General features: G+C 72.1%; 32 protein-coding genes and 2 pseudogenes. 19 read left to right on the plus strand and 15 right to left on the minus strand.

Going from position 1 to position 45,549, the window contains the following annotated elements; all coding sequences use genetic code 11:
• Positions 1–137: 137 nt before the first annotated feature.
• The 4 genes from AB0F71_RS35060 to AB0F71_RS35075 all read left to right on the plus strand — a co-directional run bounded on the left by AB0F71_RS35060 (position 138) and on the right by AB0F71_RS35075 (position 2,060).
• Positions 138–1,019, plus strand: coding sequence for a helix-turn-helix transcriptional regulator (locus AB0F71_RS35060; RefSeq protein ID WP_360243596.1), 882 nt, complete (start codon positions 138–140; stop codon positions 1,017–1,019).
• Complete coding sequence (locus AB0F71_RS35065) at positions 1,016–1,204, plus strand: DUF397 domain-containing protein (protein WP_360243599.1); 189 nt, start codon at positions 1,016–1,018, stop codon at positions 1,202–1,204. The genes AB0F71_RS35060 and AB0F71_RS35065 overlap by 4 nt, the downstream gene beginning before the upstream one ends.
• A 63-nt stretch (positions 1,205–1,267) precedes the next feature.
• Positions 1,268–1,468 (plus strand): DUF397 domain-containing protein, encoded by a 201-nt coding sequence (locus AB0F71_RS35070; protein WP_360243602.1) that lies wholly within the window; start codon positions 1,268–1,270, stop codon positions 1,466–1,468.
• A gap of 112 nt (positions 1,469–1,580) precedes the next feature.
• On the plus strand, positions 1,581–2,060 hold the full coding sequence (locus AB0F71_RS35075; RefSeq protein WP_360243605.1) for an RICIN domain-containing protein: 480 nt from the start codon (positions 1,581–1,583) through the stop codon (positions 2,058–2,060).
• A gap of 85 nt (positions 2,061–2,145) precedes the next feature.
• Here the strand turns inward: AB0F71_RS35075 and AB0F71_RS35080 are convergent, their stop codons facing one another.
• Entirely contained in the window at positions 2,146–3,138 is a 993-nt protein-coding gene (locus AB0F71_RS35080) for an AsnC family transcriptional regulator (protein ID WP_360243608.1), read from the minus strand.
• Between the two features lie 325 nt (positions 3,139–3,463).
• Between AB0F71_RS35080 and AB0F71_RS35085 the strand changes: the two genes are divergently transcribed.
• From AB0F71_RS35085 to AB0F71_RS35095, 3 genes are all read left to right on the plus strand, one after another.
• The gene (locus AB0F71_RS35085; protein WP_360243677.1) at positions 3,464–4,993 is read left to right on the plus strand and encodes an MFS transporter; all 1,530 of its coding nucleotides are present in this window, start codon (positions 3,464–3,466) and stop codon (positions 4,991–4,993) included.
• A gap of 150 nt (positions 4,994–5,143) precedes the next feature.
• A complete protein-coding gene (locus AB0F71_RS35090) occupies positions 5,144–6,163 on the plus strand; it encodes a hypothetical protein (RefSeq protein ID WP_360243611.1) in 1,020 nt (339 codons plus the stop codon).
• Between the two features lie 39 nt (positions 6,164–6,202).
• Positions 6,203–6,409 carry a hypothetical protein gene (locus tag AB0F71_RS35095; RefSeq protein ID WP_360243614.1) on the plus strand — a complete coding sequence of 69 codons (207 nt, stop codon included), beginning with the start codon at positions 6,203–6,205 and terminating at the stop codon, positions 6,407–6,409.
• Between the two features lie 45 nt (positions 6,410–6,454).
• Here the strand turns inward: AB0F71_RS35095 and AB0F71_RS35100 are convergent, their stop codons facing one another.
• From AB0F71_RS35100 to AB0F71_RS35125, 6 genes and pseudogenes are all read right to left on the minus strand, one after another.
• Complete coding sequence (locus AB0F71_RS35100) at positions 6,455–6,751, minus strand: DUF1330 domain-containing protein (protein ID WP_360243617.1); 297 nt, start codon at positions 6,749–6,751, stop codon at positions 6,455–6,457.
• Positions 6,752–6,980: 229 nt separating this feature from the next.
• A complete protein-coding gene (locus AB0F71_RS35105) occupies positions 6,981–7,439 on the minus strand; it encodes a hypothetical protein (RefSeq protein ID WP_360243619.1) in 459 nt (152 codons plus the stop codon).
• 183 nt (positions 7,440–7,622) lie between these two features.
• A pseudogene (locus tag AB0F71_RS35110) lies at positions 7,623–8,015 on the minus strand (peptidoglycan-binding protein); the annotation flags it as partial.
• A 108-nt stretch (positions 8,016–8,123) separates the two neighbouring features.
• Positions 8,124–8,540 (minus strand): annotated as a pseudogene (locus AB0F71_RS35115) (peptidoglycan-binding protein); the annotation flags it as partial.
• 56 nt (positions 8,541–8,596) lie between these two features.
• Positions 8,597–8,977, minus strand: a complete 381-nt coding sequence (locus AB0F71_RS35120) for a peptidoglycan-binding domain-containing protein (RefSeq protein ID WP_360243622.1) — start codon at positions 8,975–8,977, stop codon at positions 8,597–8,599.
• A gap of 250 nt (positions 8,978–9,227) precedes the next feature.
• Positions 9,228–11,003 carry a 2-isopropylmalate synthase gene (locus AB0F71_RS35125; RefSeq protein ID WP_360243625.1) on the minus strand — a complete coding sequence of 592 codons (1,776 nt, stop codon included), beginning with the start codon at positions 11,001–11,003 and terminating at the stop codon, positions 9,228–9,230.
• Positions 11,004–11,198: 195 nt separating this feature from the next.
• Here AB0F71_RS35125 and AB0F71_RS35130 point away from each other — a divergent pair, with 195 nt between their 5' ends.
• The 6 genes from AB0F71_RS35130 (at position 11,199) to AB0F71_RS35155 (ending at position 17,935) form a co-directional block, all read left to right on the plus strand.
• Positions 11,199–11,888 (plus strand): FCD domain-containing protein, encoded by a 690-nt coding sequence (locus AB0F71_RS35130; protein ID WP_360243679.1) that lies wholly within the window; start codon positions 11,199–11,201, stop codon positions 11,886–11,888.
• A gap of 504 nt (positions 11,889–12,392) precedes the next feature.
• Entirely contained in the window at positions 12,393–15,224 is a 2,832-nt protein-coding gene (locus AB0F71_RS35135; RefSeq protein ID WP_360243628.1) for an ATP-binding protein, read from the plus strand.
• Positions 15,221–15,667, plus strand: a complete 447-nt coding sequence (locus AB0F71_RS35140; protein WP_360243631.1) for a roadblock/LC7 domain-containing protein — start codon at positions 15,221–15,223, stop codon at positions 15,665–15,667. The genes AB0F71_RS35135 and AB0F71_RS35140 overlap by 4 nt, the downstream gene beginning before the upstream one ends.
• Before the next feature lie 104 nt (positions 15,668–15,771).
• On the plus strand, positions 15,772–16,137 hold the full coding sequence (locus AB0F71_RS35145; protein ID WP_360243681.1) for a DUF742 domain-containing protein: 366 nt from the start codon (positions 15,772–15,774) through the stop codon (positions 16,135–16,137).
• Between the two features lie 3 nt (positions 16,138–16,140).
• The gene (locus AB0F71_RS35150) at positions 16,141–16,764 is read left to right on the plus strand and encodes an ATP/GTP-binding protein (RefSeq protein WP_360243634.1); all 624 of its coding nucleotides are present in this window, start codon (positions 16,141–16,143) and stop codon (positions 16,762–16,764) included.
• A gap of 37 nt (positions 16,765–16,801) precedes the next feature.
• Positions 16,802–17,935, plus strand: a complete 1,134-nt coding sequence (locus tag AB0F71_RS35155) for an FAD-dependent monooxygenase (protein ID WP_360243636.1) — start codon at positions 16,802–16,804, stop codon at positions 17,933–17,935.
• 113 nt (positions 17,936–18,048) lie between these two features.
• Here AB0F71_RS35155 and AB0F71_RS35160 read toward each other — a convergent pair whose 3' ends face one another.
• Positions 18,049–18,813 carry a serine hydrolase gene (locus AB0F71_RS35160; protein WP_360243639.1) on the minus strand — a complete coding sequence of 255 codons (765 nt, stop codon included), beginning with the start codon at positions 18,811–18,813 and terminating at the stop codon, positions 18,049–18,051.
• Positions 18,814–18,899: 86 nt separating this feature from the next.
• Positions 18,900–19,607: a MarR family transcriptional regulator gene (locus AB0F71_RS35165; protein ID WP_360243642.1), complete on the minus strand. Its 708-nt coding sequence runs from the start codon at positions 19,605–19,607 to the stop codon at positions 18,900–18,902.
• 253 nt (positions 19,608–19,860) lie between these two features.
• On the opposite strand from AB0F71_RS35165, the gene AB0F71_RS35170 reads away from it, so the two are divergent.
• On the plus strand, positions 19,861–21,090 hold the full coding sequence (locus AB0F71_RS35170; RefSeq protein WP_360243645.1) for a serine hydrolase domain-containing protein: 1,230 nt from the start codon (positions 19,861–19,863) through the stop codon (positions 21,088–21,090).
• Between the two features lie 102 nt (positions 21,091–21,192).
• On the opposite strand, the gene AB0F71_RS35175 is transcribed toward AB0F71_RS35170, so the two are convergent.
• The 3 genes from AB0F71_RS35175 to AB0F71_RS35185 form a co-directional block, all read right to left on the minus strand.
• Positions 21,193–22,845, minus strand: coding sequence for a hypothetical protein (locus tag AB0F71_RS35175; protein WP_360243648.1), 1,653 nt, complete (start codon positions 22,843–22,845; stop codon positions 21,193–21,195).
• Between the two features lie 78 nt (positions 22,846–22,923).
• On the minus strand, positions 22,924–23,754 hold the full coding sequence (locus AB0F71_RS35180) for a leucyl/phenylalanyl-tRNA--protein transferase (RefSeq protein WP_360243651.1): 831 nt from the start codon (positions 23,752–23,754) through the stop codon (positions 22,924–22,926).
• Positions 23,751–27,191, minus strand: a complete 3,441-nt coding sequence (locus AB0F71_RS35185) for an amino acid adenylation domain-containing protein (protein WP_360243654.1) — start codon at positions 27,189–27,191, stop codon at positions 23,751–23,753. Before AB0F71_RS35185 ends, AB0F71_RS35180 begins: the two co-directional genes overlap by 4 nt.
• Positions 27,192–27,341: 150 nt before the next feature.
• Here AB0F71_RS35185 and AB0F71_RS35190 point away from each other — a divergent pair, with 150 nt between their 5' ends.
• The 5 genes from AB0F71_RS35190 (at position 27,342) to AB0F71_RS35210 (ending at position 41,969) form a co-directional block, all read left to right on the plus strand.
• The gene (locus AB0F71_RS35190) at positions 27,342–30,569 is read left to right on the plus strand and encodes an EAL domain-containing protein (RefSeq protein WP_360243657.1); all 3,228 of its coding nucleotides are present in this window, start codon (positions 27,342–27,344) and stop codon (positions 30,567–30,569) included.
• A gap of 259 nt (positions 30,570–30,828) precedes the next feature.
• Complete coding sequence (locus AB0F71_RS35195; protein ID WP_360243660.1) at positions 30,829–39,375, plus strand: ricin-type beta-trefoil lectin domain protein; 8,547 nt, start codon at positions 30,829–30,831, stop codon at positions 39,373–39,375.
• Between the two features lie 86 nt (positions 39,376–39,461).
• Entirely contained in the window at positions 39,462–39,929 is a 468-nt protein-coding gene (locus tag AB0F71_RS35200) for a hypothetical protein (protein ID WP_360243663.1), read from the plus strand.
• 224 nt (positions 39,930–40,153) lie between these two features.
• Positions 40,154–40,516, plus strand: a complete 363-nt coding sequence (locus AB0F71_RS35205) for a hypothetical protein (protein ID WP_360243666.1) — start codon at positions 40,154–40,156, stop codon at positions 40,514–40,516.
• A gap of 193 nt (positions 40,517–40,709) precedes the next feature.
• The gene (locus AB0F71_RS35210; RefSeq protein ID WP_360243669.1) at positions 40,710–41,969 is read left to right on the plus strand and encodes an acetylhydrolase; all 1,260 of its coding nucleotides are present in this window, start codon (positions 40,710–40,712) and stop codon (positions 41,967–41,969) included.
• A 115-nt stretch (positions 41,970–42,084) separates the two neighbouring features.
• Here AB0F71_RS35210 and AB0F71_RS35215 read toward each other — a convergent pair whose 3' ends face one another.
• The 3 genes from AB0F71_RS35215 to AB0F71_RS35225 form a co-directional block, all read right to left on the minus strand.
• Positions 42,085–42,375, minus strand: a complete 291-nt coding sequence (locus AB0F71_RS35215; protein WP_360243671.1) for a hypothetical protein — start codon at positions 42,373–42,375, stop codon at positions 42,085–42,087.
• Between the two features lie 431 nt (positions 42,376–42,806).
• Complete coding sequence (locus AB0F71_RS35220; protein ID WP_360243673.1) at positions 42,807–43,439, minus strand: hypothetical protein; 633 nt, start codon at positions 43,437–43,439, stop codon at positions 42,807–42,809.
• 463 nt (positions 43,440–43,902) lie between these two features.
• Positions 43,903–45,549 (minus strand): polymorphic toxin-type HINT domain-containing protein (locus AB0F71_RS35225; RefSeq protein ID WP_360243675.1); only part of this gene is annotated, 1,647 nt, incomplete at its 5' end.

Genomic DNA, 45,549 nt, shown 5'->3' on the forward strand with positions numbered 1-45,549 from the left:
GCGGCGGGGTCTGTCGAGGGGGATTTGGGTCGTCATGGGAGAAAGCGTGGCGGGGCGGACGTACGCTGACCATGGATCCGGCGAGCACAGAGAGTGCTTGTACAGGTGCGGACAGCTTTTGTTTGGGGGTGGTCGCGGTGAGTGCGGCGCGCAACGATGGCGTGGGCGACGAGATTCGGCCGGAGCTTCCGGAGGATCTCGCCGAAGCCTCGGACTTCTTCCGAGCGATCGGCAAGCAGATCAAGCTCCTGCGGGAACGAGCCGGGATGACTCAGAAGGAGCTGGCTCACAGCGTGGGCTACGGAGAGCAGTTGATCCGATCGGTCGAACGGGGGGTGCGCACGCCACAGCCCGAGTTGCTGATCGCCGTTGACAGGGTCCTCAATGCTGGCGGCTTGCTGGCCGTTGCCGGGGACGACGTGGTGAAGGCCCGAGCCAAGGCGCGAGTGAAGCACCCCGCCTGGTTCCGAGGCTACGCAGTCTTGGAGGTCGACTCGATCGAGATGCACGACCTCGCCACCCTGGACATCCCCGGCTTGCTCCAGACCGAGGACCACGCACGAGCCGTGTACGCCATGAGGCAGCCGCCGTTGTCCGAAGAAGTGATCGAGATGCGGGTCGCAGCTCGAATGGCACGCCAGGAGGTACTGACCCGCTGGCCTCGGGGGATGTTCAGCTGGGTCATCGACGAGAGCGTGCTACGACGGCCCCTTGGCGGATGGGACGTGCACGCGGCTCAACTCCGTCGCCTCCTGGAGGTCGGACGGACGAGAGGGATGGTTATTCAGGTTCTCCCGCTGAACAGAACTGAACACGCCGGCATGGGCGGACCCTTCATTTTGATCACGCCGAAGGGACGGCCTCAGCACGCGTACATCGAGGTACAGACGAGCAGTAGGCTGATCAGCGATCCGGACGAGGTCCGAATCATGAACGCCCGCTACAACATCCTCAGGGCGCAGGCTCTTGACCCCGAGGAGACCCTGGCCTTGATCGAGAAGATCCTGGGAGAACGATGAGCACCGAGCTGGAATGGTTCAAGAGCAGCTACAGCGGCAATGAGGGTGGCGCCTGCATCGAGGTCGCCGAAACCCCTGACACCGTCCATGTCCGGGACTCCAAGGACAAGAGCGGCCCCCAGCTGGCCTTCGAGCCGGCCGCCTGGCAGGCCTTCGTGACGTTCGCCGCCACCACCGAGGTCTGACCGATCCCCCTCAACGGCCCACCACCTTCCCGGCGGCGGGCCGTTGGCGTACCGTCAGATGCCATGGAACTGGTCTGGTTCAAGAGCAGCTACAGCGGCAACGAGGGTGGCGAGTGCATCGAGGTCGCCGAAACCCCCGCCGCCGTCCACGTCCGGGACTCCAAGGACAGGAGCGGCCCCCGCCTCAGCTTCACCCCCGCCGCCTGGCAGGCTTTCCTCACCCTCGCGACCACCGCTGCTGCGCCGTCCCAGCGAATCACCTGAACCACTTGGCCTACCCCCATCGAGTCGTCCACAAACGACCACCCTCTCACCCCTAGCTTCTCGGCCGGGCGGGCCCAGCCGGGCCCGCCGACCCCTTGAGCTAGGAGAAGCAGTGCGCATCACCCAGAAGGCCGTCGCCACCCTCGCGGCGGCCGCCTCCCTCGCCGGTGTCGCCGTCCTGAACTGCGACACGGCCACCGCTGCCGTCCCGGTCACCGCTTCCCTCCAGGTCCAGAGCGACTACAACAACCTGGACGAGTACCTCGGAAGCGACGTCTGGACCCGCGACCCCGGCCTCACCTACCAGGCCTGGGTCCTCACCCCGCTCGGCAACGGCACCTTCACCATCAAGGGCACCCACTACGGCAAGTGCCTCGCGGCCGTCGGGCCCGGCAAGGCCGTCACCCAGCAGGCCTGCGATGCGAGCGACCTCGCCCAGCGGTGGATGGTCGAGCCGAGCGTGGACGCCACCGCCATCGCCAGCGTGAAGTACCTGGACTACGTCCTCCAGGCCAACGGGCAGGACCAGCGCGTCACCACCGAGCTGTCGATCGGCTCCCCGAACCAGCAGTGGACCGCCTACGTGAAGTAGTGGCACCCGGCCCCGGCCCGCCGCGCCCACCGGCAGGCCGGCGCCGCAGCACCGGTCACCCCAGCGCCGGCCACCCGAGCACCGGTCACCCCAGCGCCGGATGGATCAGCCGGCCGTGGTGGATCAGCGAGGCGGCCTGCTTGAGGCGGCGCACGCGGACGCTGATCTCGTAGCCGCGGATGCCGTCGATCCGGGCGAGGCGGTTGCTCAGGTAGCGGTAGAAGTCCGGGGTGTCCTTGCAGAACACGACGGCCATGATGTTGTGCCGGCCGCTGACGGCCGCGGCGAAGGCGACCTCGTCGTGTCGGCTGATCTCCTCGCCGATCCGGTGCAGCCCGGACAGGTCGACCTGGAGCCAGAGGGTGGCATTGAGTTCGTAGCCGAGCCGCTCCGGCAGGGTGTCGATGTCGAACACCAGGGAGCCGGAGGACTCCAGGGCCTCCAGGCGGCGGGCGACCCGCGCCTTGGACCAGCCGGTGACCTCGGCGAGGCGGGTGTGGGAGGCCCGGCCGTCCTCGGCCAGGGCGGCCAGCAGGGGGAGGTCCTCGTCGGTCGGGGTGAGCGGGGGGCCGACGGGCTCGGGACGCTCCCCGGCGAGCCGACGGACCTGATCCTCGGTGAGGGAGCCCTCGCCACCGGTCCAGCCGGCCGCGCGCTCGGGGCCGAAGGGGTGGATGAGCAGGTCGACGCTCATGTCGAGGACGGAGGCCGCCTTGGGGAGCTGCCGCAGCAGGACGTCGTCGCGGCCGGTACCGGCCGGTGAGCGGATGATGCAGTTGATCTCCGACCCGCCGGAGGCGATGCCCACGTAGGCGACGTCGGGCCTGCGGGCGAGGGACTCGGCGAGCGGCCCCACGGCGTCGGGGCGGCAGCGCAGGCGCGCGATCCACTCGGCCCGACCGTGGGCGGCCGGGCTGCTCAGGCCGACGACGCGCAGGACCCCGCTGCGGCGCAGCGCGGCGTACCGGCGCGCCACGGTCTGCTCGGACACCCCGATGACCTCGGCGAGGCGGCGGAAGGGGACCCGCGGACCGTAGTGGAGTCCGTGGATGATCTTGCGGTCCAGGGCGTCGGGCATGGCGGAATCATCACATGGGCAACACCCGAATGGATGTTTCGCAACGTCTTCCGAGATCGTTCGGAGATCCTCGGCCCGCCGGGGTGAAGCTGGTCGGCGGCTCCGCGGTCGAGCGGCGGCCGGTGGGGCCGCGCGGCCCGGCCGGTGCGCCCGGCCGTGAGCGGGCGCGCGCCGGACACGGCGGCGCTCTCACCGCCGCAGGCGCCCCGTACGGGCACCTCCGCACCCGGTGCCCGTACGGCACCCTCCGCAGCCGAAGGAAGACTCCGTGAACTCCGCAACGATCCCAGGCGGCCCCAGGACCGGACGGGGCGTCACCCTCGTCATGGCCTGCCTGGGCGTCTTCGTCGCCTACCTGCCCGTGACCACCGTGTCGGTCAGCCTGCCCGCGATCCAGCGGGCGCTCGGCGCCACCACCGCCCAACTGTCCTGGGTGTCGGACGCGTTCGTGCTGCCGATGGCCGCGCTGATCCTGACCACCGGCGTGGTCGGCGACGTCCACGGCCGCAAGCGGGTGTTCCAGGCGGGCATGGCGCTGTGCGCGGTGGGCGCGGCGGTCTCGCTGGGCTCCGACTCCGTCCAGGTCCTCTGGGCCGGGCAGGCCGCCTCCGGCCTCGGCGCGGCCGCGCTGCTGCCCACCACGCTGGCGCTGATCAGCCACGCCGTGCCCGACCACCGGGAGCGCGGGAAGTTCATCGGGCTGTGGGCGATGTCCCTGCTGGCCTCGCTGGCCGTGGGCCCGCTGATCGCGGGCGTACTGCTGGAGCACGTCGCCTGGCGCTGGATCTTCCTGCTGCCCGTCCCGGTGTCGCTGGTCGTGCTGGTCGTCGCCGCGTTCCTGCTCCCCGACTCGCGCGCCCCACACGGCCGTCGGCTCGACTGGCCGGGCCAGATCAGCGCGGCCGTGGCCGTCACCGCCGTGGTCTACGGCGTCATCGAGGGCGGCGCGAACGGCTTCGGCGAGCCCTCCGCGGTGGCCGCCCTGGTGCTCGGCGCGCTCGCCGCGGTCGTCTTCGTCGTCGTGGAGCGGCGCAGCGCCAGCCCCATGATCGACCCCGCCCTGTTCCGCAGCCCGGCCTTCACCGCCACCTCCCTGGTCGCCATGATCAGCTTCCTGGGGCTGATCGGCTTCTTCTTCGTGCTCAGCCTGTACTTCGGCCTGGTGCAGCACCTGACCACCCTCCAGGCGGCCCTGCGGATGGTCATGGTGACCGGGGCGTCGCTGGCCGCCAGCCTGCCCGTCGGGCGCCTGATACACCGGGTGTCCGCCCGGGTCCTGATCACCACCGGCCTGGTCGTCACGGCGGGCTCGCTGCTGTCTCTGACCAACCTCGACGCCCACACCTCCTTCGGCTCGATCGCCTGGCGGCTGCTGCTGCTCGGGCTCGGCCTGGGCGCCGTGCTCACCCCGATGACCGCCACCGCCGTCTCCGCCGTCCCGCACCACCTGGCGGGCATGGCCGCGGCCGGCAACAACGCCTTCCGCCAGGTCGGCGGCGCCCTCGGCCCGGCCGTCCTCGGCGCCCTGCTGACCACCCGGGCCGTGGACGCGCTGCCCGGCCGGCTCGCGGACACCGGGGTGCCGGCCACGACCGCCGGGCACGTCGTCGACGTCGCCCGCGAGCAGGGCCTCGGCGCCGTCGCCGGACTGGACCTCGGCCCGGCCACCGGCCAGGCCCTGACGGCGCTCAGCGGCTCCTTCCTGGACGGCCTGCGACTCTGCCTGGTCGTCGCGGCCTCGCTCGCCCTGCTGGCCGCCCTCGCCTGCGCCGTCCTGCTGCGCCCAGCTCCGCCCCGGAGCCCGGAGGCGCGCACCGCGCCGGCCGCCGAGCGGGAGCCGGTTCCCGCTCCCTGACGCCCCTGACGCCCCTGACGCCCCTGACGCTCTGTGGCGGGCCCCGCCACCGGCATCGCCACCGTCACCGCCACCGGCAGCCCCTCGGGTTGTCGGTGGCACGTGCTAGGAAGGGTGTGCACCAACGGACGTGATGGGCGGGGAACTGCTGTGGGGTGGATCGAGACCGACGCTTCGACACCGGCTCCGAAGCGCTGGGAGGGCTGGGAGGGCTGGGAGGGCTGGGCGGGCACGCTGCCCGAGCGCGAGGACGTGCGCCCGGTCGTGGCCGCGATACCGCGGATCGTCAAGGACGACCTGCGCTACGACGCGGTGCCCTGGGCCCGGTTCGACCACGCCTACGGCTCCGCCCAGGACGTCCCCGGCCTGCTGGAGAGCGTCCGCCTCGGTGACGCGAACGGCTCCGAGGGGGCCCTGACCACACTGTGGAACAGCCTCGCCCACCAGGGCGGCACCTCCACGGCCGGCGCCCTGGCCGTCCCCTTCCTGCTGCGCATCGCCTTCGCCCACCCCCGGCACCGCGCTTCGCTGGTGCGGCTGACGGCAGCGGTGGCGCACCGGATGCCCTGGGGCGACGGGACGCGTGGCGGCCTGCTGCGCGTCGGCCTCCCGGCGGACCGGCCGCGGTACGAGCCGGCCGGCAGCCTGGCCAACTGGTCGATCGAGGCGGCCCGTTCGGCCGTGGCCGCGGACGCGGCGCTGCTGCTCCACCTGCTGGACGACCCCGACCCGGAGGTCCGCCACGCCGTCGCCCACGCCGCAGCGGTCGTCCCGCCCCCGGCGCCCGTGGTCGCTGCCGTGCTGCACGGGCGCCTCGCCGTCGAGGCCGACCCGGCGGTGCGGGCCTCCCTCGTCCTGGCCATCGGCCAACTCGCCTGGGAGACACGCGAACCGGAGACCACCGCGACCATGCACGCCTGGTGGCGGGACGAGGCCCGCCCGCCGGAGGTCCGGGTCAGCGCCGCCCTCGCCTGGCTCTGCCTGACCGACGACCCGATACCCGCCGACCTCGACGCCTTCCTCGACACCACCGTCACCGACGACCTGGTGGAACTCCTCGCCGTCGTCCCCTGGCTGGACGCCGTCGAGGACCTCGACAAGCGCAACGGGCTGTTGGTCTGCCTGCACCAGATGCACCATCCTGAGGACTTCGCCTGGCTCGCCGACTGACCCGAGCGGCCGGGACCCCCACTGGGGAGGAACGACGGCATGGACGAATCCGAGCAGGCCTGGCGTGAGGTCGACGCCTACTTCGTCGACACCCTCGTCCCCGAGGAGTTCGGCACACTGGCCGGGTACAGCACCACCTGGCTGGCCCGCGCCGTCGGCGCGGACGACCGCCTGGAGGCCACGGCGCTCCAGACGGTCGGTTCCAAGGGCTGGGACGGTTTCACTGTCGTCCGCCGGGTGCGGTAGCCCCGGCGCGGTAGCCCGGACGGAAAGGGCCCGGATCGTAAGGGCTCAGAGGGCGGGCACGATCATCGCCGTGAACGGGACGGTGGCCGCCAGGCGCTCCTCCAGCAGCTCCCGGTAGGCGTCGGACTCGTAGGCGGCGTGGGCCTGTTCGGCGTCGGCGAAGCGCAGCACCACGGTGTGGCTGCCGCCGGGCGGGCGACCGCCCTCGCCCAGGTGGACCGTCCGGTCGGTGCTGGCGACCAGCTCCGCGGGGCCCAGCAGGACGGCGGCGGCGCCCTGGCGGTAGGCCTCCAGGCGCTCGGGGTCGGTGACGTCGTAGTTCAGGATGAGCAGGGCGGACACGTCGGCTCCTCTTCAACCGTTCGAAGGGGCCGGCCCGACGGACGGCCCGTACCCCAGTGTCCGCCGTGACCGACGGCGCCCTGCGGGCGGGGTCCACCGGAGGGCAGGGGCCAGGGCGGGGCCCGGCCTGATCCACAAGACCCGCCCTGGGTACAGAACTTCCGGGCAGTGGCCTGGATCCGCTCGTCCACGGGCTCGACACCGTCACGATCGACGGCGGCGCTACCGGCTACTGACCCACGCCCTGGCGGCGCCGCGCCCTGCGCTTAGTCTTCGCCCGGACCCGTTCGCGCAGCAGGGCCCGGTAGTGGCCGGAGGCGTCCCCGGCGAGGTCAAGGAGCTCGCAGATCTCGGCGACCGCGTCGGCGTCGTCCGCGTTGCCGCTGAGGCTGAGTTCGAGCAGGCGCCAGAAGCCCTGCTCGACCGACGCCCGGCAGGCGTCACCCTCCGGCCACTCCCCCTGGCTCCCGCCGAAGTCCGCCCAGCCGACGGCCACCTGGGCCACGGTGTCCAGAAGTTCGCGCCGGGCCACCGCCGACGGCTCGCCCGCCAGGGCGGCCATCAGCACGGCGACGGCGGGTGGGCTGCACTCGGCGAGCCCCCACTCCGACTGGACGTGGCCTTCGAGCGTGTACCCGAAGAGGTCCTCGACGGTCTCGGCCGCGAGGACGGCCGGACTCGTCTCCATGGCGCGGGATCCTACGACGCGGCCCCGGGGCCCCGCGCCCCCGGGCCCCGGGCCAGCCCGTCGCGTTCCCGGGTCGCCCGGGCTGCCCGACCGGTCCCGGAACGCGACGGGGCGGGGCCACCGGAGGGAATCCGGTGGCCCCGCCGCCGCAGGGTGCGCCGCTCAGGAAGCGCTCCGCGGGCGTCAGTTCATGAAGGTGACGTCCCAGTGGCTGCCCTCGTTGGCGTAGATGTTGCCAGAGGGGGCGGTCCACAGGTCGGCGCCGTCGCCGCGGGTGCCGCTGTGCGAGAAGTTGCCGTGGATGTAGTTGGTGATGCAGCTCGTCATGCCGAAGTCCAGCTTGTAGCCGGTGCCGTGGCTGTAGGTGCCGCTGGCGTGGCCGGTCTCGGTGCCACCGGTGATGTTCAGCGCGCAGTTGCTGGCGTGCTTGAAGTTGACGGCGCCGTCGGCCGAGGCGCGGCGCAGGCCGTCGAAGGAGGTGCAGCTGCTGTTGGTGCGGTCCGAGCAGTTGCCCGAGGAGGACCAGGTGATGCCGGCGGCCGAGAACATCGAGGCGACCTGCGACTGGGTCAGCTTGTCACCGCTACCGCCGCCGGAGCCGCCGGTGCTGCCGCCACCGCCGAGCAGGGCGGCCCAGGTCGCCGGGCCGGCGATGCCGTCGACCGGGTTGAGGCCGGCGGACTGCTGGAAGCTGCGGACCTTGCTGTCGGTGCCGGAGCCGAAGGCGCCGTCGACGTTGAGGCCGGCGCCGTGGGCGTTCAGCTGGACCTGGAGGGCCTTGACGGCGTCGCCGTTGTCGCCGTTGCGGACGGTGACGATCAGCTTGGACCAGGTGTCGCCGCCGACGATGCCGTCGACCGGGCTCAGGCCGTTGGCGCTCTGGAAGCTCTTGACCTTGTCCTCGGTGCCGGGGCCGAAGGCGCCGTCGACGCCGGTCGCGAAGCCGCGGGCGGACAGCAGGTACTGGACGGTGGTGACGTTGTCACCGTGGTCACCGTTGCGGACCAGGGGCCAGCTCGCGGCCTGGGCGGCCGGAGCGACGAGCACGGCCGCGACCAGCGCGGCGAACATCGCGGCGATGACGGCCGGGATGCGCTTCATTGACGAATTCCTCACTGAGTGTGGGAGGGAAGGGGAAGCGGAGTGGGGCCGGCCCGTCAGGTGGGCATGTTCTCCCAGCAGGTGTTGCCCCAGTCGTGCTCGTTGTGGACGATGATCTCCATCATCGCGGAGCCGGTGTTGTGGCCGACGATGCCGTCGACGTCGAGCGACCAGCCCGCCTTGGCGGTGTTCGTCCGCTGGAACTGCATCACGGCGTCCTTGGTGTGCTGGCCGAAGATGCCGTCGACCTTGAGGCCGGCGTGCACGTTCGAGTCGTTCAGCGCCATCTGGACGCACTTGACGCCGATCCCGGTGTCGTACATGGAGATGTCGCCGGCCGTGGAGCTGGCGCTGGCCGTACCGCCCAGCGCGACGAACGCGAGTCCTGCGGAGGCCGCGACCACTGCGGCGCGCTTGAACGAGGATGGCTTGAACACTGGTGGGGTCTCCCGGGGTGGGGTGCGCAGGCCGTGACCGGCCGCTTTCGACCCGACCGACGCTAGGAGCCGCTGACGGCGTCCCGCTAGCGCTTCCCCGTCCCTGGGACGCCGCCCGCCCCGGGAACCGCCTGCGGCCCGGGCTCCCCGGGCGTCCCAGGGATGCTCCGCACGGCAACGGCCCACCGCCGGGACGGCGGTGGGCCGTGACGGCCTCAGCCGTCAGCCCTCACCCGTCAGCCCTCGGCCGTCAGCTGCCGGCCGCCGAGGGCGGCACGACGGCCATCGCCGTGCCGCGGGCAGGACGGGGGGCCGTGCCGGGGATGGCGCCTGCGGACACCCCGCGGTCGGCGGCGCTGAGCACCGCCCGTACGCCGGCTGTGAGCACCGAGGCGTCGCGGCCGACGCCCCAGCAGACTGCGCCGTCGCCCGCCCGGGCCTCGACGTAGGCGATCGCGTCCGGGCTGCCCCCGACCTTGTGCTCGGTGAAGGAGAGCACCTCCACCCCCACCGCGTCCGCGACGGCGTCCACCGGCCCGGCGCCGCTGCCCGGGCGGCCGTCCACCTCGGCCCGGCCGCCGTCGACCCACCAGGTGCGGGCGGCGCCCGCGTCCAGGTACTCGGCCCGGAACAGCGCGTACAGCTCCTCGCCGGTCACCTCCCGCCCGCTGTCGTCGGTGGCCTCCTGGACGACCCGGGCGAACTCGATCTGCAGCCGCCGGGGCAGTTCCAGTCCGGCGGCGCTCTGCAGCAGGTAGGCGATGCCGCCCTTGCCGGACTGGCTGTTGACCCGGATCACCGCCTCGTAGTCGCGCCCGAGGTCGGCCGGGTCGATCGGCAGGTACGGCACCGCCCAGGGCGCCTCCCGTTCGGGCAGGCCGAGTTCGGCGGCGGTCCGCGCGTGCCGGGCGAAGCCCTTCTTGATGGCGTCCTGGTGGGTGCCGGAGAAGGCGGTGTGCACCAGGTCCCCCGCGTAGGGGTGGCGCTCGTGCACGGGCAGCCGGTTGCAGTGCTCGACGGTGCGCCGGATCGTGTCGATGTCGGAGAGGTCGAGCATCGGGTCGACGCCCTGGGTGTGCAGGTTGAGCGCCAGGGTGACCAGGTCGACGTTGCCGGTGCGCTCGCCGTTGCCGAACAGGCAGCCCTCGACCCGCTGGGCGCCGGCCAGCACGGCCAGTTCGGCGCAGGCGACGCCGGTGCCCCGGTCGTTGTGGGGGTGGACGGAGAGGATCACGGAGTCGCGCCGGGCCAGGTGGCGGTCGACGTACTCGATCTGGTCGGCGTAGACGTTGGGGGTGGCGATCTCGACGGTGGCCGGCAGGTTGTGGACCACGGGCCGGTCGGGGCTCGCGTCCCACAGTTCGGTCAGGCCGTTGCAGACCTCCAGCACGTAGTCCGGTTCGGTCAGGTTGAACACCTCGGGCGAGAACTGGAACCGCAGGCCGTCCCGGCCCTCGCCGAGCCGGGCCATCCGCTCGGCGGCCGCGGTGATCAGCGCCCGCAGCTCGGCCCGGTCCTTGCCGAGGACGACGTCCCGCCACAGCGGCGCGGTGGCGGTGTAGAGGTGGACGACGACGCGCGGCAGGCCCCGGACGGCCTCGAAGGTGCGGTCGATCAGGTCGGCCCGGGCGGCGGTGAAGACGACCACGGTGACGTCCTCCGGCACCGCCCCGGGCGTCTCGGCGAGCCGGCGCACGAACTCGAAGTCGGTGCGGCTGGCGGAGGGGTAGCCGACCTCGATCTCCTTGAAGCCCATGGCCAGGAAGAGGTCGAACATCCGCTGCTTGCGTGCCGGGTCCATCGGTTCGGCGAGCGCCTGGTTGCCGTCGCGCAGGTCGACGGGCACCCAGAGCGGGGCCCGCTCGATCCGGCGGCCGGGCCAGCGGCGCAGCAGGGCCGGCACCTGGACCCGCTCGTGGGCGGGGCGGTAGCGGTGGGAGGGCATGGCGCCGCCGCGCTGGGGGTTCCAGGCGGGGGCGTCGGCCGGGGTGGGGCCGGCGGGGGCGTGCAGGGTCGGGAATCGCATCGGGTGTCCTCGGGGGTCCTCGACTCGGGTGCCGGAACCGGGCTGGTTCCGGAGACCGGCAGGACGGCGCCCCGCAGCGGGGTGCCGGTCAGGTCACGCCCCGCTGCGGCCACCAAGAAGGAGAGCGCTCCACGGCTGCATGCCGGGTAGAGTAACCATGACCGAAGTCCTCAGACAACCTGACAGGTGACGACGATGCCCCCGCTCCGCCCCTCCCACCTCGCCGCCCAGGCCGCCGAACTGATCGAGCGGCGGATCCGGTCGGGCGAGTGGCCGGTGGGCGGCCGGCTGCCCGGCGAGGTCGCGCTCGCCAAGGAGCTGGGCGTCGGCCGCTCCACCGTCCGGGAGGCGCTGCGCACCCTCGCCGCGGCCGGGATGGTGCACGCCCGCCAGGGCGCCGGGGTGTTCGTGACGGCCGACCGCCCGACCGCCGGGGACTGGGCCACCCGGCTGCGCGCCGCCGAGCTGGCGCACGTCTACGAGGTGCGGACGATGGTCGAGGTGCAGGCCGCCCGGCTGGCCGCCGAGCGCCGTACGGAGACCGACCTGGCCGCCGTGGACGCCGCGCTGGCCGCTCGCCTGGCGGCCGGCGGGGCGGACGACACGGTCTTCGTGGACGCCGACATCGCGCTGCACACGGCGATCGTGGCCGCCGCCCACAACCCCGTCCTGGACGACCTCTTCGCCCAGTTCGCGCCGGTGCTGCGGGAGCACCTGGTGGCCCTGGTCGGGCTGTTCGGGCTGCGCGAGGGGGATCCGAACCAGGGGTACGACTCGCACGCGGAGCTGGTACGGGCGCTGCACGAGGGCGATCCGGCGGCGGCGGGGCGGGTGCTGGCGGCGGAGCTGGAGTCGACGCGCTCGCGGCTGCTCAGCCCGCACTGAACCGACCGGCGGACGGCCCCCGTTGAACCCATCGGCGAGTGGCCCCCGTTGAACCCACCGACGGCCGGCACCCGCCGAAGCCACCGGCGGGCGCAGGCAGCCTTCCGGAGCGTGCGTCACACAGTTTTCACACCGCGGCCACCCAACGGCTCCGACTGCGGGCGACACTGTGTCAGGCAGGAGCAAACCCGGCTGCTTCGGGCACAAACAGTCAACGCGGGGGCGACATTGTGTCCAGCTGGTGCACAAGCACCGCGCAGGTGGCGCACGGGCTTTCACTCCAATCACACGATATGACTAGTATCGCTTCGTCAGAAGCCCGTGCCCGGACGGCCTGCCCCTCACCGGTCGGCCGCCAGCCCCAAGGAGTCTGCTCTGCGCGCGCGTGCGAATCGGCGGCCCCCGACGCCGAAGACCCCCCGCAGGCGTCCACGCCTGTCCCTGCGGACTGCCCTGCTCGTCCTGGCCGTCGTCCCCAGCCTGGCCCTGGTCGCCCTCTGGGCGGTGACCAGCGGTGAGACCGTCTTCGACTTCCAGCGCCAGGCCGCCCAGGGCATGCTCGCCCAGAAGGCCGGCCAGCCGTCGAACATCGTCTACTACAACCTCCAGGAGGAACGCCGGCTCAGCGCCGAGGCGCTCGCCCGGCCCGGCGGCAACGCCGACCAGCTGCGCCACCAGCGGCAGCTGACCGACGACGCGGTGCGCCAGTTCCAGGCGCTGTCCGGCGAGACCGCCGACAACGCCCCCGACGACGTCCGCAGCGCCGTCGCCGAAGCCCGGCAGGCCATGGGCAAACTGGCCGAGGAACGGACCGCCGTCGACAAGGGCACCGTCGACCAGCAGGCCGTCTTCACCTACTACACCGATCTCATCGCCGTCGACCTGCGGCTGTTCACCGCGCTCAGCCACGTCGACGCGGGCGAGGTCACGTGGGTGTCCAAGACCCTGGTCAACTCCTTCTGGGCCAAGGAGATGCTGGCCCGCGAGGACGCCGTCCTGGCCCGCGGCTGGCCCACCGGCCGGCTCAGCACCGCCGACTACCAGCAGGTCCAACAGCTGATCGGCGCCCAGGACCACCTGTTCACCGTCCAGGTCGTCCCGTACGTCCCGGACGGCGAGGCCGCCGCCTGGCACGACCTGATGAACAGCCCCGCCTGGCAGGCCAAGACCGCCGTCGAGCAGCAGCTCACCCGGCCCACCGCCGCCGAGTCCAACGGCACCGTCAAACTGCCCGCCGCCCAGGACCAGTGGCGCCAGGCCGTCGACCAGCTCAACCCCCAGCTGGTCAAGGCCATCGAGGCCCGCACCGGCGCCATCGTCGAGGTCGGCAAGGGCACCATCCTCGGCCTGCTCACCCGCGTCGTGCTGACCGCCGTGATCGGCCTGATCACCGTCGTCGCCGTGGTCATCGCCTCCTGGCGGCTCAGCCGCTCGCTGCGCCGGCGCATCAAGGAACTCCACACCCAGGCCGAGGAGATGGAGCGCACCCTGCCCGAGGTGGTCGACCGCCTCGGCCGCGGCGAACAGGTCGACACCGAGGCCGCGAGCCGCGCCGTCACCACCGGCGAGCACGGCAACGGCACCGACGAACTCGCCCGCCTCGGCCAGGCCCTCAACCTGGCCCGCTCCGCCGCCCTGGAGGCCGCCGTCCGGCAGGCCGACCAGCACCGGGGCTTCGAGCGGCTTCTCCAGCGCATCGCCCGCCGCACCCAGCTGCTGATCGGCCGCCAGCTGCGCAAGCTCGACGAACTGGAGCGCAAGCACGAGGACCCGGAGGTCCTGGAGGGCCTGTTCGACCTCGACCACCTCACCGCCCGCCTGCGCCGCTACGAGGAGAACCTCGTCATCATGGCCGGCGGCCAGCCCCAGCGGCGCTGGCGCAAGCCCGTCCCGCTGCTGGACGTGCTGCGCTCCGCCCAGGGCGAGGTGCAGGACTACCGGCGGATCATGATCGACGTGGAGGGCCACCCCTGGCTCTCCGAGCGGGCCGTCGGGCCGGTCGCCCACGTGCTCGCCGAGCTGATGGAGAACGCCACCACCTTCTCCAAGCCGCCCACCCCGGTCGAGGTCCGGGCCGCCATGGTCGGCCGCGGCCTCGCGGTCGAGATCGAGGACCGCGGCCTCGGCATGGACCCGGAACAGTACGACGCGGCCAACGAGCTGATGAGCCGCCCGCCGCGCACCGACGTGCTCGCCCGGGCCGACGACATCCGGCTCGGCTTCCACGTCGTCGCCCGGCTCGCCTCGCTCACCGGGCTCAAGATCGAGTTCCGGCCGTCTGCCTTCGGCGGCACCAGGGTGGTCGTGCTCGTCCCGGACGAGCTGGTCATCGACGGCGACGCCGGGCTCCCGGACGCCGCTCCCGTCGAGCCCATCCCGCTGGTCCGGCGCTCCCGCCGGGCGGTGCGCTCCGCCTCCGACGAGGCGGCGCAGCCGGCCGTCGCGGTCGGGCCACCGGTTGCACCGGTGGACTCCTTCGGGCCGCTGCCGGGCGGGGTCGGCGTCGGGGTCGGGGCCGGCGCGCCCGTCGGGGTCGGCGTCGGCGTGCCCGTCGGGACCGTCGCTCCGGCACAGTGCGTCGCCCCGGCCTTCCAGGAACCGGGGCCGCTGGAAGCCCCGTTCCCGGAACCGCCGTTCCCGGCGCAGCTCCACCAACTGCCACACGAGCAGCCGCAGGAGCAGCCGCAGCCGCCGCACGAGCAGCCGATCCAGCACAGCTCCCCCGTCGACCCGGCGCCGGCCTACGCCGCCGCCCCGGCCGGGGCGCAGCCCGCCACCGCCACCACCCCCGCGCCGGAGGCCCCCGCCTACCCGGACATCGCCTACGCCCGGGTCACCGAGGCCGAGGCCCCGTACGCCGACGAGCAGTACCGCCCGGCCGACCACTACCGGCTGGCCGAGCGGCGCCGGCACCGCGAGTACCCCTCCGCCGTGCCGGTGAGCCAGGTCGAGGGCGGACAGCCGCCGCTGCCCCAGCGCGTCCGCCAGGCCAGCCTGGCCGCCGAGCTGCGGGTGCCCCCGCCGACCCGGCAGGAGTGGGTCGACCCGGCCGCCGGGCAGCCCGCCGGCGCCCCGCCCCACCAGGCGGACCGGCCCGGCCCGGCGGAGCGCGCCGAACGGCCCGTCCGCCGCTCCGGCGCCGCCATCGGCGCCTTCCAGCGGCAGTCCCGCGCCGCCCGCGCCCAGGACAGCGGCGAGCACCCGCTGCCCGCCCGCCCCACCCCGCCGGCTCCTCCCGCCCTGCCCGCCGGTCCCCCCGCCCCCGCGTCGGCGCCCTCCCCCTGGGCCCTGCCGGCCGCGGAACCCCGAACCACACGAACGGATGACCAGTCATGAACCGCACGATCGCCACCCACCAGGACCTGGACTGGCTGCTGGACGGACTCGTCGACTCGGTGCCCGGGACCCGCAACGCCGTCCTGCTCTCCGACGACGGCCTCGTGGTCAGCCACTCCCGCACCATCGAGCGCGCCGACGCCGAGCGCCTCGCCGCCGTGGCCACCGGTCAGCAGTCGCTCGCCCGGGGCGTCGGCCAGCTCTTCGACGGCGGGCCGGTGCACCAGGTGATCGTCGAACTCGCCGAGTGCTGGCTGTTCGTCATCGCCGCCGCCCAGGGCACCCACCTGGCCGTGGTCGCCTCCCAGGAGGTCGACGCCGAGGTGATGTCCGTCGCCATGCACACCCTGGTGCAGCAGGTCGGCCAGAAGCTCACCACCCCGGTTCGCGCCGAGGGCGCCCCCGCGTCCTTCGACGTCTTCGCCTCCCGGAACCGGGGCTGACCGTGGTGGGGCCGCACATTGGCGAGGAGGACCCGCGGGCCCGCGGCCGGACGCCGCACTGGAGCGAACTGGAGGAGCCGTACGCCGAGGACGAGACCGGCGTCATGGTCCGCCCGTACACCATCACCCGCGGCCGGACCGCGCCCGAGCGCGACGACCTCACCCTGATCACCGTGCTCACCACCGCCGAGGAGGAGGCCGACGCGGCCCTGGCGCGGGGCAGCCGCGCCGGTGCCCGCGGCCTCCAGCCCGAGCACCGGCTGATCCTCGACCGCTGCCGGCGCCCGGCCGCCGTCGCCGAGGTCGCGGCCGGCCTGGACCTCCCGGTCTCGGTCACCAAGATCCTGCTGGGCGACCTCGTCGCCCAGGGCCTGCTGAAGGCCCGGGCGCCCCTCTCGGTCGCCCGCGCCGCCGGGGGCGTGGACCTCGGCCTGCTCACGGCCGTACGCGAAGGACTCCGGAGACTCTGAACGATGGCAACACCCCACTCCCCCGCACCCGTTGCCGCCCCCGGCGCCGCACCCGTTGCCGCACCCGCCGCGGCCCCCGCCGCGGTCAAGATCCTGATCGCGGGCGGCTTCGGCGTCGGCAAGACCACCCTGGTCGGCTCGGTCAGCGAGGTCACCCCGCTGCGCACCGAGGAGTACCTGACCACGGCCAGCGTCGGCGTCGACGACCTGGCCGGCGTCGACCAGAAGGACACCACCACCGTCGCCCTCGACTTCGGCCGGATCACCGTCAGCCCCGAGCTGGTGGTCTACCTGTTCGGCACGCCCGGGCAGGAACGCTTCTGGTTCATGTGGAACGACCTGGTCAACGGCGCCCTCGGCGGCATCGTCATCGCCGACACCCGGCGGCTCGACACCAGCTTCGCCTCGATCGACTTCTTCGAGAGCCGCGGCATCCCGTTCGTGGTCGCCATCAACTGCTTCCACAACCACAACACCCGTACCCCGGAGGAGATCCGGGCCGCCCTCGACCTCGACCCGCAGGTCCCGATGCTGATCGGCGACGTGCGCGAGCGCGGCTTCGGCCGCGACCTGCTGCTCGCCCTGGTCGACCACCTGATGGACCTCGCCGCCACCCCCGTCGGCTGAGCGCCCGCCCGAGCCCTGTCCTTTGGAGCACCCCTTCATGACCACACCCCTGCGCGTCCTCGTCCACGGCGGCGGCATCGGCGGCCTCACCCTCGCCACCGCCCTCGCCCGGCGCGGCCACCACGTCGACGTCGCCGAACTGCGCGACGAACTGGAGGCCCTGGGCGTCGGCATCATCCAGCCGTCCAACGCCCTGCACGTGATGCGCGAGATCGGCGTGCTCGACGAGTGCCTCGCCGCCGGCTTCGAATGGGAGGTGCTGACCATCTGCGACCCGGCCGGCACCACCCTCGCCCAGATCCCCCAGCCCCGGATGGGCGACGCCCCCTCCAACAACGGCATACCGCGCCCCGCCCTGGCCCGGGTGCTGGCCGCCGCCGCCACCTCGGCCGGCGCCGGCCTCCGCTTCGAGACCACGGTCTCGGAGTTCACCGACGACGGCACCGGGGTCGAGGCCACCCTCACCGACGGCCACCACGACCGCTACGACCTGGTCGTCGGCTTCGACGGCATCGGCTCCCCGCTGCGCAGGCGGCTGTACGGGGACGCCTACGCACCCGAGTACACCGGCTTCGCCAACTGGCGCGTCACCCTGCCCCGTTCGCCCGAGGTGAAGGGCGTGGTGATGTCCACCGGGAACCTCGCGGCCAAGGCGCTACTCACCCCGATCAGCGAGGAACTGATGTACCTGGGCGCGGTGTTCGCCGAGGCCGAGGACTTCCGCCCGGACCCCGACCGCGCCCACGAGCAGCTCCGGGAGCGGCTGGCAGGCTTCGGCGGCCCCATCGCCGAGGCCCTCGCCCAGGTCACCGACCCGGCCGCCGTGGTCTACTCCCGGATCTCCCAGGTCACCGTCGAGGAGCCCTGGCACGTCGGCCGCGTCGTCCTCGCCGGCGACGCCGCCCACGCCTCCACCCCGCACCTCGCCCAGGGCGCCGCGATGGCCGTCGAGGACGCCCTGGTCCTCGCCGAGAGCCTCGACGCGGCGCCCGACGTCCCGGCCGCCCTCACCGCCTGGGAGGCCCGCCGCCGCCCGCGCGCCATGTGGGTCCAGTCGCTGTCCCGCGCCGTCCTCAAGCAGGAGACCGGCACCCCGACCACCCCGGAGGAGGACGAACTCCTCAAGATCGGCGTCCCGGGCGCCGCCCACGTCCTCGTCCAGCCGTACTGAGTCCCAGCCCTCCTGAGTCCCAGCCCTCCTGGGCCGCTGCCTCCGGACCCGCGCGGGTGTTGCGCCCGCGCGGGTGTCGCGCCCGCGCGGGGTGCGCAGCAGGCTGGCGGTGATCACGACCGGCGAGTGATCTCCTTGCGCCGCTGCCACACCGCCCGGGAGATCCGGGCCAGCAGCCGGGCCGCCGGGTCGGTGCGGTCGCTGCCGTCCGCGAGCGGGCCGGTGTAGCAGACGGCGATCAGGTACGGCGGGCAGTCGTACGGGTGGACCAGGCCGACGCAGTGCCGGGCGCCGGGCACCCAGCCGTTCTTGAACGCGATCCGGGTGCCCGGCGGGATGCCGGCCGCGAGGTCGACCCGGAAGTCGTTGCGTTCCAGCAGCGCCAGCAACTCCGGCTCGTCGGCGAGCGAGTGCAGCAGGCGGACCAGATCGCGGGCGCTCACCCGGTTGTGCACGCCCGCCGCGCGCGCCGCGTAGTCCTCGATCCCGCGCGGGCTGGAGCTGCGGGTGGCCCCCGCCCGGCGCCACACCTCGGCCACCGTCCGCTGGTCGGTGCGGGCCAGGCAGAGGTTGGTGGCCAGGTTGGAGGAGTGGGTGATCATCCGCTCGGCCAGCAGCCGCAGCGGTACGTGGGTGCCCAGCAGTTCCCAGGGCAGCGGGTCGCTGTCCCAGTCGGGATCGTTGCCGAACTCCCCTCCCACCACGGACTCGAAGTGGTTCACCACCGGCACCTCGGCGTCGAGGTCCACCCCGCCGCGGGTCAGCGCCGCCAGTACCGCGACCTTCATCGTGCTCGCGGCGTCGTGCAGTTCGTCCGGCGCGCGCAGGAAGACCGGATCCGCGTCGCCCTCCCAGGGGGCCACCACCACAGACAGCATGGAGGAAGAGTAGGGGATATCCGCTCCGGAACCGGCGACCGCCGATACACGAACGCGACGCCCTCCAGGAACCTGAACTCCCGTTCCTACCGGGCCTCCCGCTCGCGCCAGCGGTCCAGCACCAGGTGCAGGGCCTCGCTCATCAGCAGCAGGAACTCCGCGGAGGAGTCGAAGCGGGCACCCGCCGGGGTGGCCGGGCCGAGGACCTCCACCCCGCGGCGCGTCGCCGCGATCAGTTCCTCGTTCATCCGCAGCGCGGCGAGGGCGGAGCGGCGCCAGATGTCATCGCCCAGGACGTAGCGCTCGCGGCGTTCGCCGGGCGTGCGCTCGCGCCGGACCATCCCCTGCTGTTCGAGGAAGTTGACGGCGGAGGAGACGGAGGCCGGGCTGACCCGGAGGCGGCGGACCAGCTCCGCGGCGGTGGCGGCACCGGAGTCGGCGAGGCACAGCCGGGCCAGTACGCGGGCCGCCATCCTGGGCAGCCCCTGCCGTTCGAGCAGCGCGGTGAAGAACTCCTCGAACTCCCGGAGCTGCCGGGGGTCGCGCCCGTGAGCATCGTCGGTCGCCGCCGGCTCCGGCGGGCGCTCCTGCCTCCGGCGGCGCGCCCGGTCCCGCGTGGACTCCCGCGCCCGGTCGGCCTGGTAGCCCTCGGGCCCGCCGTTGCGGGTGACCTCCCGCAGGACGGTCGAGGCCGGGCGCCCGAGCCGTCGCCCGATCCCGGCGTAGCCGAGGCCTTCGGCCAGCCCCTCGGCGATGGTCCGGCGGTCCTCGTCGGTGAGCCTTCCTCCGGGCATCCGCTGCCGCTCCTTCCCCTCCGTCCGCGCACTCCGCGCGGTTCCGCTCCGCAGTATGCGTTCACCGCCAGGCCATTGCAATGCCTACTTCGATCGCCATTGCATTCAGCGCCACGACCATTGCAATGGTGGCCTCATATCCCGGCGATCGCAGGGATTCTGGGCATCCGTCTTCGTTGACGATTTGCTGAACGCAATGTAGCTTCGACATCGTTCAGCAATCACCGAACAATCATGCAGGGGGAGATCCACCATGGTCAGGAGCAACAGCGGCTTCTCGGATGCGGGGCTGCGACGGGTGCACGACGTGCTGGCGCGCCACGTGGACTCCGGACGGATCCCGGGGGTCGTCGCCCTCGTGAGCCGGGGCGGGGAGACGCACGTCGAGGCGCTGGGAACGATGAGCCACGGCGGGGGCGCCCCGATGCGCCGGGACACGATCTTCCGGATGGCCTCGACGTCCAAGCCGGTCTCGGTGGCGGCCGCGATGGCCCTGCTCGACAACTGCGAGCTGCGGCTGGACGACCTGGTGGAGCAGTGGCTGCCGGAGCTCGCCGACCGGCGGGTGCTCAAGCGGATCGACGGACCGCTGGACGACACGGTCGCGGCCAAGCGGCCGATCACCGTGCGCGACGTGCTGACCAGCACCTTCGGGCTCGGCATGGATATGACCGCACTGGGCACGCCGATCATGAACGCGGTCTTCGAGCAGGGGCTCACGCCCGATCTGCCGGTGCCGATGCCCGAGCCCGACGAGTGGATGCGCCGCCTCGGCACGCTCCCGCTGATGCACCAGCCCGGCGAGAGCTGGCAGTACCACATCGCCAGTGACCTGCTTGGTGTGCTGGTCGCCCGGGTCACGGGCCGTCCGTTCGAGGAGGTGCTGCGCGAACGCATCTTCGACCCGCTGGGTATGTCGGACACCGGGTTCCACGTGCCCGCCGACAAGCTCGACCGGCTGCCCCCGCTCTACGCCCCCGACCCGCGGAGCGGCGAGTTCACCGTCTGGGACGAGCCCGCGGACGGCCGCTGGAGCAAGCCTCCGGCGTTCCCGGGCGGCGGTGGCGGCCTGGCCTCCACCGTCGACGACTACCACGCCTACTTCCGGATGCTGCTGAACCACGGCACGCACGGGAGCGAGCGGGTCCTGTCCCGCCCGGCGGTCGGGCTGATGACCACCAACCGCCTCTCCCCCGAGCAGACCGCCGCCCGGACCGCCCTGGCCCGCGACAACGTCCACCTGTCGTACGGCCAGGGGCAGCACGGCGGTTGGGGCTTCGGGATGGCGGTGCGCACCTACCGCGGCGACTACGCGCCCGTCGGCCAGTTCGGCTGGGACGGCGGCAGCGGCACCTCGACGTACGCCGACCCGGAGTACGGGCTCGTCGGCATCCTCCTCACCCAGGTCGGGATGTCCGTACCGCACTCGGCGCGGCTGATCCACGACTTCTGGACGACGGTCTACCAGGCCGTCGAGGACTGACGCACCGGCACCAGTGCCGGCACCGGTGCCGGCTCGCGCAAGCAGGAGGAGTGGGAAGTCGGACCCGCCGACTTCCCACTCCTCAACGCGTTCCGGGCGGGCTCAGCTGCCGCTGGGCTTGGTGGCCGGGAGGGTGGCCGAGCCGGTCAGCAGGGGCCATTCCTTGTGGAACGGCGGGAAGGGCAGGCTCTTCTCGAAGAGCGGGGTACCGAAGATCTTGAGGTGGGCGGTCAGCGCGCCGTTCAGGTCGACGCCGCCGACGAGGGCCCAACTGCCCTTCACCTCGGGCCCCTTGCCGGGCAGGTCGACGGCGAGGGAGCCGTCGGCCTTGGCGCTGAGGTAGGGGGCGACACCGGCCTGGACACCGACGGTGTCGTAGAGGCCGACGCTGGCCTCGACGCCGAGGGCGGCGCGGACGGACGCCTTGCCGTTGAGGCGGACGTGCACCGGGGACACCTTGGTGTCGGCGCTGGTGACCGGGGTCCAGCCCTTGCCGCCGGTGTAGTCGGCGCGCACGGCCCAGGTGCCGGTGGCGTCCTGCTCGGTCTCCAGGTGGACCTGGCCGTCGGCGCTGACCTCCAGGTAGCAGGTGAGGCCGAGGTTGACGACGACGGGCAGACCGGCGACGGTCAGCACCGGGCTGGCCTGCAGCTTGGCGAAGGGGACCCGGATCGGGGCAGCGCCGGTGTTGCGGGTGACGTCGCCGGTGACCTTCCAGTGCGCCTGGGCGCCCAGGTCGAAGCCGATCGAGGCGGTGCGCGGGCTGGTGGCCTGCGCGCCGTGGTAGGCGAAGTGGACGGCCGGGTGCAGCTGGAGGGAGCCGGAGGCGTCCAGGCTCGCGCCCTCGGGCAGCGGGACGGGGGCCTTGACGTCGATCCCCAGGGTCCCGGAGGCGTCGGCCTGCACGCCGTTGCCGTCGATGCCGGCGGTGGCCTTGAGGTCCTTGACCAGCGGGGTCACCTTGATGCCGTGCACGTCGATCGGCACCTGGCCGTCCGCCTCGGTGCCGCCGAGGAGTTCGGCGAGGGTGGCGGGCCGGGTGGTGAGGTTGACGGTGTTGCCCGCGCCCGGGGTGGCGCCGGTGACGGCGACCAGGGCGCCCTGCGGGGCGGCGGCGGTGGGCGGGCTGGCGAGCAGCTGGCCGGGCTGCACGGCGGCGGCTGCGGCGGTCGCGGTGGCGGCGCCGCCGGCCGAGGGGGCCGCGCCCGCGCCCGGCGAAGCGGTCGGCGGGACGCCCGGCGCAACGCCCGGCGCAACGCTCGCCGATGCACTCGCCGATGCGCTCGGTGCAGCAGTCGACGATGCACTCGGCGACGCGGTCGGCGAAGCGGTCGGCGCCGCCGTCGCGCCGGAGGAGGTGAGCACGGCCGTGCCCTTCCCCGGGTCGTACGCGGTGAGCTGGAGCGCCTTGGTCGCGGCCGTGACCGCGCCACCGTCCTTGCCGGGGTTGCCGATGGCGGCGTGCTGGTCGCCGGCCGGCGCCACCGTGACGTTGCCGGTCCCGCTGGTCGGGGTCGGACGGGCGGAGGCGGCGGCACCGGCCCGGGCGCGCGGCGCGTCGGAGCCGGGGGCGCCGCCCGCCGGGCTGCCCCCGGCGGTGGTGGCGCCGGTGTCGGCGGTGCCGGTGGCGGCGGCCGGCTGGACGGCGGCCTGCGGGGTGCTGCCGGAGCCGGTGGGCCCGCATGCGGCCGTTCCGGCGAGGATGAGGGTGAGCAGGGCTGCGGGCGCGGCCCGGCCTATCGAGGGTTTGGACACGCGGCGTCATGTTACTGACGAGGAATAAGTTTGTCGAAGACAGGCCAACGGGATCCCCCGGCACTCTGTAACCGCAGGTCAGACCAGCCGCGCGACCGGCAGTCGACCGTCCGGCAGGGCACCCGCCGTGAGGCCCCCGACGGCGGCGAGCTCCCCGAGGTAGCGGGAGCGCTCCGTCGGCTCCGCCCCGAGGCTGCGCACGTACGGCCCGTCCCACTGGGCGTCGAGCAGCCGGCCGCCCGCGGCGCCGAACCGGGCCCCGAGGTCGGCGACGGCGATCCGGGCGGCGTCCGGGCGGCGGTGGAACATCGAGTCCAGGCTGAGCGCCGCCCCGACGGCCACGCCGAAGACCCCGCCGATCAGCTCCTCGCCCTCCCACACCTCGACGCTGTGCGCCGCGCCGATCCGGTTCAGCTCGACCAGTGCGGCCCGTAACTCCTCGGTGAGCCAGGCGGGTTGACGCCCCTCGGCACAGGCCGTGAGGACCGCTTCGAAGGCCCGGTCCGCGGTCGTCCACCACTCCGGGGCCCGACCCCCCGCACGCTCCGCACCCTCCGCACCGCCCGTACCGCCCGCACCGCCCGCGGTGCGCAGCCGCCGGGCGAGCCGGCGGGGCAGTCGGACGGCGTCGGGCCGCAGCACCGGCCGCGGGTCGGGCGACCACCACGCCAGTGCGTACGGGTCCGCCCCGCCGGGCAGCAGGGCCACCTCGCCGGCCTCGACGGCGTCCCCGTGCAGCGCCTCGTTGTAGGCGGCCGCGTAGTCGTCGGCGGCGGGCAGCGGGAACAGTCCGCACCGGTAGGCCGAGAGCAGCAGTTGCGGGCCGAGCACCCCGCCGAAGGCCACCGGCCCGTCCGTCGGCGCATGGTGGAGGTCGAGGGCGTCGAAGTCCGCCACCGTACGGGTCACAGGAACCCCTCGTCGGCCAGCCGCGCCAGGTAGTGGTCCAGCAAGTCGGCGTCCACGTCCGGCAGTTCGATGCCGCTGCCGTCCAGGGCGGCCTCCGTGTTGCGCCGGTCGAACCGGGGGAACACCGGTTGGAAGTACAGCTCGCTGATGGACAGCCGGGAGCCCGGCGCCCGGTCGACGAACAGCGGCACGAACGGCGTGATCGGGTGGGTGGGGTGCCCGGCGGCGAACCGGACCAGCCGTTGCACCCACTGCCGGTACGGGAGTTCGGCGATCCGGTGGCCGCGCACCCGGAGCCGGTCGGCGAGTTCGGGGAGCCCGGCCGGGTTCGGCGAGGTGAGGTGGTAGACCTCGCCGTCGGCGGGCGCGTGCGCGGCGATGTGGGCGACCGCCCGGGCGAAGCGGTCGGCCGGCACGAAGTCCAGTGGCAGCCGGACGTCCGGGCAACTGCCGCTGTCGGCGAAGTACTTGATCAGCGCGCAGAGTTCGGTGCCGGTGTTCATCACCCCGGTGGCGAGGTCCCCGGTGACGTCGTTGGTGCGCAGCACGGTGACCGGCAGCCCGCTCGCGGCCGCGTTGTGCAGCAGCTGTTCGGCGACCCACTTGCTCTCCACGTAGCCGACGCCGAGCCGTTCGGGGTGGGCCAGCGGGGTGCGCTCGGTGACCTCGCGCACACCGGCCGCGCCGAACCCGGCCAGCACGGCGAGGGTGGAGAGGTAGTGCACGGGCACGCCCCGGCTGTGTCCGGCGAGCCGGACCACCTCCCGGGTGCCGTCGACATTGGGCGCGCGCAGCTGGTGGTACGGGTAGAGGAAGTTGACCAGCCCGCCGAGGTGGTACACCGCGTCCAGATGTCCCGCCAGCCAGTCGAACTGACGCTCCGTCAGGCCGAGCCGCTCGGCGGCCAGGTCGCCGACCAGCGGCACCACCCGGGCGTCCGCCAGGTCGTGCCGCAGGAAGCGCTGTTGGGTGGCGCGTAGCCGTTCCAGGGCGTGTTCCTGGTCCGGCGCGCGGACCAGGCAGTGGATCCGCGCACCGGTGGTGGCGAGCAGTTCGTGCAGCAGGTGGGCGCCGCAGAAGCCGGTCGCTCCGGTGAGCAGGATCTCGGCGGGCTCGGCCCGGGAGGGCGCGGGGCTCCAGGACTGCCCGACGGGGTGGGTGAGCCGGGCCTCGGCCTGCCAGTCGACGGCGGCCTCCCCGGGGGCGGTGCCGCTGCGCTCGGCCTGGAGGGCGGCCGTGAAGTCGCGCAGCACGGGCGAGCGCAGCAGTGCCCGGGTGAGGGTGCGGACGTGGCCGACGTCCAGGCCGAACATCATCCGGGCCCGGGCGAGCATCTCCATGGCGAGCAGCGAGGTGCCGCCGAGCGCGAAGAAGTCGTCGTCGGGGCGGACGAGTTCGGCGCCGAGCAGTTCCGCCCAGAGGTGGCCGACGGCGGCCTCGACGGCGCTCGGTTCACCCTCGGCCGGTCGGCCCGGGGCCGGTTCGCCCTCGGCCGGTTCGCCCTGGGCCGGTTCGCCCTCGGCCGGTTCGCCCACGGATACGGCCGGCGCGTCGGCCCGGACCGGGGCGTGCGGCAGCGCGCGCCGGTCGATCTTCCCCGCCGCCGTGAGCGGCATGGCCTCCAGCGCGACGTACTCCGCCGGGACGAGGTACTCCGGCAGCCGCTCCGCGAGGAACGCCCGCAACCCCTCCGGCCGCACCGCCCGGTCGCCGAGCGTGTAGTAGGCGACCAGCAGGCGGCTGCCGTCCGGCGCGCTGCCGTCGGCCGCGACCCGGGCCTGCCGCACCGCCGGGTGGCCGGCCAGCACCGCCTCGATCTCGGCCGGGTCGACCCGGTGCCCGCGCACCTTCACCTGGTCGTCGAGGCGTCCGAGGAGCTCCAGCTGCCCGTCGGCGCGCCAGCGCCCGGCGTCGCCGGTGCGGTACATCCGCTCGCCGGGCAGCGGCGCGTACGGGTCGGGCAGGAACGATTCGGCGGTGAGCCCGGCCTGCCTCCAGTAGCCGCGGGCCAGCCCCGGCCCGCCCAGGTGGATCTCCCCCCGCTCACCCGGCCGCACCGGGCGCAGCCGCCCGTCCAGCACGTGCACCCGCACTCCCGGCAGCGGGCGGCCGATCGGCACGTGGGCGGCCGGGGAGTCCAGCAGCCCGGGGGTGAGCTCGGCGTGCAGGGAGGTGACGGCCGCCTCGGTCACGCCGTACGCGTTGAGCAGCCGCACGCCCGGCAGCCGCTCCGCGCAGGCCAGGCAGTCGTCGGCGTGCACCACGTCCCCGCCGACCACCACCAGCCGCAGCCCGGCCGGGGCCGGACCGCCGGGTGGCAGCAGGTCGAGCACGTGGTGCCAGTACGCGGGGGTGAAGTCGGCGACCGCCAGGCCGAGCCCGGGCAGTCGGCGGACCAGTTCGGTCGGTGCCCAGGTGTCACGGCCGCCGAGCACCACCGTCGCCCCGGCGAGCAGCGTCGAGAACACCTGCTCCAGCGCGGTGTCGGCGCCGAGCGCGGCCAGCTGGAGCACCCGCTCGCCGGGGACGAGGCCGTAGGCGCGGACCACCCGGTCGAGGGTGAACAGCAGCGAACGGTGGGTGACCGGGACGCCCTTGGGTCGGCCGGTGGTGCCGGAGGTGTAGATCAGGTAGGCGAGGTCGTCGGGGGTGGCGCCGCCGGTGGCACCGTCGACGGCACCGTCCGGCCCGGGAACGCCCTCCGGCCCGGGAACGCCCTCCGGTCCGGGACCGTCCTCCGGCCCGGGGCCGCCCTCAGGCCCGGCCGGTACGGGAGCACCGGCGTCCACCCCCACCCGCTCCACCCCGTCGAACCCGTGCCCGTCCGTGACCGCCACCCGCGCCCCCGCGTCCGCCACCAGCCCCGCGAGCCGCCGCTGCGGATGCGCCGGGTCCAGCGGCAGGAAGGCCCCGCCCGCCTTGAGCACCCCCAGCCAGGCCACCACCAGCTCCACCCCGCGCCCCAGGCAGACCGGCACCACCTGCTCCGGCCCGACTCCCCGGGCGCGCAGCTCGGCCGCCAGCCGGTCGCTGCGCGCGTCCAGCTCGCGGTAGCTCAGCGTGCCCTCCTCGCTCACCACCGCGACCGCCGCCGGATCGTGCGCGGCCCGGTTGCGGAACAGCCCGTGCACGGTGTCCGCGAAGCCGGCCCGGGCGCCGCCGGCGCCGCGCCGGGGTGCGTCCGGCACGTTGCGCTCCACCCAGGCCCGGCACTGCTCCCGCCCGTCCGGCCCGTACACCTGGCGCCACCCGCCGGGCAGGGTCAAGTCCCCCGGCCAGAGCGCGTACTGGCCGTCGTTGTTCCGTACCACGGCGTGACGCCCGGACCTCACATCCGCGCGTACGCCCCGTGCGCTGTCGACTGCGTCGTCCACCGGCTTGACCTCGTGCTGAAGCGGCAGAATGCTGGGAGGTGCGACATTTCCGACTATACGCACTCAGGAGACACCTACAACGTCCGTCGCACAGCCCGCCGGACGCCACTCCCCCGTGGGCCGACCGGCCGCGGAGGACCGTCCGCAGGACCCGCCCTCACCCGAACTCCCCCGCCCGACCGGCGGGGTGGTGTCGCGGAGGAGGTAGCCTCGTTGACTCGCCGGCGACAACGCCTGATGGCCTGTTACCTGCTCTGGATGGTGCTGTTCACCGGCATCTACTTCGCCGACCCCGGGCTGCGGATCATCTGGTGGACGGGCATGGGCCTCGGCGGCGTCGCCGCCGTGGTGGTCGGTGTCCGGCTCAACCACCCTCGCCACCCGCTCTCCTGGTACGTCCTGGCGCTGGCCAACCTCTGCTTCACCACCGGTGAGGCGGTCCAGGCCCTGCAGCTCGACATCCTGCACCTGCACAACCCGTTCCCGTCCGTCGCGGACGGCTTCTACCTGGCCGAGTTCCTGCTCTACGCGGTCGGCCTGGTCGGCTTCATCCGCTGGCGCACCGCCCGCCAGGACCGCGCCGGCCTGCTGGACGCCCTGATCATCACCCTCGGCCTGGCCCTGCTGGTCTGGATCTACCTGATCCTCCCGTACTCCCGGAACCCGGACCTCAGCTGGATCCAGAAGGCCGTCTCGATCGCCTACCCGCTCGGCGACGTGGTCGTCCTCGCCCTGCTGCTACGGCTGTTGACCCCGCGCGGCGGCAACTCCCGTTCGCTGCAACTGCTCACCGTCGGCGCCCTGGGCCTGCTCACCTCCGACATCCTCTACGGGCTGATCCAGCTGCACGGCACCTGGCGGATCGGCACCGGCGTCGAACTCGGCTGGGCCGCCTTCTACACCGCCTGGGGCGCGGCCGCCCTGCACCCCTCGATGGTCGAGCTGACCAGGCCCGTCCCCACCCAGCAGCCGGACCTCTCCGCCGGTCGGCTCACCCTGCTGACCCTGGCCTCGCTGATCGCGCCCGGCATGCTGATCATCGAGTCACTGGCCGGGAACACCAGCAACGCGGGCGTGATCGGCGCCTTCTCCGCCCTGCTGTACCTGCTGGTGCTGGCCCGGCTGGCCGTGGTGGTGGTGGCCCGCCGCGAGGCGGTGGCCCGGGAGCGGACGCTGCGCGAGGCGGGCGCGCGGCTGACCGCCGCCGTCACGGTGGCGGAGGTCGCCGACGCCGTCCAGTCCGCCGCCGCGACCCTGATGCCCGCCGAGCGGGGGCACGTCGCCCTGCTCGCGGTCACCGAATCGGGGGTGCTGCACGTCCGCCGGGCCGGCAACCACAAGGACGACCGGCGGGATGCACCTGCCCAGCACGATGCACACGACCGGCGGGATGCACCTGCCCAGCACGACCGGCACGATGCACCCGACCAGCACGATGCGCACGACCAGCACGACCACGGCGAAGCCCTCGCCCGCCTCGCCGCCCACCGCGAGACCCGCCTGCTGCCCGTCGGCTCCGACGAGCTCCCCGCCCGCCTCGGCAGCATGCCCGCCGCCCTGGTCAGCCCGCTGATGCTGGCCGAGCGCCCCTCCGGCGACCCGCTCATCGGCGCCCTGGTCGTCACCGGCACCGAGCAGGAACTGACCAGTCTCTGGGGCTCGCTGGAGATCCTCGCCGCCCAGGCCGCGCTGGCCGTGGAACGCGTGGTGCTGAGCCAGGAGGTCACCCGCCGCAACAGCGAGCTGTACTTCCGCACCCTCGTGCAGAACGCCAGCGACGTCATCCTGATCCTGGACGCCGACGACGGCATCCGCTACGCCTCCTCCTCCGCGGAGCGCGTCCTGGGCCACCCCGACCTGAACGGCACCCGGCTGACCGACCTCGTCCCGCCCGAGGACAGCCGGGAGGTCGGCGGCGCGCTGGCCCGGATGCGCGGCTCCGCCGAGCCGCCCCGCGGCGACCAGCCGCGCGAGCACTGGCGGCTGCTGCGCCAGGACCGCACCCCGATCGAGGCCGAGGTCCGCTACACCGACCTGCGCGACGACCCGACCGTCGGCGGCCTGGTGCTCACCCTGCGCGACGTCACCGAGCAGCGCCAGATGGAGCGCGAGCTGACCCACCGGGCCTTCCACGACTCGCTGACCGGCCTCGCCAACCGGGTGCTGTTCCAGGACCGGGTCGGCCACGCGCTCTCCCGCGGCGAGCGCAGCGGCGCCGTCACCGGGGTGCTGTTCATCGACCTGGACGACTTCAAGGTGGTCAACGACACCCAGGGCCACGCGGTCGGCGACGAACTGCTGGTCGCCGTCTCGCTGCGGATCTCCACCGCGCTGCGCAGTTCCGACACCGCGGCCCGGCTCGGCGGCGACGAGTTCGCCGTCCTGGTCGAGGACGCGCTCCGCCCGACCGACGTGGACAAGATCGCGGCCTCCGTGCTCGCGGTGTTCACCGAACCGTTCAAGCTCAGCGCCGGCGCCGTCCGGGTCAGCGCCAGCATCGGGGTGTCCACCACCGACGACAGCGTGGACTCCGCCGAGCTGCTGGCCCACGCCGACCTCGCGCTCTACTCGGCGAAGGCGGCCGGCCGCCGCCAGTGGTGCCACTACCGGCCCGCCCTGCAGACCGGGATGGTGGAGCGGCACGAGATGAACGAGAACCTGGACTCCGCCATCGCCGAATCGGCCTTCCAGCTCTACTACCAGCCGATCGTCGACCTGCGCACGGGCGATCTGGTGGCCTTCGAAGCCCTCGTCCGCTGGCCGCACGACCAGCGCGGCATGGTGCTGCCCGACGAGTTCATCGCCCTCGCCGAGGAGAGCGGCCAGATCGTCCCGCTCGGCGCCTGGGTCCTCGAACGCGCCGCCGAGGAGGCCGCCGCCTGGCACGCCGCCAGCTCCGCCCCCCGCACCGCCACCGGCCGCCCCCCGCTGCGCGTCAATGTCAACGTCTCCGCCCGCCAGTTCCGCGACGCCGGCTTCGTCGACGTGGTCCGGCACGCCCTGGACACCTCCGGCATCGACCCGCGCACCCTCGTCCTGGAACTCACCGAATCCGTCCTGATGCGCCGCGACGACCGGCTGCGCGCCGACATGGCCACCCTCGGCGACCTCGGCATCGGCCTCGCCATCGACGACTTCGGCACCGGCTACTCCTCACTGTCCTACCTGCGGGAGTTCCCGATCTCCCTGCTGAAGATCGACAAGTCCTTCATCGACGGACTCGGCCTCTCCCCCCAGCAGTACGCCCTGGTCGAGGGCATCACCCGGATCGCCGACACCCTCGGCGTCCAGGTCATCGCCGAGGGCATCGAACACCCCGACCAGCGCGACCTGCTCGCCGCCATGGGCTGCCCACTCGGCCAGGGCTACCTCTTCGCCCACCCCATGGACGGCGCCCAGGCCCGAGCCCTGGTCCGGCGCACGACCTACGAGCCGGCCTGACCGGAAGCCGCGCGGACAAGGCAATACCCGGGGAAAGTACCAGCAAAGAACAATCGCTGACCCACCCTGGTATGCCTGACAATCGGTCAGACAATCCCCCCCTTTCTCGGCAAATCGCCATTAATCAACACCACACATAGACGATTCGTTGCAAAATCTTCATCCCGGCTGGTCATGGGGCCCCTGCCGGGAATGAGAGATTGTCGTTCGGCTTCAAATAACCCTTTATCAACAATGGCAATCTCTTGAGAGAGTCTTGATGTCACGACGGTCTCTGGCCTCGTCCGGTTCCACGGGCGGGGCCTTCTCCACGCGCAGGACGCGGCGAATAGCCGCGCTCCTGACGCTCGGTCTGCTGGTGCAGACCGGCGTGGCGGTGGACGCGCTCACGGCGACCCCCGCCGTCGCCGCGCCCACGCCACCCGCACCCCCGGTCGCACCGGCCACCGAGGCGCCCGACGAGGCGTCCGCCCTGCTGACCGCCCGACTGCAGAAGCGGCGCATCGAAGTCACCGGTGCCCGAACGGAGTTCACCACCCTGTGGGCGAACCCCGACGGCACCCTGACCTCCGACCGGTCCACCGGGCCGATCCGGATGAAGGTCGGCGAGGCCTGGGTGCCCGTCGACACCACGCTGGTGCAGACGACGGACGGCAAGGTCGCGCCGAAGGCGCACCCGGGCGGGGTGGTCTTCGAGGGCGGCGACGCCGGGGTGACGGTGGGCGACAGCCTGCCGAGCGCCGCGGCCGCAGTCGCTCCCACGACCGCTCCGACGACCACGCCGAGCGCGGCACCGACGACGCCCGCTGCTACTCCGTCAGCAAGCGGTTCCACCGCAGTGGCTGCCTCGCCGTCGGCTGCCCCGTCCGCCTCCGGTTCGGCTTCCGCCCCGGCCTCCCCGTCGGCCTCCGCCTCGGGTTCGGCCTCCGCCGAACCGTCCCGGGCCTCCCGCAACGGCGCCCGCGCCGCAGCGGCCCCGGCCGCCGCCCCGAAGCCGGCCGACCAGCAGCCCGCAGCCCCCAAGCCCACCGACGCCAAGCCCGCCGATCCCAAGCCCGCCGAGCGCGAGCTGGTCAAGATCGGCTCCGGTGAGCAGCAGGTCAAGTTCGGCTGGCTCGGCAAGCTGCCCAAGCCCAAGCTGGAAGGCAACAAGGCCACCTACGTCGACGCCCGCCCCGGCGTCGACCTGGTCCTGGAGGCCACCCGGACCGGCTTCGAGCAGTTCCTGATCGTCAAGGACCGTGCCGCCGTCGCCCAGACCGGCACCGTGACAATCCCGCTCGACACCACCGGCCTCACCGTCGCCCCGCAGCAGGACGGTTCGATCCAGCTGCTCGACAAGGCGAACGGCAAGACCGTCGTCCGCATCCCGGCCCCCGTGATGTGGGACGCCACCGTCGACCAGGCCTCGCAGGAGCACCTGAACCGCGGCCCGGTCACGATGGAGCTGCGCGGCCAGGGCGCCGACACCGAGCTGGTGTTCACCCCGGACGCTGGCTTCCTCGCGGACCGGAAGACCCGGTTCCCGGTCACCATCGACCCGGTGGTGGACGTCGGCACGACCTTCGACACCTACGTCCAGACCAACGAGAACATCGACGCCTCCGCGTCGACGGACCTCAAGCTGGGCAGCTACGACGGCAAGACCGTGGCCCGGTCGTTCCTGACCATCCCGGGCGGCCCGTTCAACGGCAAGCAGATCCTGGGCGCCACCCTCAACGTCGCCAACTACCACTCCTCGTCCTGCACCCCGAAGCAGTGGGAGGTCTGGAACGCCCCCGGCGCCGCCTGGTGGACCCGCTGGGGCAACCAGCCCGCGCTGGACCGCAAGTGGGCCACCTCGAACGACACCTGGGACGTGTCGAACGACGGTGACAACCACGACTGCTACGCCCCGGACGGCTCGTTCTGGGCCAGGGCCGACGTCACCGAGATGATCCGGAACTTCGCCGGGTACGGCTACAACGACTACGCCTTCGCCCTGAAGGCCGCCGACGAGTCCAGCAGCCTGTCCTGGAAGCGGTTCAGCTCCGCCGAGGGCTACTGGCCGCCGTACATCTCGATCACCTACAACACCGTCCCGGCCACCCCGGCGACCGTCGAGGTGCTCCCCTCCCAGCAGGGCAACCCGCGCTACACCTCGGACCCGAACCCGCGCTTCCAGGTGCAGGCGGCTGACCCCGACGGCGACCCGCTCAAGGTCTACCTGGACCTGTGGCGCGGCGGCACCTTCCTCGGCAGCATCGTCCGGGACACCCCGAACGGCGCGATCGCGACGGTCCGTCCCTCCGACTACGGCATCGCCAAGCTCGACGAGGGCGTGCAGTACTCGATCTGGGCCATGCTCGACGACGGCAAGTCCCGGTCCGGCTGGGTCGGCACCAACGTCATCGCCGACACCGTCAAGCCCGGAACGCCGTTCGTGAGTTCGGCCGACTACCCGTCCGACGGCCTCTGGCACGGCACCGCCAACCAGCCCGGCTCGTTCACCTTCTCGCCCGCCCCGGGCACCGACGACACCGCGGCCTACGTCTACACCCTGGACGGCGGCACCCCGGTGACGGTCACCGCGACCGGCGCCCTGACCACCTCGATCACGCCGACCACCGAGGGCCGCCGTGTCCTGTCGGTGCAGTCCAAGGACCGTGCGGGGAACCTCTCCCCGCCCGCGACGTACGTGTTCCAGGTCGGCCAGGCGGGCATGAGCTCGCCGGTCAACGGCACCCAGACCGCCAAGCGCGTCAAGCTCTCCGTGGACGCCCAGACCCAGTTCAAGCGGGTGGTCTACCAGTACCGCCGCGGCCCCGGAGCCACCGAGTACAACGTCCCGCGCGCCAACCTCACCAAGGCCGACAACTCCCCGGTCACCGAGGACAAGCCACGGCTCGCGGACCTCGGCCCGCACGCCAACTGGAACGTGCTCGACACCCTCGGCCAGGTCGGCGGCGTCGTCCAGGTCCGCGCCGTGCTGTTCCCCGAGGACGGCTCCGGCAACGGCTACACCACCGTCTGGAACACCATGACGGTCGACCGCAACGCCGACGGCGCGGCCACCGACACCATCGGCCCCGGCTCGGTCAACCTGCTCACCGGTGACTACTCCACCGATGTCACCGACGCCGACGAGTTCGGCATGTCGGTCAAGCGCACCACCTCCTCGCGCGACCTCGCCCGCGGCTGGCAGCCCCAGGGCGAGCGGCTGACGCTCAACCAGCGGCAGATCGGCACCGACACCGCGGGCTTCACCCCCGGTCAGGCCGACGTCTCGCGCTCCACGGCACGCGGCCACGACAGCTCGACCGACTCGCTGCGGATCGTCCCGGCCGCCTCCGGGTGGGACTCATTCGCCGCGGTCGGCCCCGAGTACACCATGGGGCAGGGCATGAAGCCCGGCCGCACCTACCGGCTCACCGGCTGGATCTACGTCCCCGGCGCCACCGGCCTGGACAACCCGCTGGCCAACCGCGGCCTGCGGATGGTCGGCGTCTACCGCACCCCGGCCGGCTACGGCGAGACCGCCTCGCCGAAGGCCTCGTTCACCGACGGCTGGCAGCAGCTGACCGTCGACATGGCCGTCCCGGCCGACGCCACCGAGGCCTGGTTCCGCCTCTACAACGGCAACGCCGCCGGCAGCGGCAAGGAGGTCTTCTTCGACGACCTCTCGCTCAAGGAGCTCGTCGCCCCCTTCGGCCCCCAGTGGGCCGGCGGCCCGGACGCCGGCACCGGCGGCGACTACCGCTCGCTCTCCTTCCCGCAGTCCGACCTGGTCGAGATCAAGGGCAACGACGACACCTCGCTGACCTTCGCCAAGGGCAACGACGGAACGTTCTTCCCCGAGCCCGGTGCCGAGGCCCTGGCCCTCAAGGCCGTCCCGGCCAAGTCCGGCGCGATCGTACTGTCCGCCTCGGGCCAGTGCCTGGAGGTGCCGAACGGCGCCGCCGGCACCGGCGCGCGGCTGCAGCCCGCCCCGTGCACCGGCGCCGCCAACCAGCAGTGGACCCGCGGCGACGACCTCACCCTGCGGCTGCTGGGCTACTGCCTGGACAACCCGTGGGGCCAGTCCGCCAACGGCACCCCGCTCACCCTGTGGACCTGCAACGGCGGTGACAACCAGCAGTGGGAGGTCCGGCCGAACAACACCGTGACCAACCGCCACTCGGGCCAGTGCCTGGACGCCGACAAGGGCGCCTCGATCTGGGTCTGCTGGGCGGGCCCCAACCAGGTCTGGGACATCCAGACCGCCGGCACCACCTACGAACTGACCGAGCTGGACGGCTCCAAGACCGTCTTCGCCCGCCAGGCCGGATCCAGCATCTACCAGGTGGTCAGCGAGACGGGGCCCGATGCGGCCTCGACCACCCGCTACCAGTACGACACCACCGACGGCCGCTCGCTGGTCAAGCGCGTCATCCCGGCCGTCGAGCCGGGCGTCGACGACGTCAACGGCTGCACCGTCGACCCGCTGCCGCGCGGCTGCGAGGTGATGGAGTACGACTACGCCAAGGTGACCACCGCCACCGCCGCGACCCCGGGTGACTACCTGGACCGCGTCCGGGGCGTCAAGGTCTGGTCGTGGAACCCGGCCACCTCCAAGCAGGAGGCCGTCGAGGTCGCGCACTACGCGTACGACGACCGCGGCCGCCTGTCGCAGGTCTGGGATCCGCGCCCGGCCGACCTGCTGAAGATCTCCTACGGCTACGACGACACCGGCCGGGTCACCCGGATCGCTGCCGCCGGCGAGCAGCCGTGGAGCCTCGACTACGGCAAGGCCGCGTCAGACCAGGACCCGGGCCGACTGCTGAAAGTCCGGCGCAACACCCTCGCGCCGGGCAGCAAGGACCAGGTCATCGGCGAGAACGCGACCAACGTCGTGTACGAGGTGCCGCTGACCCGTGCCACGGGCGGACCGTACGACCTCTCCGGCGACGACGCCCTCAAGTGGGCGCAGACCGACGCGCCGACGGACGCCACCGCGGTGTTCGGCCCGGAGGACGTCCCCGCCGTCAACACCGCCACGGCCGCCAAGCCCGGCCCGGACGGCTACAGGCCGGCCACCGTCCACTACCTCAACGCCTCCGGCAACGAGGTCAACACCGCTGAGCCGTCCATCACCGACGGCGGTGACATCAGCACCTCCGAGTACGACCGCTACGGCCACGTCGTGCGCTCCCTCTCGGCGACCAACCGCTCGATCGCGCTCGACAAGCACCCCGACGCCGACAAGTTCGCCGCCGAGCTGAACCTGCCGAAGGACTCCGCCTCGCGGGCCCGTCAGCTGGACTCCCGGACGACGTACTCGGCCGACGGCATCGACGTCGTCGACACGCTGGGCCCGGCCTACCGCGCCTCGCTCGCCGAGGAGGTCAAGGGCCAGACCTCCCCGGTCGCCGTGACCTACGAGGCCGAGAAGCTGCCGCAGCTGGGTACCAACGCCAAGGTCCAGGTCGACAACGACTGCTGCGGCCTGACCTGGTCCGGCGGCGCCCACCTGAGCGTCCGCGGCACCGCGGCGGGCGCGTTCGACACCATGCGGGTCAGCGTCCCCGAAGAGGGCAAGTACGTCCTCTCCGGCCAGCTCACCAAGGCCAGCGACCACGGCGTCATCCAGTGGGCGATCGACGGCCGGCCCGTCGGCCGGCCGATCGACACCTACAGCGCCGGCGGCGTGATCGCCCCGTACACCGTCGGCGACGAGGTCCAGCTGTCCCGTGGCGACCACGAGCTCAAGCTCACCCTGGTCGACACCAACACCGCCAGTGGCGGCGAGCGCTTCCACACCGGCATCGACACCGTCACGCTCACCAAGACGACGGTCAACCCGACCCTCCCGGCCGGCACCTCGGTCGTCGCGCGGGACCACAACACCAGCACCTACGACGAAGGGAAGCCCGACGGCCAGGCCTACCACCTGGTCACCACCGCCACCGACGGGGCCCGCATCGACGGCTACGCCGACGACGTCGAGCTGCGCGTCTCCAAGCACGGCTACGACACGCCGATCGGCGGCACGCCCGGGTGGAAGCTGAAGAAGGCGACCTCGGTCACCACTGATGCCCTCGGTGCCAAGCTGACCGCGACCGTCAAGTACGACGCCTCGGGCCGGGCGCTGGAGTCCCGCAAGCCGGGTTCCACGGGCACCGACGCCGGTACCGTCAAGTCGGTCTTCTACACCGCCGGTGCCAACCCGGACGACGCCGCCTGCGCCGGTCGGCCCGAGTGGGCGGGCCTCCCGTGCGTCACGACGCCGGGCGGTGCGGTCACCGGCGCGGACGCGAGCCGGATGCCCACCACCCTCCCCGTGAAGCGGATCACCCGCTACTCGCCCTTCAACGCGCCGGAGGAGACGACCGAGACCAACGCGGGCAAGTCCCGCAAGACCGTCACCGTCTACAACGAACTGGACCGCGTCGTCTCGACCGAGATCACCTCGGACGAGGGCAAGCCACTGCCCAAGGTCACCGTCGAGTACGACCCGGCGACCGGCGAAGCGGTGCGGACCACCGCCGGCGGCAAGACCCTCACCAGGGTCATGGACTCCCTCGGCCGACTGATCTCCTACACGGACGCCGACGGCGCCACCACCACCACGGAGTTCGACCGCTACGGCAAGCCGGCCAAGGTGAGCGACCCGACCGGATCCACCACCTACGCCTACGACCGGGCGAAGGAGCCGCGCGGGCTGGTCACCTCGGTGAACGACAGCATCGCGGGCGAGTTCACCGCGAAGTACGGCCCGGACGGCCAGTTGGTCGAGCAGACGTACCCGGGCGGGATCGTCCGCAAGGACACCTTCAACGCGGTCGGTGAGGCCACCAGCCGCAGCTACACCCGCAGTTCCGACAACACGGTGATCTGGGCCCAGACCACCGACATCTCCACCCAGGGCCAGGTGGCCAAGGACACCAGCTCCACCGCCACCCGCTCCTACCAGTACGACCGACTCGGCCGACTGGTGAAGGCCGAGCAGACCACGGTCGCCGCCGGCTGCGTCACCCGTCAGTACGCCTTCGACTCGCACTCCAACCGCCTCTCCAAGCAGACCTCCCCGCACGGAGCGACCGGCGAGTGCCGCACGGACGGCGCCACGGCGGAGAACCACACCTACGACAGCGCCGACCGGCTCATCGATCCGGGCTTCACCTACGACGCCTTCGGGCGCACGGTGCAGACCGCCACCGGCGCCACCAACACCTACTGGGCCAACGACCGCGTCGCCGCCCAGGAGAAGGGAGACACCAAGCAGGAGTGGGCCGTTGACGCCGCCCACCGCCTGACCGCGTTCACCACCAGCAAGAAGCAGGCCGACGGGACCTGGGCCAACGCCACGTCGAAGCTGAACCACTACGGTGACGACTCCGACCAGGTCCGGTGGACCGTCGAGGACACCACGCTCGGCACCCTGACCCGCAACGTCTCGGGCCTGGACGGCAGCCTGGTCGCCACCACCAGCAAGACCGGCGACGTCCAGCTCCAGTTGGCGAACCTGTTCGGCTCGGTGGTCGTCACCACGGACACCGCACTGACCAAGCCGGTGGTGCTGGACTTCGACGAGTTCGGCATCCCCCAGGACGGTCAGGCGGCCGTCCGGTACGGCTGGCTCGGCGGCAAGGAGCGCTCCGCGGAGGCCCTGGACGGCGACATCCTCATGGGTGCCCGCCTGTACAGCCCGTCCGTCGGACGCTTCCTCCAGGTCGACCCGATCCCCGGCGGCAACGCCAGTCCGTACGACTACTGCACCGGCGACCCGATCAACTGCACGGACCTCGACGGCAACTGGGGCATGCCCAAGTGGCTCAAGAAGACGGTCGAGGTCGTCGCCAAGGTCGCTGAGGTGGCGTCCTACATCCCCGGCCCCATCGGCGCCGTCGCAGCCACCGTCTCGGCGGTCTCGTACGCCGCCACCGGCAACTGGGAGAAGGCCGCCGAAATGGCCGTCACCGCGGTCGCCGCCACCGTCGGGGCCGGCCCGGTCGTCAAGTCCGTCGCAGCAGCTGCCAGATCGACCAGGGTAGCGGCGAAGGCCGGTAGGGCGGCCGGCGCCTCCAGGATGCTGAGCAGGGCCACCTGCAACTCCTTCGATCCGGACACCCTGGTCCTGATGGCCGACGGCACCCAGGTGCCGATCGCCCAGGTGAACGCCGGCGACTACGTTGCCGCCGTCGACCCGGAGTCGGGCACGACGACGGCCCAACCGGTGCTCGGCGTACTGGTCGCGAACACGACCAAGCACATGGTCGACATCAGGACCGATCAGGAACCCACCACCTCGGGCATCCGCGCGACGTCCTACCACCCGTTCTGGGTCGAGGGACGGGGATGGGTCGACGCCATCGGATTGAAGCCGGGTGACCGTCTGCTGTCGCCCGACGGAACCGGTCCGACCGTCACGTCCGTGGTCGACGAGGGCGAGCTGCCTTCGCAACTCGTTTTCAACCTCAACGTCGGCGATATTCACACCTACGTCGTGTCCGACGGCGCAAATAATATCGTCGTACACAACGCCACCTGCCCGATCCCGCGAAAGGTGTGGTCGAACCACATCTACACCGGACACATATCGAAGGCGACCCAGAAGCTCCGCAGCAAGTTCATCGGCGATCGCGAAGAGGTCCGCGGTCTCATTGCCGACACCATCCGCACGGGCACACGGGCACGCTCGACCCTTGGCCGGGCAGGCCACACGTACGAGAAGACGTATGACCGCCAGGTCGGAGTGCAAAGGAATCTCAAGGGAAGGGTTTCGAAGAAAAAGCGAGTCCGAGTGGTCGTCGTCAGAGGTAAGGTGGTAACGGCCTACCCGTTCTAGAAAAGCACCGGGGGTGCGAGGCGGACTTCTTCCGCCTCGCACCCCCTCCTTCGATACGAAAAAATCCAGCCTCAGGAGAACAGCGAATGACCGTGTCGATGAGAATCTCCACGAAAGGCAATCCTTTCAGGAAATCAAAGTCCCCGGTCCAGCAGGTTGGCCTGACCGAACTGACGCACCACCGACCACTCGGTGACATCGAGATCCACGGAGACGGAATCACCTTCGAGATGCCGGGTGTCTCCCTTTTCGACTTCACCAGGGTCATGCTCCTCTGCATCGCAGAGGCACGCCGGTCAGGAAAGTCTGAGTACTATTTCCCCGAGGGGGAGGGGTATATCTTCCTCACGAGGACCGGCAGCATCGTCGAAATGACCTGCGACTTCGAGGACGGAGCCATCCGGGCGACACCTGGGGAGTTCAGGAGAGCACTGGCAGCCGCTGGTCTCGATATGATCGACCACCTCCAGGACCACGACTCCGGAGTCCTTCGCAACCCACACTTCAAGAAGCTCCGGGCAGATCTCCTCCTGGCAGCCGAGGAGATCGACTAGCCACCCCCCAGGTTGGGACGAGGTGTTGGATGGGGCCCTTGGTAGCAGTCGGCGCCCCCCAACAACCCGACACCTGCCAATGATCCCTGGCCGAACTGAACGCCAAATCGCCTATGGCGCAAGGGAGTTCACTCGTACGAGTGATTGCGAACGCTCCGCACACTGACCGACACTCGAAGCATCCGGAGAGCTCATGGGGCTCTCCCGGCGCAAGGAGTGACGCCATGAGCGCAGCCGAATCCTCCGCCTCCGAGATCCCGCAGATCGCGGGCCACTCGCAGCCCACCAGCCCCGGACAGGAACTCGCCGCGATCGGCGGCAACGTCGGCGCCGTGTGGCGCGGCTGGTGGACCTGGACCCCCTCGCACGGGACGTTCAACCTGCAGATCCCCTGGAACGTCATCGGGATCGACTCCACCGTCGTCATCACCGCCTCCGAGATCGACTCCAACGGGAACCGCTTCGTCGGCGCCGCCGCCTTCCAGGTGTCGAGCATCGCCCCCGGCAACGGGATCGTGACCTTCAAGATCAACATCGGCTGGAACAGCTCCATCCCGATGCGCACCGACGTCCTGGTCTTCAACTGAGGCTGACCGGACCTCGACGCACGGAGAACAACGGGAGTGGGAAGTCGGCTCGGCCGACTTCCCACTCCCGACCTTTTTCACGCCCGGCCGCGCATCAGCCCGGGGATGTAAACCCGTGGACCAATGCGGCCTGCCCGAGGATCAACCGGTGGGCCGATGCCGCTCCCCCGCGCCCCGTGACAGCGTCCTCCGCATGGACACCACGCCGTTCACCGGCCCCACCGGACCGTCCGGACCGACCCGCCGCCCCGGACCGACCCGCCGTCGCATGCTGGGTACCGCTCTGGCCCTGGGCGTCGCCGCCCCGCTCGGTCTGGCCTCCACCGCCCGGGCGGACGCCCCCGCCGCACCGGGCGGCACTCCCACGCCCGCTCCGGCACCGGGCCGGCTCACGCTGCCCGCGCCCACCGGCCCGCACCGCATCGGCACGGTCGCCCTGCACCTGCGCGACACCGCCCGACCGGACCCGTTCGCCGGCCCCGGCCGGTACCGCGAGCTGATGGCCAGCGTCTGGTACCCCGCCCGGCAGGCCGAGGAGCTCCCGCTCGCCCCCTGGCTGAGCGACGGCGCCCTCAAGGCCTACCTGGACGACGCCGGCTACCGGATCCCGCTCAGCGCCGCTCCGCTCACCGCCGCCCGCCAGAGCGCACCCGTCCATCGCCCCGGCCACCGGCTGCCCGTCGTCGTCTACTCGCACGGCGCCCACGCCCACCGGGCCGTCAACACCGTCATCGTCCAGGAACTCGCCAGCCACGGTTACGTCGTGGTCACCGTCGACCACACCTGGGACGCGTTCACCGAGTTCCCCGACGGCCGGGTGCTCACCCCGTGGATCGAGGGCGCCCCCAGGATCAGCCCGAACGACTGCGCCGCCGACGCCCGGTTCGTCCTGGACTGCGTCGAGGAACTCGCCGCCGGACGCAACCCCGACGTCGACGGGAAGGCGCTCCCCGAGGGCCTTCTCGGCGCCCCCTACCCGCTCGACGTCGGCATGTTCGGCTGGTCCAAGGGCGGTTCGGCCACCGCCGCCGTCCTCATGGCCGACCGCCGCGTGCGGGCCGGCCTCGCCCTCGACGGTCCGATGGCGGCCATCCCCGTCACCGACCTGGACCGGCCGTTCATGATGATCACCGCCGAGTTCGGCCGCGACCAGAACCCGAACGCCGTCACCTTCTGGAACCACCTGCGCGGCTGGCACCTCAACATCCAGGCCGACGGCGTCCGCCACAACTCCTACGGGGACGCGGCAGTCCTGATGCCCCAGGTCGCCAAGGAGCTCGGCATCCCCGACCAGCAGCTCCAGGAGATGGTCGGCACCCTCCCCGCCGACCGCTCCACCCGCATCCAGCAGTCCTACCCGCTCGCCTTCTTCGACGCCCACCTCCGCCACCGCCGCAGCGCCCTCCTCGACGGCCCCTCGCCGAGGTTCCCGGAGGTCAAGTACCTCCCGTGACACCGGAATCGGGCGGCCGCCACGGGGGTGCGGCCGCCCGGACCCGAACGACCGGTGGCCCCGCCGCCTCCGCGACAGGGCCACCGACTCGCACCCGACAGGTGCATCCGCCGGCTCACGAGTCCTCCGAGAGCCAGGCCAGGACGTCCTGGCCCACCTCACGCACCTCCGGGTCCTCGCCCTTCTCCACCCGAGCAGCCAGCCCACGGAGCGCCACCCGGTCGTTCAGGTGCAGGTGGAGCTCGACCAGCCTGCGCCAGTCATCGGCATCCGCGGTCGGCAGCCGCTCCTCCACGAGTCGCCGCACCTCCGGCCTCGTCACCTGCGGGTTCCCGGCGGCGATCGCCTTCCTGGCTTCGAGCGCGAACCTCGGTGACATCGCGAGGTCGACCAACTCCTCGAGCAACGTGGCGACATCGCCAGGGAGACGCTGCAAGAACGACAGCGCCGTCCCTGCTCCCAAATCGACCCCCGCAGCGCAGCTGACAGAACGGCACGGCACGAACCCGCGTTCCGGTAGAAGTCCGCGCGGGCCCTGGCAACCTGCTGTTCGGCCGTTACGACCAGAGCCCAGAGGTCTTCATCAGACTTGGAACCGTCCACCGATCCTCCCTGATCAGTGTTGGACTACGGAGTTCTGCCAGTCCATGCTGAGCCCGCAGTTCACCTACGCTCCGATAGGTCGATGCCCCGTCCAGCGTATCGCCGGCCAGCACGTAGTACGTGTGCCACGCGACCCCTCTTCACCTGTTTTTCGCGGGTCACCGTTAGTTTGACGGCCCGTCGGCGTTCATGGATGTGCACCGAAATCCGTGGTTGTTGCCGTCGCTACTGCCGTCAGAGGTGTAGACCAGCGCTGCCGTCGTCGGCCGCGCGCGATCCTACTGCCAAGCTCCGGGCTCGGCGCGCAAGGTCCCGCAGGGCACGGTCGAGGACCCGTCGCTCGCACGAGACCTCGGACACGGATCCGCCCCGCTCCAGCAGGTCCACCCTGCCGTAGCGCTCGCCCTGGTGTCGGTGCATCACCTCAAGTAGGGCGAGGTCGCCCAGGGTTGCCGCAGCGCGCGTCGGATCGGTTTCGAAGAGTGCTTCGAGCGTACCGCCGGAGACGTCCTCGACCACGGCGACGTCCGCCGGATAGTGGCGCCGGCTGTCATCCGCCAGGAGCACTTGCGGAACCCGTGCCCCGAGGCTGTCCAAGCTCCGCTGCGTGGTCAGGAACGGGACCAGTCCGGAGGCGGGCCCGAACGGGTCAGCTGGATCGGCCTCGCGCGCGCCTGGCCAGAAGTTCTCAGCATCGGCCCAGCTGTAGACGATCACACTCGCGGTGCGGGTTCCCTCAAGGCGGACCCGGTACACCCCTTTCTTGCTCCCCCCACGCAACCGGTCCACCGCGACGACGCGGCATCCCGATCCGAGCGCGTCACGCACAAGCCCCGACAGGTCTTCGATCTCCGCGAATTGCCGCATCCGCGGAAACCTACTGGAGGCGGCGCCGCGCGTGCCACGGGATATCTCCCTCACCTCCGACTACCGACGAACGACGCACATCCAAGCTGCCGCCCCTTCAGGCCGCCGGACTCTCCACACGCGAGAGCCCCAGGACTCAATCTGGGGCTCTCGCGCCGAACTACCACTCAGTCGGACTCATCCGAGAAATCGCTCACCAAGCCCATGCGCCGCCATCACGCACCCCCATGGGCTCTTCCCCGGATCTCGATAGCACGCTCCCTGGCTGCCTCAGACTCTGCCCGTGCACGTTTCCGATCCGCATCGAAAAGAAGCGCACCAGAGAGCTCTTCCAGGACATCGGCCATTCGCTCCCACCATGCCGCGAATTCCTCCGACTCCTCAGAGCCCGATGGCCTGGCAGAACGAACCTCGCGCAACTTGCGCAGGACTTCCTTCAATCCTTCCGGCAGAGAACTCATGACTATCCATTTCCGCCGATAACCTGGAGGAACCGCTTACATGCAGGGCACGGGCCGATCAATTCCCCGTGCTCTAGCAATGGGAATGAATTCCCTCGACCGCCACCACCGATTTTTACGGACTGGAAGGTTGAACCCGCAAGCGGAATGCCACTCGTCTCGAACTTAATAGCGCATCCCACCTCTCCACAGCCCCCGTGATGGGCCGAATCGGCGACCGCCCTCGCAGTCTGCTCCGGCATAGTGCCCGTACGAGTGTCAACAGCATAGGACATATCCGTATGCTGGCCATCTGCAGAGATGATCTTCGTCGCCACATTTGGCCGATCTGCGGGCGGAATACTCAACGCCGCGTCCGCAAAATCGAGCAGGTCCTCGTCAGCTTCACCACAGTTGTGGACGAGGACTGGCGTGGTACCAGCGAGTACATAGTACGTGTGGATGTCGGCGATGGTGAGGTCGTAGGCGACCTGGGGGGCCGTCTCGTAGTTCCGCACCGTTCGGATGGTGAGGGTTCGGCCGTCCGCGGTGCGGACCTTCTCGCCGGGGTGGAGGTTTGCCGCGTCGGTCCAGCGGTGCGTGGTCTCGTCCCAGAACGGGTGGTGCTGGGTGCTGGTGAGGTTCTCCGTCCCTCCGGGCGCCCCGGTGGAGGGGTCGGTGGTCTGCAGGGTCAGATCGGTGAACTTGCTGTCGTCAGGGGTGCGGATCGTGCGCGTGACGGGCTTCGGCTCGGACTTCCCGGTGGCCGGATCCGTGGCCTCGACCTGGTCGCCGGGCTGGAGGTCCTCGATCGACTTGGTCGTCCCGTCCGCGAGGAGGACCTTGGTGCCGGGCAGGAAGCTGTGGGTGCCCGTAACCGCCAAGAGCGGGTTCGGGCAGGCGCCGGCCGCCTCCGCCTCGGCCTTCTCCAGGTCCTTCGCGGCAGTCGTCCCCGCCTTCTCTGCCTTCTCCGCCTTTCCTACCGCGCCGACGGCACGTCCGCCGGGGAGGATGCCCGCCAGGCCCTCGGCGGCGTCCAGGTACTTGCCGTCCTTGATGTCCATGGCGGCGCCCAACACGCTGGCCGGCACGCTCAGGCCCGGGATCCAGGAGGCGCCGTCCGCGGCGTCGCGGACGTTGCCCCAGAGCGTTCCACCCCTGGTGATGATGAAGTAGTGCGGGCTGACGATGTTCGGATACTTGGGGGTGCCGTTCCCCTTGCTCCAGTACTCCTCCGTCCAGGCGCCGTGGCCTTCCGGCTTGAACGTCTCGGTGATGACGTCGCCCTTGTCGGTGTAGCAGGCGCCGAAGCCGCCGCACACCCCCTCGGGGCGGAGGCCACCGGGGTCGCTCAGGTTGGTCGGGTCGTTGGTGCTGTACGCGTATGCGTTCCACTGTTGGGGGTTGGCCGGATCGAGGATCGGATCCGGGCTGAGGAAGCGGCCGGTGCTGGGCTGGTACTGGCGTGCGCCCAGGTTGGTGAAGCCGGTCGCGTCGTCCTTCAACCCGTTGACGAAGCCCTTGTCGCCGGCCCACGAGGTGCCGCTGCCGTAGCCTCGGAGGACGCCGAAGGGGTCGGTCCAGCGGCGGTTGACATCGGTGGTCGCCGAGTCGATGGACAGGGTGCCGGTGCCGTGCTGGTCGGCGAGCTGGTAGGTGAGCCTGGTCGG

The sequence above is a fragment of the Kitasatospora sp. NPDC028055 genome, assembly GCF_040637885.1.
GTDB lineage: Bacteria > Actinomycetota > Actinomycetes > Streptomycetales > Streptomycetaceae > Kitasatospora.

What these genes read in the sequence shown, in the direction of transcription:
- AB0F71_RS35065 (WP_360243599.1), top strand. Translation starts at nt 1,016, where the DNA reads ATGAGCACCGAGCTGGAATGGTTCAAGAGCAGCTACAGCGGCAATGAG.
- AB0F71_RS35070 (WP_360243602.1), top strand. Translation starts at nt 1,268, where the DNA reads ATGGAACTGGTCTGGTTCAAGAGCAGCTACAGCGGCAACGAGGGTGGC.
- AB0F71_RS35080 (WP_360243608.1), bottom strand. Translation starts at nt 3,138, where the DNA reads ATGCCCGACGCCCTGGACCGCAAGATCATCCACGGACTCCACTACGGT.
- AB0F71_RS35085 (WP_360243677.1), top strand. Translation starts at nt 3,464, where the DNA reads ATGGCCTGCCTGGGCGTCTTCGTCGCCTACCTGCCCGTGACCACCGTG.
- AB0F71_RS35095 (WP_360243614.1), top strand. Translation starts at nt 6,203, where the DNA reads ATGGACGAATCCGAGCAGGCCTGGCGTGAGGTCGACGCCTACTTCGTC.
- AB0F71_RS35105 (WP_360243619.1), bottom strand. Translation starts at nt 7,439, where the DNA reads ATGGAGACGAGTCCGGCCGTCCTCGCGGCCGAGACCGTCGAGGACCTC.
- AB0F71_RS35125 (WP_360243625.1), bottom strand. Translation starts at nt 11,003, where the DNA reads ATGCGATTCCCGACCCTGCACGCCCCCGCCGGCCCCACCCCGGCCGAC.
- AB0F71_RS35130 (WP_360243679.1), top strand. Translation starts at nt 11,199, where the DNA reads ATGCCCCCGCTCCGCCCCTCCCACCTCGCCGCCCAGGCCGCCGAACTG.
- AB0F71_RS35140 (WP_360243631.1), top strand. Translation starts at nt 15,221, where the DNA reads ATGAACCGCACGATCGCCACCCACCAGGACCTGGACTGGCTGCTGGAC.
- AB0F71_RS35145 (WP_360243681.1), top strand. Translation starts at nt 15,772, where the DNA reads ATGGTCCGCCCGTACACCATCACCCGCGGCCGGACCGCGCCCGAGCGC.
- AB0F71_RS35150 (WP_360243634.1), top strand. Translation starts at nt 16,141, where the DNA reads ATGGCAACACCCCACTCCCCCGCACCCGTTGCCGCCCCCGGCGCCGCA.
- AB0F71_RS35155 (WP_360243636.1), top strand. Translation starts at nt 16,802, where the DNA reads ATGACCACACCCCTGCGCGTCCTCGTCCACGGCGGCGGCATCGGCGGC.
- AB0F71_RS35160 (WP_360243639.1), bottom strand. Translation starts at nt 18,813, where the DNA reads ATGCTGTCTGTGGTGGTGGCCCCCTGGGAGGGCGACGCGGATCCGGTC.
- AB0F71_RS35165 (WP_360243642.1), bottom strand. Translation starts at nt 19,607, where the DNA reads ATGCCCGGAGGAAGGCTCACCGACGAGGACCGCCGGACCATCGCCGAG.
- AB0F71_RS35170 (WP_360243645.1), top strand. Translation starts at nt 19,861, where the DNA reads ATGGTCAGGAGCAACAGCGGCTTCTCGGATGCGGGGCTGCGACGGGTG.
- AB0F71_RS35195 (WP_360243660.1), top strand. Translation starts at nt 30,829, where the DNA reads ATGTCACGACGGTCTCTGGCCTCGTCCGGTTCCACGGGCGGGGCCTTC.
- AB0F71_RS35200 (WP_360243663.1), top strand. Translation starts at nt 39,462, where the DNA reads ATGACCGTGTCGATGAGAATCTCCACGAAAGGCAATCCTTTCAGGAAA.
- AB0F71_RS35205 (WP_360243666.1), top strand. Translation starts at nt 40,154, where the DNA reads ATGAGCGCAGCCGAATCCTCCGCCTCCGAGATCCCGCAGATCGCGGGC.
- AB0F71_RS35210 (WP_360243669.1), top strand. Translation starts at nt 40,710, where the DNA reads ATGGACACCACGCCGTTCACCGGCCCCACCGGACCGTCCGGACCGACC.
- AB0F71_RS35220 (WP_360243673.1), bottom strand. Translation starts at nt 43,439, where the DNA reads ATGCGGCAATTCGCGGAGATCGAAGACCTGTCGGGGCTTGTGCGTGAC.